We start from the raw sequence: 57,671 nt of genomic DNA, 5'->3' as shown, positions 1-57,671 counted from the left end.
TTCATACACGCGCCGCAACGGATACATTGCAGGGTGCGGCGCATTTGGTCTTCGGCATAAGCCTGGCTGCGGCCGTTGTCGAGCAGGACCAAGTGCATTTCCTGCGGACCGTCTAATTCTTCACTGCGGCGCGGGCCAGTAATCATATTGAAATAAGTGGTAATGTTTTGACCGATGGCGGAACGCGGCAGCAGGCTGTACAAGGGGGGGATGTCGGACAATTTCGCCACTACTTTTTCAATACCGGTAATGGCGATATGCACGGGCGGAACGGTGGTGCTCAAACGGCCGTTGCCTTCGTTTTCCACCAAACATAACGTACCCGTTTCAGCTACGGCGAAGTTCACGCCGCTCAAGCCGACATCGGCGGTGCTGTAAATATCGCGCAGGGCTTTGCGGGCGAAGCCGGTCAGTTGGTCCACGTCGTCCGTCAGCGGCGTGCCGAGGTTTTGGTGGAAAAGTTCGCTCACCTGTTCTTTGGTTTTGTGAATGGCGGGCATCACGATATGGGTCGGTTTCTCGCCTGCCATTTGGACGATGAACTCGCCCAAGTCGCTTTCCACCGCTTTAATGCCTTTTGCTTCAAGATAATGGTTCAGCTCGATTTCTTCGCTGACCATCGATTTGCCTTTAACCATCAGCTTGCCGTTTTTGGCGGTAATGATGCCGTGGATGATTTGGCAGGCTTCGGCCGGCGTTTCCGCCCAGTGTACTTTTACGCCCAGCCTGGTCAGGTTTTCTTCTAACTGCTCCAGCAGGGCGGGCAATTTGGACAATGAGCGTTGACGGATGTGTTCGCACAAATCGCGCAGGCTTTGCAGCTCTTCTTCGTCGGTCAAAACGGCTTTGCGTTTGGTCATCAACATATCCATCGCGGTACGCAGGCTTTTACGCAAAGGCTTGTCTTGAAGGGAAATGGCGGCGTTTTGCTTGAACGTTTCCGGCTTCATATGAAATTTGATGGTTTGCGTAGTCATACGTTTTCCTCCAAATCGGCAGGGGAAATGTGGTCGGGCAGGATGGCGAGGATGACCAAATCGCGCGGACCGTGCGCGCCGTAAGCAAGCGTCAGCTGGATGTCTGCGGTTTTGGACGGGCCGGAAATCAGGAAAACATTGGTCGGCATACCGTTTTCCACCAGTTTTTCACCTTCGACAGCGTTGTGAAATTCGTTATACATTTTCGCCGTATCAAACAGGCAGAAATGCACGGGCGGAACGAGGCTCAAAGTACGCGGTTCTTCGGGGCTGGAAAACAGCATCAGCGTACCGGTGCGGGCGATGCCGCATTGCGCGCCGCTGAAGCCTGCATCGATGTTCGTGAAAAACTCGGTTTTCCAAGTATCGATTTCGCGCTCGAAGGCAATCGGTTCGATATTGCTGCCCGCCAATGCGGCACGGGCAATTTGTCCGTGTTCGGTCGCCAAGGGCAGCAGGATGTTTTTCAAACCCTTGCCTTCTGCCGCTTCGCGGAAAACCTGCATCCAATTGCTTTTCGTCACCCAATAGATTTCGGTTTTGACGGCGCGCATTGCGGCAGCCCAATGTTTCAGACGCTCAATCTCGCTGTCCCAAGAAACACCCTTTTCGCGGTAATAATCAAAAACCGCAGGCTCTTCCATCGGCAACGCGCCGGCTTTTTTCAGTTTTGCCAAAATATTTTCGCGCGCGCTCATACTTTGCCTCCGGTGCGTTCCAACAGGAAGGATGCGATATGCTTCGGACGCGGCATATCCGGTTCGTCCTTGGCGATTTTGCCTCCGATGTTCATCATACAGCCGCAGTCCGCGCTGATGATTTCGGTCGCGCCGGTTTCTTTCAGCGCGGCGACTTTGTCGGTTACCATCGCGCCGGAAATGTCGGCCTGTTTGACGGAGAATGTGCCGCCGAAGCCGCAACACTCGCTTTCGTGGTCGTGAACGACGCGCTCGACGTTTTCCATACCGTCGATCAGCTGCCAGCCCGAGAGATGGACATTCATTTCTCGGCGGGCGGCGCAGGAGGTATGGACGGCGACTTTGACGGGTTTGCCCTTGTCTTCGGGCTTGTAGCCGATGGCAAGCAGGAAATGGGTAAACTCGATGATGCGGCCGGCGCAATCAACCGCTTTGGATTCGTATTCCGTGTTTTTAAACAGGGTGGGCCAATGGTGCTTCATCATACCGCCGCACGAACCGGACGGTACGACAATCGGCCACTCCTCGGGGAAAAGGTCGAGTTGCGCTTTGGCGACATCGAAGGCTTCAGTCGGATGGCCGGATGAATAGGCGGGCTGGCCGCAGCAGCTTTGCGCCATCGGGAAATGAACCCGTATGCCCTGTTGCTCGATTAAGGTAATGGCATCCATACCGGCTTCGGGCATAAAGAGATCGAGGACGCAAGTGCCGAAAAAATAGACATCTGTCGGTTTGCTGTCGAATGTAATGATTTTGGGTGGGGTGATTGCGCTCATTTTTTTGTGGACGGGGATGCCCGTTTTTCTGTCGGAAGTTAAGCGGGTACTTTAAGTAATTGACTGTTGCGGGTCAAGTATAATTTTAAAAAATAATCTGATTTTTCTTTCAGCTTCCCACGCCGATGCTTGCCGCACCTTGCTTTCCCTGTTTTTTGATAATAGTAATCATTATGATAAAACGGCATTTCATTTATTTGTAAACGTGTAATGATTGCGCTTTTCCGCCGTTCGGACGGCATTTGGAAGCGGTCGCGGTGTGAGAATGGGGTACAATCGCCTTATGGAAAAAAACGCCTTATCCGCCCGCGCCCCGTCTTCCGGCCTGCCGCTTCTGCTGGCGGTTGCCATTTTTATGCAGATGCTGGACGCGACTATTTTAAATACCGCCCTGCCCGAAATTGCCGCCGATTTGGACGAGCCGCCTTTAAATATGCAGTTGGCGGTTGTTTCCTATACTTTGACCGTTGCCCTGCTGATGCCTTTAAGCGGTTATTTTGCGGACAGGTTCGGAACGAAAAAAGTCTTTTTCGGTTCGATTGCCGTTTTTATGCTCGGATCGGCATTGTGCGCCGCATCCGAATCGCTGCCCGAGTTGGCAGTCTCGCGCATCGTCCAGGGCGTAGGCGGTTCGATGCTGGTTCCGATTCCGCGCCTGACCATTTTGCGCGCGTATGAAAAATCGAAGCTGCTCAATGCCATTAATTATGCGGTTATGCCTGCATTGATCGGGCCGGTTTTAGGGCCTGTGGCGGGCGGCTATCTTGCCGAATATGCTTCGTGGCACTGGATTTTCCTGCTCAACCTGCCCATCGGGCTGCTGGGCCTCGTATTGGGAAGGAATATTATGCCCGATATTAAGGGCGGCGATACTTCTTTGGATTTTAAGGGTTATCTGATTTTTTCGGCTGCCGCCTGCCTGCTGCTGTCGGCAATGGAGGGCTTGTCCCACGGGCTGCCCCTGTTTTTGACCTTGTCTGCGCTGTGTGCGGGTTTGCTGTCCGCCCGGGCTTATTTCAAACATATGAAAACGGCGGAGCGCCCGATTTATTCCGCCGATTTGTTCCTGATACGCACATTCCGTTTGGGATTGGCGGGCAACCTGTCCGGCCGTATCGGCATCAGCTCGATTCCCTTCCTGATGTCGCTGATGTTTCAAACCGCTTTCGGTTTCAGCGCAAGCCTGTCCGGCCTGCTGCTTGCCCCCGTCGCCCTGTCTTCCCTGCTGGTCAAGCCGCTGATTGCGCCGCTGATGAGGCGTTTCGGCTACCGTGCGCTGCTGCTTTGGAATACCAAACTGCTCGCCGCTTTGATTATCCTGCCGGCCCTGCCCGGAAAGGATGCTCCGTTATGGATATGGGTTTTGCTCTCGCTGGCAATCGGCGCGTGCAACTCTTTTCAGTTTTCCGCGATGAATACGCTGACGCTTGCCGATTTGCGCCCGCAGCAAACGGGCAGCGGCAACAGCCTGATGGCGGTTAACCAGCAGCTTGCCATCAGTATGGGGGTGGTTTCCGGCGCGCTGATACTGAAAAACTGGATATTCCTGATGCCTGCCGGCGGAAACCCGCACCCCGCCTTCCGGATGACCTTGCTCTGCATCGGCGGCATCACCCTTGCCTCATCGCTGGTTTTCAAGCGGCTGCACGTTTCGGACGGCGCAAACCTGATTCGGAACGCCCCCTCTTAATCTGCCCCGAAAACCATTTTTCCCTTTCCGGCGTTCGGATGGTGCCGCTCCGATACGCGCAACCCAAAAACACCGGCAATGCCGTCTGAAGCCCCGTTTTTATGAAAACACGCAGCCTCCTCCTTTTATGCCTTTTCCTCTGCTCTTGCGCCGCTTGGCTGCCGCCGCCGGAAGAACGCACGGAAAGCCGCCATTTCGACACTGCCGCGCCCGTCCTCTTGGACAAAGTTTTGCACATCCGCCATTTCCCGTCCGACAGCCGCCTGTCCGACATCTACCTGCTCGACGATCCCCACGAAGCCTTTGCCGCCCGCGCCGCCCTCATCGAATCCGCCGAACACAGCCTCGATTTGCAATACTACATTTGGCGCAACGATATTTCCGGCAGGCTGCTGTTCAACCTGATGTACCTTGCCGCAGAACGCGGCGTGCGCGTGCGCCTGCTGCTGGACGACAACAACACGCGCGGTTTGGACGACCTCCTGCTCGCCCTCGACAGCCATCCCAATATCGAAGTGCGCCTGTTCAATCCCTTCGTTTTCCGCAAGTGGCGCGCATTGGGCTATCTGACCGACTTCCCCCGCCTCAACCGCCGTATGCACAACAAATCCTTTACCGCCGACAACCGCGCCACCATACTCGGGGGGCGCAACATCGGCGACGAATATTTCAAAGCCGGAGGGGACACCGTTTTCGCCGATCTCGACATCCTCGCCACCGGCGCGGTAGTCGGCGAAGTTTCCCGGGATTTCGACCACTACTGGGCAAGCCGTTCCGCCCATAACGCCACACGCATCATCCGGCACGGCGACCCGCGCCGGGGACTCCGGACGCTCGGCTACGACGACGAAACATCCAGACAGGCGCTCCTCCGCTATCGCGAAACCGTCGAACAGTCCTCCCTCTACCGAAAAATACAGGCGGGGCGCATCGACTGGCAGAGCGTCCAAACCCGCCTCATCAGCGACGACCCCGCCAAAGGGCTGGACCGCGACCGCCGCAAACCGCCGATTGCCGACCGGCTGCAAGACGCGCTCAAACAACCCGAAAAAAGCGTTTATCTGGTTTCACCCTATTTCGTCCCCACGAAGGCCGGCACGCAGGCGTTGGCGAAGCTGGTGCAAAACGGCATAGACGTAACCGTCCTGACCAACTCGCTGCAGGCCACCGATGTTGCCGCCGTCCATTCCGGTTACGCCAAATACCGCAAACCCCTGCTTCAATCCGGCATCAAACTTTACGAACTCCGGCCCGGCCACGCCGTCCTCCCTGCCAAAGACAAAGGGCTGACCGGCAGCCCCGTGACCGGGTTGCACGCCAAAACCTTCATCGTGGACGGCAGGCGCATCTTCATCGGCTCATTCAACCTCGACCCCCGTTCCGCACGCCTCAATACTGAGATGGGCGTGGTTATCGAAAGCCCCAAAATCGCAGAACAGATGGAGCGCACCCTCGCCGATACCACGCCCGCCTATGCCTACCGCGTTACCCTCGACAAACACAAGCGCCTGCAATGGTACGACCCCGCCACCCGGAAAACCTACCCGAACGAGCCGGAAGCCAAACTCTGGAAACGCATTGCCGCAAAAATCCTATCCCTGCTGCCCATCGAAGGTTTATTATAGGAATGCCGTCTGAAACGCCTTCAGACGGCATATCCGAACCCGCAAAGGAAAAACCATGTTTCCCCTCGACAAAACCCTTTTCCTCTGTCTCAGTGCACTGCTCCTCGCCTCATGCGGTACGACCTCCGGCAAATACCGCCAACCGAAACCCAAACAGACAGTCCGGCAAATCCAACCCGTCCGCATCAGCCACATCGACCGCGCGCAAGGATCGCAGGAACTCATGCTCCACAGCCTCGGACTGATCGGCACGCCCTACAAATGGGGCGGAAGCAGCACCGCAACCGGCTTCGATTGCAGCGGGATGATTCAATTCGTTTACAAAAACGCCCTCAACGTCAATCTGCCCCGCACCGCCCGCGATATGGCGGCGGCAGGCCGCAAAATCCCCGACAGCAGCCTCAAGGCGGGCGATTTGGTGTTTTTTAATACGGGCGGCGCGCACCGCTACTCGCATGTCGGACTCTACATCGGCAACGGGCAATTCATCCACGCGCCAAGCAGCGGCAAAACCGTCCGAACCGAGAAACTCTCCACGCCGTTTTACGCCAAAAACTACCTCGGCGCATACACCTTCTTCACAGAATGAGCCGCCCGCCGTGCCGGAATCGCGGCAAAATGCCGTCTGAAGCCCTGTTTTCGGGTTTCAGACGGCATTTTTTCCGCCTTATTTACGCTGTTTCGGTCAGCGAAGAGAATATTTCAAAATAAGTCGGGAAGGTTTTATGGGTGCATTTCGGGTCGTTGATGACGACGGGTACGCCCAACAGGGAAACCAGCGAGAAACACATCGCCATACGGTGGTCGTCGTAAGTGTCGATGACGGCATCGGGTGTCAGCGTTTCAGGCGGGGTGATGCGGATTGCTTCGGCTTCTTCGACAACTTTTGCACCGAGTTTGCGCAATTCGTTTGCCATTGCGGCGATGCGGTCGGTTTCCTTGACGCGCCACGAACCGATATTGCGCAGCGTGCAGGTTTGCCCTGTGGCAAGCGCGACGATGGCGAGGGTCATGGCGGCATCGGGGATATGGTTCGCATCCAAATCAAAGGCTTGGACGGCACGTTCTTTCGGGCGCGAGACTTCGACGAAGTTTTCGCCCCACACCACGTCCGCACCGATTTTTTCCAGTTCGCGGGCAAAGGCGACATCGCCCTGTATGCTGTTTGCGCCGATGCCGGTAACACGGACGGGCGTGGCGGCAATCAAACCGGCTGCGAGGAAGTAGGACGCGCCGGAGGCATCGCCTTCGACGTGCAAGTGTTCGGGCGCGTGGTAGTGCGCATCGGCGGGAATTTTGAAGACGCGGTAGTTTTCATTGGCAACCTGTACGCCGAATTGCGCCATCAGTTTTAAAGTAATGTCGATATAGGGCTTGGAAATCAATTCGCCGACCATACGGATTTCAAACGCCTGCCCGGTCAGCGGCAACGCCATCAAAAGGGCGGTCAGAAACTGGCTGGATACATTGCCTTTAATCGGAATCAAGCGTTCGCCGTTGTCTTGGCGTTCGCTGATATGAAGCGGCGGATAGTGTTCGTTGCCGAGATACTCAACATCGGCGCCGGCAATCCGCAGCGCATCGACCAAATCGCCGATGGGACGTTCGTGCATACGAGGCACGCCGTGCAGATGATAATCGCCGCCCAAAACCGCCAGCGCGGCGGTTAACGGGCGGAACGCCGTGCCCGCGTTGCCCAAAAACAAATCGGCAGTGCGGTTGGGGAAGCGTCCGCCCGTGCCGTGTACTTTCAGACGGCCTTCGGCAAGATGTTCGATTCCAACGCCGAGTTTATCGAGTGCTTCGAGCATACGGCCGGTATCGTCGGATTTGAGCAGGGAATGGATTTCGCAAGCATTGTCGGACAGGGCGGCGAGCAGCAGGGTGCGGTTGCTGATGCTTTTGGAGCCGGGCAGGGCGACGGTGGAAGGTTTGAGACGGGCGGCGGGGAGGCGGACGGATTCGGTCATGGCAAAACGTCAATATAAAGATAAAAACAGCCTGCATTATACTGGTGCAAATGCCGTCTGAAAAATCTCAGGTTTGGCATTTTCGGTTTTAAAGTCCGTGAATGTGGTTTTTTATGTCGAAAATTGATTATTTTTAAATTTTTTGTTTCTAAAATTTTTTTGCCGGCATATTTTCGGCTTTTGTTGCGGACATAGCGCGTTTGCGGACGGCACGGCACGATTGCCAATTTCATAGAATTTGGTAGAATAGCCGCTGTTCAACGACAGACAAGCCGCCGATTTTCCGGGCGGCTTGTATTTTTATTTTAATATCCGGACGCACAAAGCAAGACGGTACGCGGTATGTTTGCTGCCGCAAACCGGTGTGCCGGAATATGGAGAAAAAAGACCGATGCAAAAAATCCCCCTGACCGTACGCGGTGCGGAATTGCTGAAACAGGAATTGCAGCAGCTCAAAAGCGTGGCGCGCCCCGAAGTGATCGAAGCGATTGCCGAAGCCAGATCGCACGGCGATTTGTCCGAAAACGCCGAATACGAAGCCGCCAAAGAACGCCAAGGCTTTATCGAGGGCCGCATTTCCGAGTTGGAACACAAACTTTCCGTTGCCCATATCATCAATCCCACCGAAATCCACGCCGAAGGAAAAATCGTGTTCGGTACGACGGTTACGTTGGAAGATTTGGAAACGGAAGAACACGTTACCTACCAAATTGTCGGCGAAGACGAAGCGGACATCAAACAGGGCAAAATCTATGTCGGCTCTCCGATTGCCCGCGCCTTAATCGGCAAGGAAGAAGGCGATACGGCGGAAGTTCAAGCCCCGGGCGGCGTACGCGAATACGACATTATCGAAGTTCAATATATTTGATCCGGCGGTAAAATGCCGTCTGAAGCCCTGATTGGGCTTCAGACGGCATTTCGCATACGGCTTTCCTTTTCAGGTCCGGATTAAACATGCTATATTCCTGAATCTTTCAAACCGTTTTCCAAATGAGGTAAGGAAATGAGCGAAACCGCTAAAATCAAAGTCAACGACCTGCCCGAAAATGCAGAAAAACCAAACGAAGAAGTCGAACTGCCCGTTGTCGATAACGACAAAAAAGGCGGACACGGCGAAGGCGGCTGCTGCGGCGCGTGCGGCGGCTGATACGTTTCTCGGCAAAGCAGGGGCATCTGAAAAGTTTTGCAAAATTTTCAGGTGTCCTTTTTTGTTTTCAAAGTAAATGAATGAAATACTGCGGTCAGAAGATTTATTTGCCCGTGCGCTTGTGATAAATTCGGCACTGTATTTGATATGATTTTAACAAATCGGGAGGGGCAATGTTTTGGTATGTAATCGGCTTTTTCGCCTTTGTCGTCGCGCTGCTGTCGCTGTGGGTTAATGCCGGCGCGTTCGGTATGCAGGAAGACGATACCCCGCAATCGGATTATGAAAGGCGTTTGGGCTTGGGTGCGAAGCTGAAAAACAAAAATCCGGATACGGACGAAAAACGGCAATAAAGACAGCAAATGCCGTCTGAAAGGTTTTCAGACGGCATTTGCTTTGAAGCGGATATAGTGGATTAACAAAAATCAGGACAAGGCGAGGCAACGCCGTACCGGTTTTTGTTAATCCACTATACATATTCAAGTATTCATTTCTCGCTCAAATGCAGCCAAGATGTTCCGAACTTCGTCCGCATCTTTGACGGTGCGGATGCGGTCGAACAGATTTTGTGCCGCTGCAAATTCTTTCTTCATCATACCCAGCCACTGTTTCAGCCGCGCCGGCGGATATTTGTTGTTTGCCTCTTTTGCCAGGCATAAATCGAAAAAGAGCCGTATCCATTTGGAAATTTCGGCAAAATCGCTATCCCTTACGCTCAAACCGCTTTCATACTGCTTGATTTGGCGCGCCAAATCCGGGCGGATGACCGCGCCGCGCCCCAGCATCACGCTGTTGCAGCCGCTGGCGGTTTTGATGCCGATATAGTCCTGCAGGCTGAAAACGTCGCCGTTGGCGGTAACGGGAATATTGACGGCATCTCGGATTTTTTTTATCCATTCCCAATGCGCCGGCGGTTCGTAACCCTCGGCTTTGGTGCGCGCGTGTACGGTCAGTCCGCACGCGCCTCCTTCGGCAATCGCACAGGCGCATTCCAAAGCCCGGCTTTTGTCCTCATAGCCGAGCCGCATTTTTGCGGTGAGCGGAATATGTGCGGGCAAACGTTCGCGCAGCGTTTTGACGATGTGGAATATCAGTTGCGGCTCTTTTAAAAGGATTGCGCCGCCTTTGTGTTTGTTGACTGTCGGAGCGGGGCAACCGAAGTTCAAATCGATTTTGTCCGCACCGAAGCGGACGGCTTCCAGCGCATTCGCCGCCATATTGTCCGCATCGCTGCCCAGAAGTTGGACGGTGCAGGGCGTGCCGACGGGCGTTTTGTTCCCGTTGGCGATTTCGGGGACGTATTTTAACCAAGTGGCGCGGGAATGCACGGTATGGGTAATGCGTACAAATTCGCTGACGCATTCGTCGTAGCCGCCTATCCGTGTCAGCAGGTCGCGCATCACATCGTCTACCAGCCCTTGCATCGGGGCAAGGATAATTCGGGTTTTTTGTTCGGGTTTGTTTGTTTGTCCGTCAATCATGATTTGGGTAGGTATAGTGGATTAACAAAAACCAGTACGGTGTTGCCTCGCCTTAGCTCAAAGAGAACGATTCTCTAAGGTGCTGAAGCACCAAGTGAATCGGTTCCGTACTATTTGTACTGTCTGCGGCTTCGTCGCCTTGTCCTGATTTTTGTTGATCCACTATATTTGGTTCAAACGATGCCGTCTGAAGGCTCTCGGCGTTCAGACGGCATTTCCGCGTCCGTTGTTACAGCAGTACTTTTTCCACGCCGCCGTTGTTGGCTTTTTTCACAAACTCGTCCAGCCAGTTTTCGCCGAGGATGTGTTTTGCCATTTCGATAACGATGTAGTCGGCAGGCATATTGTTGTCGTCGGCGTAGCGGCTCAAGCCTTGCAGGCAGGCGGGGCAGGAGGTGAGCATTTTGACAGGTTCGCCCTGCGGCAGCTCTTTGAGGTTTTTCTCGATTTCCTCTTGTTTGCGGAACTTGACCTGAGTGGCGATGTCGGGGCGTTTGACGGCGAACATACCGGACTCGCCGCAGCAGCGGTCGCTTAAAACAACTTTCTGTCCCATCAGGCTGCTTGCCATTTGGGTGGCGTTCATGGTTTTGATGGGCGTGTGGCAGGGGTCGTGGTAGAGGTATTGCTGACCTTTCACGCCGTTCAGTTTCACGCCTTTTTCGAGTAGGTATTCGTGGATGTCGATGATGCGGCAGCCGGGGAAGATTTCCTCGAAGCGGTATTTTTCGAGCTGGTCATAACAAGTGCCGCAACTGACGACGACGGTTTTGATGTCGAGGTAGTTGAGGGTGTTCGCCATGCGGTGGAAGGCGACGCGGTTGTTGGTGCTCATTTCTTCGGCTTTTGCCTTATTGCCGCCTGCGTCTTGCGGATAGCCGCAGCACATATAGCCGGGCGGCAGGACGGTTTGTACGCCGACGTGCCAGAGCATGGCTTGGACGGCAAGCCCGATTTGGCTGAACAGGCGTTCCGAACCGCAGCCCGGGAAGTAGAACACGGCCTCGGCATCTTCCGGCGCGGCGGGGTTGCGGATGATGGGGATGCTTTTGCCGTCTTCGATGCCCAATAAGGAGCGCGGTGTTTTGGCGGGTACGTTTTTGGGCAGGGGGCGGTTGATGAAATGGATAACCTGTTCTTTAATCGGGGCTTTGCCGACGGTTGCCTTGGGTTCGGCTTTTTGCTTTTTAGTGCCGATCGGAAGAAGCTTGCCGATTTTGTAGGCAAAGTTCTGAGCTGGGAAGCCGGTCTGTATCATCGCGGCGCGAAGGGCTTTGATGGTTTTCGGGCCGGTGGCGTTTAGGAATGCCATACCCATTGAAGCTGCAGGCGCAAAGCGTTTGTGGCCGGAATCGGCAAGGTAGTTGCGGACGGCTACGGTTACGTCGCCGAAGTCGATGTTGACGGGGCAGGGTTTGACGCAGCGGTGGCACACGGTGCAGTGGTCGCCGATGTCCATCAGTTCTTCAAAATGTTTGACGGAAACGCCGCGCCGGGTTTGCTCTTCATATAAGAATGCTTCGGTCAACAGCCCTACGCCGAGGATTTTGTTGCGCGGGCTGTACAGCAGGTTGGCGCGCGGAACGTGGGTGGAGCAGACGGGTTTGCATTTGCCGCAGCGCAGGCAGTCTTTGACGGAATCGGCAATCGTGCCGAGGTCTGATTTTTCCATAATCAGCGATTCCGCGCCCAAAAGCTCGAAAGACGGCGTATAGGCGTTGCGTAAGTCCGAGCCTTTCATCAGTTTGTGGCGGTTGAAGGTGTGTTTGGGATCGACTTGGTTTTTGTAGTCCCAAAACGGCTGCATTTCTTCGTCGCTTAAAAATTCGAGCTTGGTAATGCCGATGCCGTGTTCGCCCGAAATCACGCCGCCGAGCGAACGGGCGATTTTCATAATGCGTTCGACCGAACGGTAGGCCGTCTGAAGCATTTCGGCATCGTCTGAATTGACGGGGATATTGGTATGGACGTTACCGTCGCCGGCGTGCATATGCAGGGCGACGAAGACGCGGCTGCGTACGGTTTTGGCGTGGATTTTGCCCAAGCCTTCGATGATTTTGGTGTCGGTTTTGCCGCTGAAGATTTCGGCGAGCGGCTTCATTACGTCCTCTTTGACGGACACGCGCAGACGGAAGTCGCGGAATGCGGTGAAACAGCTCTCGTCGTCTTTGGCTTCGGGCGCGGCGTGGACGGCTGCGCCGTAGCGTGCTTTATAGTCGGCAAGCGGCGTGTCGAGATTGGCAAGCAACCATTCCCAACGCGCTTTGACGGCGGAAACGTGGGCCAGGGCGTGTTTGCCGCGTTCGCCCAACAGTTCGGCGGTCGGCAGGTCAGTGCCCATTTTGTCGATGGGGAGTTTGCCCGAAAGATATTGCTCCAAGGCGGCACAGAGTTTGAGCTTGTTTTGGATGGAAAGCTCGATGTTGATGCGTTCGATGCCGTCTGAATACTCACCGAGTTTTTCAAGCGGGATTACCACGTCTTCGTTAATTTTAAAGGCGTTGGTGTGCTTGGCGATGGCGGCGGTGCGGCTGCGGTCGAGCCAAAAGGTTTTGCGCGCTTCGGGAGACACGGCGATAAAGCCTTCGCCGTCGCGGGCGCGGGCAAGTTCGCAGATGTGTTCGGCGGCTGCCTGTACGGCGGCTTCGTCGTCTGAAACGACATCCGCCAGCAAGACCATTTTCGGCCGTCCTTTACCCGCCGCTTTGGTGGCGTAGCCGACGGCACGGACATAACGCCAGTCCAAATGTTCCAAACCTGCCAGCCGCACGCTGTCGTGGGCGAGCAGGAAATCGCGGATTTCGACGATAGAAGGCGTAGCGGTGGCAACCGTGCCGAAAAACTCCATACACACGGTGCGCGTGTATTTCGGCATTTTATGCAACACGAAGGCAACGCTGGTGATGATGCCGTCTGTACCTTCTTTTTGCACACCGGGCAGGCCGCTCAAGAATTTGTCGGTAACGTCTTTGCCCAAACCGACTTTGCGAAATTTGTGGCCGGGAATTTCCAAACGTTCGGTTTTAACGATATTGAGGCCGTCTGAATCCAGCGTGTGAACGTCGAACACGGCGGTTTCTTCGTCGTGGATTTTGCCGAAATTATGGCGCACGCGCTCGATGCGCAGCCATTCGCCTTGAGGGTTGACCATCTGCCAGTAGGCGAGGTTGTCCAACGCCGTCCCCCACAGCACGGCTTTTTTACCGCCCGCGTTCATCGCTACATTACCGCCCACGCAGGACGCGTCGGCAGAAGTCGGATCGACGGCGAACACCAAACCTGCCTGATGCGCGGTTTCTTCCACCCGCCGCGTAACCACGCCCGCGCCGCACCGGATAATCGGATGCTTGCCGTCCAAGCCCGCCAGCTCGACAAACTCCACGCCGCGATGTTTGTCCAGCTTTTCCGTATTGATGACCGCGCTCATTGCGTCCAAAGGAAGCGCGCCGCCGGTATAACCCGTGCCGCCGCCGCGCGGAATAATGACCAAATCCAGCTCGATTAAGGCGCGCACCAAAGGCGCGATTTCCGCCTCCGTGTCGGGATTGACGACGACAAACGGATACTCCACGCGCCAGTCGGTTGCATCGGTAACGTGCGTTACCCGCGCCAGCCCGTCGAACATAATATTGTGCGGCTTGGTGATTTTGCTCAAACGCTCCAAAATCTGCCGCCGTTTTTGGCTGGTTTCATCAAAACTGCTATCAAAACGCTCGACTGCTTTTTCTGCTGCGGCAACCAACACATCCACTTGCCGATTATCGTCGCGGCGTTTGCGGATTTCATTTAAGCGGTGGCGCATTTCACGTACCAGCGCGGCGCGGCGTTTCGGATGCTCCAGCAAATCATCAACCAGATACGGATTGCGCACGACCACCCAAATATCGCCCAATACTTCAAACAGCATTCGTGCCGAACGCCCGGTTTTACGCTGTCCGCGCAGGTCTTGCAGGATTTGCCACGCTTCGTCGCCCAATAATCGGATGACGATTTCGCGGTCGGTGTAGGAAGTATAGTTGTAGGGAATTTCCCGAATACGCTGCGGGGCGGTAGTCGTGGTCATGGTGTGTCCGTGTTTGGCAGTTTTTATTTGAATGCCGTCTGAAAAGTCGGTTTCAGGCGGGTTTGAAAAGGCGATAATGTAGTTCAATTTTTGATATTTTTCAAGGGGCTGTACTAGATTAGCAGATATGTTACCCTCAAAGTATGAAGATAACACACTGCAAATTAAAGAAAAAAGTACAGAAAGAACTGCTCCGTTTTTTTGTGCTGGAAGTTACCGCCCGTTCTGCCGCCGATATTTTGGGTATCCATCCCAATTCGGCAGCACTGTTCTACCGTAAAATCCGCACGGTTATCAATTATCATTTGGCCTTGGCTGCCGATGAGGTTTTTGAGGGCCCTGTCGAGCTGGACGAAAGCTATTTCGGCGGACGGCGTAAAGGCAGACGTGGTCGCGGTGCGGCAGGAAAAGTGGTTGTCTTCGGCATTCTGAAACGCAACGGACGGGTCTATACCGTTATCGTAGATAATGCCAAGTCTGAAACGTTACTCCCTGTCATCAAAAAGAAAATCATGCCGGACAGTATTGTTTATACCGATAGTCTGAGCAGCTACGACAAGTTGGACGTGAGCGGTTTTATCCATTACCGTATCAACCATTCCAAGGAATTTGCAGACCGTCAAAACCACATTAACGGCATTGAGAACTTTTGGAATCAGTCAAAACGCGTCTTGCGAAAATACAACGGAATCGATCGTAAATCTTTCCCGCTGTTCTTGAAAGAATGCGAATTTCGATTTAACTTCGGCACACCGTCCCGGCAGCTAAAAATTCTACGGGATTGGTGTGGAATTTAGGGCTAATCTAGTACAGCCCCTTTTTCAATGCCGAAACAGGAAATACCCTTATAGAAACAAAATAACGCTTTGAGAAATTGTTGACAATATTATCGGATGATAAGTTTCAGATGCCGTTTCCGGCGTATGACCGCATCAAAACGGTTGAGTTTTTCCCAAAAACCGCTATAATGTGCGGCTTCTTGAGGCGGGTCTCCCCGCATGGCAAATCGGAACACCGGGTCAGGGGCGGAAGCCAGCAGCCCACTCCGATGCACCAGTGCCGGGGGTTTGGCCCGCCGCCCTATTTGAAACGCCGGAGCTTCGATGTTCCGGCGTTCCCGTATTGCACCGATGCCGTCTGAAAGCCGTTCAGACGGCATTTCCTTTACTTTGCCATAACGCATCATTACAATGTATCCATACAGGCCAATGAAGAACCGGCTTCATAAAAATGAAGTATGGTTCAATTTCAAGTTTATGACGAACAGGGCAGTTTGATTAAAGACTAAAGGAGTAGGCAAATGAAAAAACTTCTAATGATAACCCTCACCGGTATGCTTGCAGCTTGCGCAACAGGTGTCAATGTCGGCCGGCTGATGGTTGAAATGCCGCAGGGAGAACGTTCTGTTGTCGTGCAGGTTCCCGCGACAAATAACCCGCTTTCCGATGCGGTGGCTGTCGGAATGATTAAAACATCCGGCTCGCCTTCGGCATCAAATATGATTGAAATGCTCGGCGCGGACAATATCAACGTCGGCGTGGCGGGAAGCAGCCAAATGCTTAATAAGGCGACCGCACTTTATTCCTTAAACCATGCAAAGAAAGTCGGAAACAATGTCAGTGTCTATATGATGGGCGACAGCGAAAGCGACAAGGCTGATTTGGAAAACGCAGCAAATGCCAAAAATATTAAATTACATTATTTCTTTAACCAAAAATAATTTGCAGCGTGCAACTTGTCGCACCAAAATATCCAAATTGAACATACGGCGGCGTACCGGGATTTGCGCCGCCGCTTATCCCGATAGGAGAGTACCGTGAACGCCTCGCAATTAATCAGCAGCCTGACCCAAACCGTAGGCGAAAAATACATCATCACCGACCCCGCGAAAACCGAACAATACCGCCAGGGCTACCGCTTCGGCGAGGGTAAGGCGTTGGCGGTAGTGCGCCCCGGAAGCATTTTGGAAATGTGGAAAATTTTGCAGGCTTGCGTCGAAGCGGACGTGATTGTGATTACGCAGGCGGCGAATACCGGTTTGACCGGCGGCTCGACCCCCGACGGCAACGATTACGACCGCGACATCGTGATTGTGAACACTATGCGGATGAACATCATCCAAACCATCAACAACAACGAACAAGTCGTCTGCCTGCCCGGCTCGACCCTGAACCAGCTTGAATTGCTGCTGAAACCTTTGGGGCGCGAACCGCATTCGGTCATCGGCTCATCCTGTATCGGCGCGTCCGTCTTGGGCGGTGTGTGCAACAACTCCGGCGGCGCATTGGTGCAGCGCGGTCCGGCCTACACCGAAATGGCGTTGTTCGCCCAAATCAACGAAGAGGGCAAACTGGAGCTGGTCAACCACTTGGGCATAGACTTGGGCGACACGCCCGAAGAAATCCTGACCAACCTGCAAGGTCATCATTATCAAAACAAAGACATCAAACAAGACGCGGGCAAAGGACACGACCACGCCTATTGCGAACACGTCCGCCAAGTGGACGAACCGACTGCCGCGCGTTTCAACGCCGACCCCGCCCGCCATTACGAAGCCTCGGGTTGCGCGGGCAAACTGATGGTTTTTGCCGTCCGTTTGGACACCTTTCCGCAAGAAAAACAAACCGCCGTGTTCTACATCGGCACGAACGACATCAATGAACTGACCGACATCCGCCGCGCCGCCTTGGGCGAATTTGAAAGCCTGCCTGTTTCCGGCGAATACATCCACCGCCACGCTTTCGATATTGCCGACGTGTACGGCAAAGATACGTTTTACGTCATCAAAAAATTCGGTACGCACCAACTGCCGAAATTATTTGACTTGAAGGCGCGCGTGGACAGGTTCGGCAAAAAAGCCAGCTTCCTGCCCAAACATTTTTCCGACAAGGCCATGCAGTTCGTCAGCAAATTCCTGCCCGACCACCTGCCCAAATCCATGCGCGATTACCGCGACAAATACGAACACCACCTGATTCTGAAAATGGGCGGGAAAGGCGTGGATGAGGCGCGCGCATTCTTAAAAGAATATTTTTCACACCACGGCGGCGCGTTTTTCGAGTGCAACGCCGAAGAAACCCAAGCCGCGATGCTGCACCGTTTCGCCGTCGCCTCCGCCGCCATCCGCTACCGCGCCGTGCATGACGACGAAGTGGAAGATTTGGTCGCGCTGGATATCGCCCTGCGCCGCGACGACCGCGACTGGTTTGAAAAACTGCCGCCGGAAATCGACAATAAAATCATCCACAAGCTCTACTACGGACATTTCATGTGCCACGTTTTCCATCAGGATTACATCATCAAAAAAGGCAACGACTGCATGGCATTGGAACACGAAATGCTGCATCTCTTGGATCAACGCGGCGCGCAATATCCCGCCGAACACAACGTCGGCCATTTGTATGAAGCCAAACCCGCGCTCAAACAGTTTTACCGCAAACTCGACCCGACCAACAGCTTCAACCCGGGTATCGGTAAAACCAGCAAAAAGAAAAACTGGGCGGAATAAGCGCATCCGCTTTGAAGGCAGGCAATGCCGTCTGAAGGCAAAACACCGTTCAGACGGCATTGTCGGGTTTGAAGTTCCCCGTCGGGTAATCGCTTTCAAGCCGTATGCCGGCACGCGGGCGCGCGTCTCACAAATAAAGTCTGATCCTACCGCCCCCAAAGGGCAGGGTTTCAACCGAAAAGGAAACACGATGAAACCATACAAAATCTACACCCATCCCGCCCTGCCGCCCCAAGCCGTCAAACAAGGCTGGTCGTGGCCGGGCCTTTTGTTCGGCACGTTGTGGGCGTGTTTCAAGAGAATGTGGGGTTTGGGGCTGGGGCTGACGGGCGCGATATTCGTGCTGGCGGTGTTTGCCCAACTGGTTTACGGCGACACGCCCGCCACAGACTCGGCGTTTAATGTATTGGGCTTGGCGGTTTCCGTCTGGTTCGGCGCAAAGGGCAACAGCCTTTATGCGCGCCACCTTTTATCGCGCGGCTATACCGAATTGCCCGAAACGGTTGAGGCAGCCAACCCCCAAGCCGCATTGGCGCAATATTTCGGGCGCGGGGGCAGGTAGGCGCGTTTCCCCGCTATGCCGTCTGAAAGGCTTCAGACGGCATTTCTTATAACTTTTCGTTTGCAGCACATAACCAATCAGTCTTTCCCATTTCATTCCGAAATGCGTACTATGCGCCCGTCCCCAATATTTGCGAACAAGGAAAGAAAATGGCACGTTTAACCGTACACACCCTCGAAACCGCCCCCGAAGCCGCCAAAGCGCGCGTAGAGACCGTACTTCAAAACAACGGCTTTATCCCCAACCTTATCGGCGTATTGGCAAACGCCCCCGAAGCTTTGGCGTTTTACCAAGAAGTCGGCAAGCTCAACGCCGCCAACAGCCTGACCGCCGGCGAAGTCGAAGTCATCCAGATCATCGCTGCCCGTACCAACCAATGCGGTTTCTGCGTGGCAGGACACACCAAGCTGGCGACTCTGAAAAAACTCCTGTCCGAACAGTCCGTCAAAGCCTCCCGCGATTTGGATGCAGGCGCGTTTGACGATGCCAAACTCGGCGCGCTCGCCGCCTTCACCCAAGCCGTAATGGCGAAAAAAGGCGCGGTATCCGATGCCGAACTCAAAGCATTTTTCGATGCGGGCTACAACCAGCAGCAGGCAGTCGAAGTCGTAATGGGCGTAGCCTTGGCAACCCTGTGCAACTACGTCAACAACCTCGCCCAAACCGAAATCAACCCCGAATTGCAGGCTTACGCCTGATACGGCAAACCGCCCGAATATCGGGCGGTTTTTCAAAAACACCCCCTCAAACAAAAACAAGCCGCCAAGCGGCAGGGAAGCAGCCGCGCATCAGGCGCGCCCCCGATTCCCCCGCAAACCTTAAGGAACAAAGATGAACGCCCAAACCCTGATTGCCAACGTTGCCGAACTCGTCAAAACCAAGCTCAAACCCATAGTGGACGACATCGACCGCAAAGGATATTACCCCGAAGCATTTATGCGCGAACTCGGCGCAATCGGCGGATTCGGCGCAGTCGGCACAGAAGCCGAAGGCGGCAACGGCTTGGGGCTTGCCGCACAAATCGCCGTCTTGCGCGAAATCGGCAAAGAATGCGGCGCAACCTCTTTCAGTGCGTGGTGTCAGGCGGCTTGCGCGTGGTATCTGCACCAAACGCCCAACCGGGCCGTCAAAGACAAATACCTCGCCGACATCCTGCAAGGCAAAGTATTGGCGGGCACCGGAATGTCCAATACCGTCAAACACCTTGCCGGCATCGAAAAACACAACCTCCAAGCCGAACGCGTGGAGGGCGGTTATACAGTCAACGGCGCGTTGCCGTGGGTGTCCAACATCGGCGAAGACCACATTTGGGCGAATACCGCCCAAATCGGCGACGGTTACGTTATGTTTATCACCGGCGGACAATGGGAAGGCGTAAGCCTGCAAAACTGCCCCGAATTTTGCGCCCTTGAAGGCACGCGCACCTTCAGCCTGAACTTCAAAGACGTATTTATCCCCGACGAAGACATCATCGCCGCGCCCGAACAGTTTGCCGACTACATCCAAAGCATCAAAGCAGGCTTTATCCTCCTGCAAATCGGCATCGGCGCGGGCGTGATAGACGGCAGCCTCGGCATCATCCGCCTCGCCAACGTCGTCAACGCCGAAGTCAACAGCTATCTCGACGACGGCTACGACAGCCTCAAAGCAAGGTTGGACGGCGCGTGGGCAGAAACCGAACGGCTCGCCGGCTTGGCTTGGAGCGGCACGCCCGACAACCTCGCCACCCTCAAGCTGCGCGAAGCCGCCGCCGTACTGGCCCTTGCCGCCGCCCAATCCGCCGCCCTGCATTCCGGCGCAAAAGGCTACCTGATGCGCAGTCCCGCCCAAAGGCGCGTCCGCGAAGCAATGTTTGTCGCCATCGTAACCCCCGCGATCAAACACCTGCGCAAAGAAATAGCGGCAATCGAAGCCGCAAAATAAACAGGCGGAAAAAACCGAAACCCTCACCGCGTCATTCCCGCGAAAGCGGGAATCCAGCCCCCAACGCAACAGGAATCCATCGGAAAAAACAGAAACCCTCAAACCGTCATTCCCGCAAAAGCGGGAATCCAGCCCCCTAACGCAACAGGAATCCATCGGAAAAACCGAAACCTCCAAACCGTCATTCCCACGGAAGTGGGAATCCAGTAATCGAAAAACCACAGGAATCTATCGAAAAAAAACAACCCCAAAAAAACCGGGCGGATACCTCACCATCCTCCCAAACCCTGATTTATAGCGGATGAACAAAAATCAGGGCAAGGCGGCGAAGCCGCAGACAGTACAAATAGTACGAAACCGATTCACTTGGTGCTTGAGCACCTTAGAGAATCGTTCTCTTTGAGCTAAGGCGAGGCAACGCCGTACCGGTTTTTGTTCATCCGCTATACAAAAAACAAGGAAACACAAATGGCGCAATATATGTGCGGCCCCTGCGGCTGGATTTACGATGAAGAACACGGCGACCCCGAACACGGCATCGCCCCCGGAACAAAGTTTGAAGACATCCCCGACGACTGGAAATGCCCCGAATGCGGTGTAGGCAAAGAAGATTTCTACCTGTTGGATTTCGTGATATAGCGGCAGCCGCACCCTTAGGGAAAACCCCGTCATCCGGCGTTCCGCCTGCGGCGGCAGGGAACGCCGTTTTATCCCTTTCAGCCCGCCAAGCCGTGTTGCACAGATGCGACACGGCTTTTTTCTTTTTATTGTCCAAATGTAAATTTTCGTCAAAAACATTCAAAAATCCCCCCCCCCCCGCATTTGAGTAAAAAAGTGTAATGCGTTCAATTATAGGGGAATATTGGCAATTAGAGAGATTCTCCTAACCGGGTTTCTACAATACAATGGGACTATCAATAATTGTGTATGGTCGTTTGCTGCCCGGCAGCTGGAAGCATCAAAAGCGCGGGCGGCGTATTGCAAACAGAGAGAATCAATGAACAAAATTTTCCGTGTCATTTACAGCAGGTAACCCAATCTTGGGTGGCAGTATCCGAATTAACCAAAGCACACAAAAAACAAAGCTCATCAAGTGCCAAAAAAAGTGCGTCCGGCTCTTCAGCGAACCTTATTAAATCTTCAGCCATCGCATTATCGCTATTAAGCGGTAGTGCGGCTTATGCGGCTGCTGAGACTGCTGCAAGTGGGTTGATTCAGATTAATTCAACAAAAGGGATGGCTACTGCAACAGGTAGCGACTCTATTGCTATTGGTAAAGATTCTAAGGCAATGGGAAATAATAATTCACTTGCTATTGGTTATCGTGCACAAGCAACAGGAAACGATGGAGCATTAGCAATAGGTGGAGACTCAAAAGCCAGTGGAAAAAGCAATATAGCCTTAGGTTATCAAGCGCAAGCAGATAAAAATTTTGCTGTAGCTATCGGTAGTGGTGCTAGTGCTCAACAATATAATAATGCTGTAGCTATTGGTGCAAACGCACAAGCAAATGGTGCTACATCGTTGGCATTGGGAATGGGATCGAAAGCTACAGGTCACGATAGTTATGCCATAGGCTATGGAAGTGATGCCATTGGAACTACATCAATAGCGTTTGGTCGACAAAGTAAAGCAAGTAAAGACTATGATATTGTTTTGGGTTCAGAAGCTAATACTCGAAATGTAGGTAAAGGTTATAGTATTGCCATTGGTGTTGGTGCTGTGTCGGGAAGTAACCAGGCTGTGAAAAATCTCAATGGTAATGATTCAGGCGGTGTAGCTATTGGTACTGGTGCTTATACTGGGGTAAATAAAAATAATATTTCTTTAAACTCTTCTGTTGCAGTAGGGGCCGGTGCCGGTGCTGGATACCGCAAGGTGGATACAGATGGATTCCCGACGGACAATAGTACTGATGCGGATACTAATGTGAAAGTATTGGCGAAAGCCTTTGGTGGCACTACCAATACACTAGATTATTTCAAAAATTCAGGAAAGGCCGATAAGGAGGGATTCTTTTCGTTTCAAGGCGTAAATATTAATGAAGCCACAGCCTTAGGTCGTAATGCCCGTGCTATTGGGGACCAATCCGTAGCCATTGGCGCGCAATCCGTAGCAGGTCAGGGCTCTATCGTGATCGGTGGTAATGATATTCAAGCCTATGACAACAAGAAATATTTTAAAGCCTTGAATCCTGATAGCGAAGATGCCAAAGGCGTGAATGATTTTGACGCTGAGACAACGCCTGGCACAGGAAAAAATGGTAACCCGATTACGATTAGGGACAAATATAAAGAACTAGTAGGCGCAACATTAGATAACAGCTATCGTTCTAGCTATGGTCAAGATGGTTCTACTGTCATCGGTATGCAGGCTCACTCTACCACCCCGTTGGGCGTGGCGATTGGTACGAACTCAATCGTTAGAAAAGGTGCTTTTGGTGCCACAGCGATCGGTTCTGGGGCGTCCGTATTCGCGAATGCGGAGGCTGCGGTAGCCATTGGTATGGGTTCGCAAGCGCAAGGTAATTATGCGGTGGCTGCAGGTACGGGGGCGAAGGCAGAAGAATCTGCCGTAGCCGCTGGTTATCAGGCAAATGCTGATAAATCTGCTGTGGCTGTTGGTGATAGTTCTAAGGCGGCAACCTCTTCTGTTGCGGTCGGTCAAGGTGCAGTATCGGAACAAGTGTCCGACATTGCCATCGGTCAAGGGGCGAAGGCTAAAGGTGAACAGGGTGCGATTGCGATGGGCTTGGGCACTATTGCACAAGGGCACTCATCTATTATGATTGGCGGGTCGGATATTAGCACGGCTGCGAATCAAGTTGTGGAATATAGCAGAGAAAAAGTAACGAAGGATGGCACACCTGAACTATACGATGGCAAAATTACGGAAGTAATCAATGGTAAGACTGTTACTCGTACCATCAAATTAGTGAAAACCGAAACGGTGGCGGGGGAAAAGCTTTCCGATGCGTACCGCGAAATCACTGGCTATCGCCTGAGTACCGACTCCTTAGATTACAGCAGCTCAGACAACAAAAATGGTCATGCCTCTATCTCGATGGGGATTCACTCTCTTTCTAAAGGAGCGATGGGCGTAGCGATTGGTACGGGTGCACGGGCAGATGCACTTGGTTCAATGGCATTGGGTACGGGTGCGCACGCCGGCATGCAAAATTCGGTGGCGATTGGTACGGGTGCCGTGGCTGATGAGGTGAGCAAAGGTACACGTCAAACGGATATTTCTTACGATGAAGATGGCAACGTGGTTGAAACCGGTTCGGCGAAGGCAAAATACACCTTCAGATGGGCGGGTGGTATTAACACGTCTGAAGGGGATGTGGTTTCCTTTGGTACACCGGGTGCGGAACGCCAGTTGAAAAACGTGGCGGCAGGTCGTGTGGCGGAAGATTCCACCGATGCGGTCAATGGTTCGCAGTTAAATGCGATCACCCGTTCACTTTCTCAAACCATTACTAACGGTTGGCAAGTGGGCGGCAATAATAAATTCCGCTTGTCTAACATTGGTAGCAATGGCCGTGTGAATTTCCTAGATGGCTTGGGCACAGCGGTTAATATTGCTGAAATTAATCAAGCAGAAGACACAAAGGGCAATAAGCTGGTCAAAATTGGGAGTGATTTCTATAAGGCAAGCGATTTTACCGATGGTAAGTTGAATGCTGGTGCACAAAAAGTGTCTGCTGCGGAGATTAAAAAACAACCGGCAGGTGCAAATGTTACATTTGATGTAAAAGAAGTGAACAGCACCTTGTCGGTTTCCCCTGTTGGTTTGAAAGTTACCACGGGGGAAGTGACGGCAAATCCTGATGGTACGATGAAGACGCCAAACAACACCACCAAAGCAAACAATGCAACGGTTACAACAGCGATGAATGCTGCTGAAACGGCATTGGTTGCCAGCCAAAAAGAATGGCGTGAGAAAAACGATGCGTATCAACAAACAGAATTAGCGTATTTGGCAGCGGATACTGCCTTAACCAAAGGAAAAGAGGCAGTTGAAGCAATACAAGCCGATATTGCAACAACACAGCAAGAGTTACAGGCAGCACAAAGCATATTAGCAACAGACAAAGCCGCACTTGCAAGAGCACAGGCGGATGTAGCTAGCAACCCAAGTGACGTTACAAAACAAAGTGTACTGCATAAAGCCAACGAGAAGGTAGAAAGCACTCAGTTTGTTGTGGATCAACGCACGCAAAAATTGGCTCACCAACAGGCAACATTGACAGAGCGTCAAACCCAAGTGTCTGTGTTAGAACAAGAAAAAAATAAAGCCGAGACAGTACGCAATACGGCAAAAGATGCTTATGATGTGGCAAATAGCGATTTAAACAAGAAAAAAGAGGAATTTGATACTGCGAAGAAAGCCTTCGTTGCCGCCGGAGCAAACCAAATTGCCACCGTACAAAACGTGGCGGATTCTATCAACGCAAGCGGTTGGACATTACAACAAGGTACAACCGACAAAGATCTCGTTCACCCGGGTGATAAAGTCGCATTTGTGGATGGGAATGGTACGACTGTAACGGTGACAACGGATGCAGGGGGAAAACGTAGCGAAATCAAGTTTGATATTGATAAAGCCGATTTGACGACAACTGCTGGCAAGGTGGTTGCACCGGATGTTAAGGCATTAAAAGAGGCAGTAACAGAAGCGGAGAGAGAGGCGACTGCTAACCCAACAGATATAGCGAAACAAAAAGCATTAACGGATGCGAAAGCGGCGTTAGCGAAGGAAGAGAACAAGGTTGTTACGGCTCAAAATGTAGCGGAAGCGATTAATGAAGTCTATTGGAAAGCGGTGGCTTCAGGCAATGGCGAAAATGGTACGGAAGACAATGTGAAAGCCGGCACCAAAGTTACTTTTGATGCAGGCAAAAACATTGAAATCGATCACAGCACAGCGAATAAATTTACCTTTAAAACAGTAGATAATCCTGTGTTTACAACCGTTCAGATCGGTAACAACGGCCCGAAAATCACCAACGATGGTGATAACTTAAAAGTTACTAACGCGGATGGCACAAGCCCGACCAAAATCACCAACGTAGCTAACGGTAGCGATGGCAACGATGCTGTAAACGTAAGCCAATTAAAAGCAAGCGGTTGGAAAGTTGCAGGAAATGCCAAAACTGAAGTTGACACCATCAATCCAAGCGAGCAAGTGAATTTCTTGGATGGTAGTGGCACAACCGTAACTATTGAAAAAGATAAAGGTGCAAACGGCAAAGAAAACGGCAACGTCAACGTGAAATACGATGTGAAGTTGGGTAACGGTCTGGATAAGGACACTGGCGGCAACATTACCGTCAAACCTGCCGACAAATCGATTACCGTGTCTTCAAACGGCATTAAGGTCAATACCGACAATAAAACAATCACTGTCGGCACAGACGGCACAGTGAAGGCTGTTACAGGAACGATAGAAACGGTTACAGATAAGAATAAAGCCACTGGTGAAAAAGTTGGTCAAGTACGTCCTGCTGAAGCTGATAAAGGCAAGCTGGCGACAGTCGATGCGGTGGCAAGTGCCGTCAACTCTGCAAAATGGATGGCTAAAGCGACCAACACAAATACAGAGATTACGGATACGGATAAAACCAATGACACAACAGGCGAAGGTATTGCCGCAGGCGATGAAGTAACCTTTACGGCAGGCAAAAACCTGCGTGTCAAACGTGATGGTAAAAACTTCACCTTTGCAACGGATAAAGACGTATCGTTTGATTCTGTGAAAGTGGGCGCAGAGGACACGGCGGCAAACGGCAAAAAACCGGTCAGCCTGACAACCGAAGCGGCAACAACTGCCGATAATAATCAGACAGCCCCGACGACGGCGTTGAATATCAGCAGCGGTACAGGCACAGATGCGAAACCGACGCAGATTACAGGCGTGGGTTCGGTGTTGAAGACAACAACGGTTACAAGCGCACCGGACGGCACCACGCCGGCAAACCAACCGAAATTAGTTAATTTAGGAACAGCTCACGGTCAAACAGAATTAGACAATAACATACTAAACTCTGCCGCCACTGTGCGCGATTTGGCAAATATGGGCTGGAAAGTTTCGTCAGATAAAGCGACTGGTGCAGAAGATAAGTCATACAACGATGTTGTGAGAAATGCGGACGAAGTGAAATTTGTCGGCACAAACGCCGCCAAAGTATCGGGTAAAACCGAGAACGGCGTGCGCACCATTACCGTTGATGTGGAAGTGCCTGATGTTAAAACTGCCAAGCTGGTTTCAAGCACCGACGGTTCTGTGATTGCGCCGTCAACTGATTCCAAACTTCAAGACGCATTAAAAACTGCGAAAGACGAGTTGGTCGCATTGCCTAAAGATGCGACAGATGAACAGAAGAAAGAGGCTGAGAAAAAAGTCAAAGATGCCGAAACGGCATTAAATAAGGCTTTGGATGATAAAGGCGTTGCCACGGCTAAAAACGTTGCGGATATGATCAACAATTCCGGCTTTACGCTGAAAACTTCCGCCGCTGCCGACGGCAAGAAAGATACCGCATCGGCAGGCAGCGAAGTCATCAAGTCGGGCAAAACCGTTGAAATGGTCGCGGGTAAAAACTTAACCGTGAAACAGGAAGCGGACGGTAAAGTAATTTACAGCCTGAATCCTGAATTAATTAACCTGACCAGTGCAGAGTTTAAAGGCACAGGCAAAAATGCGCCGACCACCAAACTTACCAATGCAGGCATAACCATTACTTCGGCAACTGCAGGCAAGCAACCCGTTTCATTGACCGAAAACGGCTTAAACAACGGCGGCAATACGATTACCAATGTAGCCGGCAACCTTGACGGCGCGAAAACCGGTACGGACGCGCCGACAACTTCAGCAACAAAACCGACCGCACTTACCGAAACCAATGCGGCAACCGTAGGCGATGTATTGAATGCAGGTTGGAACATCCAAGAAAAAGGCGCGCCAAAAGATTTTGTCAAAGCCTACGATACCGTAAACTTCGACGAAGGCAACGGCACGAGCGTATCCGTCGGCGTATCCAAAGACGGCAAAATATCGACCGTGAAATACAGCGTCAAAGCTGCCGACAAATCTTTGGAAGTCGGCGCAAACGGCGTGAATGTCAAGGTTTCAGACGGCATTGAGACCACGACGGACGGTATTGCCGTGAAAGCCGCCGATAAAACGCTTACGGTCGGCAAAGACGGCGTAAAAGTCAATACAGGCGCGATTGCCGCAGCAAATGGAGGCGAAGACCAAACCATCAATCGCGGCAAGGTAACCGTTACTCCAAAAACCAAGGCAGACGGCACGACGGAAACACAGGCGGAGGCAGAAACCCGCGCCGCTTCCGAAATTGCCACAGTGAAAAACGTTGCGGATGCAATCAACAGCGCGGCGTGGATTGCCAAAGTGGAAAATACGGACGACAGCGTGGACACGCCGACCAAAAACGATAAAGGCACGGCGGTCAAGGCGGGCGACACGTTGAACCTGAAAGCGGGCAAAAACCTGCGTGTCAAACGCGACGACGGCAACATTACCTTTGCCTTGGCGAAGGACATTACGGTTGAAACCGCCAATGTGGAAAACACGCTGAGCATCGGCAAAGATGGGGCGAAAGTCAATATCGCAAGTGGTGCGAACGGTCTGACCCTCGCCGGTACGGAAACCGCCGCCGACGGCTCGATAAACAACAAAGCACCGGTCTATCTGAACGGTATCAAGCCGACCCTGCACGACACCTTGGCGGGCAGCCCGACCACGAACATTACCGCCAACATTAATGCCGCCGATTATCACCGCGCCGCCAGCGTTCAAGATGTGTTAAATGCCGGCTGGAACATCCGGGGCGCGAAACAGGCGGGCGGCGAGGTCGAAAACGTCGATTTCGTCCGCACCTACGACACCGTGGACTTTGTCAGCGGCAATAAGGCGACGACGGATGTTACCGTTGTTGCCAAAGAAGGCGGCAAAGGCGCAGTCGTTACCATTACCGCCATAAACGAAGCCGGCAGCATCACGACGACGGACGGCAAGGTTGTCGTCGGCACAAACGGAAAGGCAAGCACCGACCCTAAAGCAGGGGACAAAGTGGCAAAAACCGGCGATGTGGCAAACGCCATCAATCAGTCGGGATGGAAAACCAATGCGACCAAAATCGACGGCAAGGCGGCAACCGACGCAAACAAAACCCAATTGATCAACCCGGGCGATGCCGTCAATTACGAAAACGGCAACGGCACGGTTGCCAATGTGGAAGTTAAGCAAGGCAAGGACGGTAACCCCGATACCGTCAGCGTGAAATACGATGTCAAAGCCGATGGCACGACCATCAAAGTGGGCGACGACGGCAAAGTTACAGCTGTAACGGGCGAAACCGAAGCCGTAACCGCCGATGCAAACGGCAAGAAAAAAGGGCAGCTTAAAGCCAAAGACGGCGACGGAAGCAAGCTCGCCACGGTGGAAAGCGTCGCCAATGCCGTCAACAGCGCGAAATGGTATGCGAAGGCGGACAACGACCAAACCGCCACTGTCAGCGATAAGGGTAAAACCACCAACGACGATGGCGCAGAGATGGGCGCGGGCGACGCGTTGACGCTGACGGCAGGCAAAAACCTGCGCGTCAAACGTGACGGTAAAAACTTCACGTTTGCCACCGTCGAAAAACCGGAATTTGAAGGCGTAACTCTGAAAAAAGGCGGCAACACCGTCAATATCGCGCCGACTGCAAACGGTTTGGACTTAAGCAAACAACCCGCTGCGGCAGGTGGTGCGGCTCAACCGGTGAGTATTACAGGCGTAACTAGCGGTTTAGCGACTTATCCTCAAGTTGGCAACAAAGATACGCCACAAACAGGCTTGGTTGATTTAAGCAAACCGGCTACAGGCACTCCGACAGTGGGCGACAATACCGCCGCCACCGTGGGCGACTTGCGCGGTATGGGCTGGGTGCTTTCTGCCGATAAGAAAACAGACAATCCCGCCGAGACTTACAACGCGCAGGTAAAAAATGCCGAAGAAGTGAAATTCGTGGGCGCGTCGGGCGTTACCGTTTCCGGTAAAACGGAGGGCAATGTCCGCACCATTACGGTGGGCGTGGATCACCAGCTTGCGACGAACAATTCGGTCAAACCCGTGGAATATACCAAGAAAGACGGAACAAAAGTCTATCCGAAAACCGTAACCAATGGCGGCAAGACGGAAACCAAGTTTTATCCGAATGCCGACGGTACGGGAGACGAAGTGCCGGCAGGCGACGTAATCGTTTCGGTCAACGGCGCGAACGGCACGACATCTCCGACCACTTTGTCGAATGTCAAATCAAACCTCCCTGAAACACGCAACACGGCGGATGCCGGCAATCCGGCAAGCAAATCGCAATCCGCCCCGACAATCGGTACGGCGGACGGCAATGTGAATGCGAACAACGCCGCCACTGTGGGCGACATCTTAAACAGCGGCTGGAACCTGAAGGGCAACGGAAACGCGGTTGATTTTGTCAGGGCGTATGACACCGTGAACTTTGTAAACGGCAAGGGAACGACGGTCAGCATCGAAACCGACGGCAAGGAAAGCCGGGTGAAGGTGGATGTGGATACGGGTGTAATCACTGCGGAAACCAAAGACGGTAAAGCTACGGGTAAAGTTGCAGGTCCGGTTGCTAATGCTGCGGATTTATCGAAAGCAATCAAAGATGCTCAAGATGAATTGGCGAAAGCAGGAGATGAACAGGCTAAGAAAGCGGCTCAAACTAAACTTGATACTGCAAATAAAGCGGCAGATGAGGCAGGTTTGAACAAAGTGGCAACTGCCCAAAATGTTGCGGATATGATTAACAATTCCGGCTTTACGCTGAAAACTTCCGCCACTGTCGCCGCCGACAATCTGACTGCCGACAATACCCTGAAGAACGACGGGGAAGTCATCAATCCGGGTAAAACCGTTGAGATGGTTGCAGGTAAAAATCTGACCGTGAAACAGGATGCGGGCGGCAAAGTCACTTATGCGACCAAAGACGATGTTGAGTTTGCAACCGTGAAAATCGGTAAAGATGAAGACGGTAAAAAACCGGTCAGCCTGACGACGGAAAAAGCCGTAAACGCAAGCAACAACGAAACAGGAAAAGAACCGGAAACGGCACTGAAAATCTCTTCAGACGGCAAACCAGCCCAACTTGTCGGCGTGGCATCGGTGTTGAATACAAGCGAAGTAAGCACCAAACCGAACGGCGATAAAAAGGCGGACGGTAAGCCGGCAGAGTCGAAAACGGAAAAACTGATTGATTTGGCAGGTACAAAAGCTGCACCGGTGAACAAGAACGCCGCCGCAACCGTAGGCGATTTGCAAAATATGGGCTGGGTGGTATCGACCAAAGACGGCAACGGCTACACCGATGTCGTGAAGAACGCCAACAAGGTCGACTTCAAAGGCGGCAACGGCATTGAGGTGCGCGGAAGCACCGCCGCCGACGGCACACGTGTGATTACCGTGTCTGCCAAAGAAGGCAAGGTTACCAACAAAGTCGAGATAACCAAAAACGACGGCTCGAAAGTTCACGCGGTCATCATTGACGGCAAATACTATGAGCGCGATGAAAACGGGAAACCGAAGACGGATACGGAAATTCCCGCTGCGGATATTAAAGCGGCAGACAATGGCGGCTCGGGTTTTGTAACCGGCAATACGGTCGCCAATGCAATCAACAAATCCGGCTGGAACGTTGGATTGGCAGAAAAAGCCAAAGCGGATGCGGCATTCGGCGACAGCAAATACGCGCTGGATGCGGGCAAGCCGGAAAAAGTGAATCCTGACGACAATGTACACTTTGCCAACGGCAACAATACCGTCGTTAAAGCGGCAACGGTTGAGGAAGTCGACAAAGACGGTAAGACTGTAACCAACACCTACATCAGAGTAGATGCCGAGTTGCCGATAAGCCAGATTTCCGCTGTCGATGAAAACGGCAATAAAGTGGTTAAAGATGCAGACGGCAACTGGTATCTCAGCAAAGCCGACGGTACTGCCGACAAGACCCAGCCTAAAGTCGATCCGGCGAAAGTCCGCCAGTCTGCCGGCATGGACCCTGAGAACAAGGGCGACCGTTATACGCCGCTTGCGAAACGTTCCGACGATACCGCGCTGACTGCCGATCAGAAAGACGCATTGTCCAAGCAGCAGGACCAATATGCCAAAGATGCTGCCGACAAGATTGCCAAAGAGCTGAAAGGTCAGCCTCAAGCCGTTATCGAAGCCGCTCAAAAAGCCGCAGCAGAAGTTGCACGGGTTGAAGCGAAAGACAAATACCTGAAAGACAACGGTTTGGACAAAGGTATCGGCGGTACGGTCATTACCAATGTTGCTTGGGGTCAGAAACCGGACGATGCCGTAAACGTCGATCAGCTGCAAAACAGCGGTTGGAATTTGGATTCCAAAGTAGTTAAAGGTTCTTCGGGCAAAGTCATCAGCGGCAATGTTTCGCCGAGCAAGGTAAAGATGGATGAAACCGTCAACATTGATGCCGGCAACAACATCGAGATTACCCGCAACGGTAAAAATATCGAGATTGCCACTTCGATGGCGCCGCAGTTTTCCAGCGTTTCGCTCGGTGTGGGGGCGGATGCGCCCACTTTGAGCGTGGATGGGGACGCATTGAATGTCGGCAGTAAGAAGGACAACAAACCCGTCCGCATTACCAATGTCGCCCCGGGCGTTAAAGAGGGGGATGTTACAAACGTTGCACAACTTAAAGGCGTGGCGCAAAACTTGAACAACCGCATCGACAATGTGGACGGCAACGCGCGTGCGGGCATCGCCCAAGCGATTGCAACCGCAGGTTTGGTTCAGGCCTATTTGCCCGGCAAGAGTATGATGGCGATCGGCGGCGGCACTTATCGCGGCGAAGCCGGTTACGCCATCGGCTACTCGAGCATTTCCGACGGCGGAAATTGGATTATCAAAGGCACGGCTTCCGGCAATTCGCGCGGCCATTTCGGTGCTTCCGCATCTGTCGGTTATCAGTGGTAAGGGCTTTTTCGCCTGTCTGCTGTTTGGGCAGGCGGAAGGGTTGAAGGGAAGGGCGGCGAGATTTGCCGCCCTTTTTATTTGGGTGTGCCGCATTTTCAACCTATGCCGTCTGAAAGGGCCTTCAGACGGTATTGCTTCAAAACAGCGGATTTTAGAAGCGGTGGTTCGGAATTCTCTGCTGCGTTCGTAGAGCGGTACGCGTGCCACACCGTCGGGGAAGTGTTGGCTGTGTGAACGGTATTTCTTGTTGCCGATGTTGTTGACGGCAAAGTTGGCGTTCATATTGCCTTTAACCAAATGCTGCCGGTTGGCGTGAGGTCGCGTACGCCGTAGCCGCTTTTAACGGATTTGACCGCTTTTTTCTGTTAACATATTGTTTTATTAATAATTATTTATATTCTTACAATGTTGTTTTTCTATAACCTTTTAAAAGAATGCAATATGTTTTGATAAGTTCAAAGCGGGAAGCTGTTTTCAAATTTGATTGCGAGAAGCGGGATGACGGATGAGGGATAAAATAAATGCCGTCTGAATCTTCAGACGGCATCGGGAGATGATTTTCAGTTCTCGGCTTCCGGTTCGGTTGCGCCGGAAATTACAGAAGCGTCGGAGAGTTCGGATTCGTCTTCGTCTTCGGCAACACGTTCCAGCGATACCAAGGTTTCGCCTTCGTCCAAATTAATCAGTTTCACGCCTGCGGCGGCGCGGCCGGTTTCGCGGATTTGTTCGACTTTGGTGCGGATGAGGACGCCGCCGCTGGTAATCAGCATCAAATCGTCGGTTTCGCCGACCAAGGTTGCGGCAACCAAATCGCCGTTGCGTTCGCCGGTATTGATGGCGATATTGCCTTGTCCGCCTTTATTTTTACGGCTGTAATCGGCAATCGGGGTGCGTTTGCCGTAGCCGTTGGCGGTGGCGGTTAATACTTGCAGACCGCTTTCTCCGGCTTCGGGGGCGAAGGTAATCAGGCTGACGATTTTGCCGTCGGCAGGCAGGCGCATACCGCGCATCCCGCCGCTGCCCCGGCCGGACGGGCGCACGCCGTATTTGCCGCCCGGCAGGGCGTTTTCGCTGTCGGCGTTTTCGTCTTCGATGCCGTCTGAAGTTTCGCTGTCGGCATCTTCCGCTTCGCCGTTGCCGGATTTTTCCCAGTATTCGTTAAAGCGGATGGCCTTGCCCAAGTTGGAGAACAGCATAATGTCGTCCGATCCGCCGGTTTGCGCGGCACCGATCAGGGAATCGCCTTCTTTGAGCGCAATAGCTTTGATGCCTTGGGCGCGGACGTTTTTAAAGGCGGAAAGCCGGACTTTTTTCACGATGCCTTGCGCGGTGGCGAAGAAGACGTATTGGTCTTCGGGGAATTCGCGCACGGCGAGGATGGCGCTGACTTTTTCGCCTTCTTCCAACTGGATGACGTTGTTTATCGGACGGCCGCGGCTGTTGCGCCCGCCTTCGGGCAGCTTGTAAACCTTAATCCAGTGGCACTTGCCGAGATTGGTGAAACACATCAGATAGTCGTGTGTGTTCGCAACGAACAGGGTTTCGATGAAGTCTTCGTCTTTGGTGGCGGCAGCCTGTTTGCCGCGTCCGCCGCGACGTTGTGCCTGATAATCGGTGGTCGGCTGGGTTTTAATGTAGCCGCCGTGGGTCAGGGTAACGACCATTTCGCGTTGCGGAATCAGGTCTTCATCGGCAATGTCGCCGCCGAACGGGTTGATTTCGCTGAGCCTTTCATCGCCATAGTTGGTTTTGATTTCTTCCAGCTCGTCGCGGATGATTCGGGTAATGCGTTCGGGTTTGGAGAGGATGTCCACAAAGTCGATGATTTTACCCATCAGGTTTTTGTAGCTTTCGACAATTTCTTCCCGATCGAGGCCGGTCAGGTTTCGCAGGCTCATGCGTAAAATAGCATCTGCCTGAATCTCGCTCAGGTAATAACCTTGCTCTTTCAAACCGATGTTTGCCGCCAATCCTTCCGGACGCATCATTTCCAAATCCAAGCCGGAACGCGTCAGCATTTCTTCAACGAGGCTGCTGCGCCAAGAGCGGGAAAGCAGTTTTTCTTTGGCCTCGGCTGCGTTGGGCGATTCTTTAATGAGCCTGATGATTTCATCGATATTGGACAATGCGACGGCTTTGCCTTCGGCAATATGCCCTTCATGGCGTGCCTTCTTCAATCGGAACAGCGTGCGCCGGGTAACGACTTCGCGGCGGTGGCGCAGGAATTCGGACAGAATCTGCTTCAGGTTCAACAGGCGCGGTTGTCCGTCGACTAAAACCACCATATTGATGCCGAAGCTGTCTTGAAGCTGGGTGAGTTTGTAGAGTTGGTTTAAAACGACTTCGGCATTTTCGTTGCGTTTCAGCTCGATAACGACGCGCATACCGGATTTGTCGGATTCATCGCGGAGCTCGGAAATGCCTTCCAGCGTTTTTTCTCGGACCAAATCGCCGATTTTTTCGACCAGCTTGGCTTTGTTGACCTGATAGGGGATTTCGTCGATAACGATGGCTTCGCGTTCGCCGTTTTTGCCGATGGGTTCGGTGTGGGTCTTGGCTCGGATGACGACGCGGCCGCGGCCGGTTTTATAGCCTTCGCGCACCCCGCTCAAGCCGTAGATGGTTGCCCCGGTCGGGAAGTCGGGGGCTTGGATGATGTCGATCAGCTCGTCGATTTCGGTGTCGGGTGCATCGAGCAGGCGCAGGCAGGCGTTGACGGTGTCGGACAGGTTGTGCGGCGGGATATTGGTCGCCATACCGACGGCGATACCGGAAGAGCCGTTGACGAGCAGGGCGGGGAAGCGGGTCGGCAGTACAAGCGGCTCGTGTTCGCTGCCGTCGTAGTTCGGACCGAAATTGACGGTTTCTTCCTCAATATCCGCCAGCATTTCGTGGGAAATTTTCGCCATACGGATTTCGGTGTAACGCATCGCGGCGGCAGCAAGCCCGTCAACCGATCCGAAGTTGCCCTGTCCGTCTATCAGCACATAGCGCATAGCGAAATTTTGCGCCATACGGACGATGGTGTCGTATACGGCGGTATCGCCGTGGGGGTGGTATTTACCGATGACGTCGCCGACAATGCGCGCCGATTTTTTGTAGGCGGCATTCCAGTTGTTTTTCAGCTCGTGCATGGCATACAGCACGCGGCGGTGTACGGGTTTGAGACCGTCGCGCACGTCCGGCAGCGCGCGCCCGACAATCACGCTCATGGCGTAATCGAGATAGCTTTTGCGCATTTCGTCTTCAAGGCTGACGGGCAGGGTTTCGAGGGCGAATTTGTGGTCGTTGCGGATGGTTGCGTCGGTCATGGTTTCAATGTTTCGTATGGCAAAAAATTGTTGCTTATTTTAGCATATTTTGACGCGGAACGGTGTTGCGGCTATGTCGCCTGAAACACGGTGCGGATTATAATGCCGAGGAAATTTCGTGGCGGAGTTTGTCGAGAAACCTGCCTTGTCGGACTTGTTGTGCGGCGGTGTCGCAATCTTGTCGGGCAAACGACTGTTTCAGACTGCAGAACAGTTTTTCTTGTTCGGCGCGGATTTCGTTATCGAGATTTTTCAAGGATTCAAGGTCGTTGCCTGCCCGTGCCTCCATCAGCGTTTCGCGCCATTCCATTTGCTGCATAAGGAATTCGGGGGCGAAAGAGGTATGCTCCGGCGCGTCGGCATCAATGCCCGATGTTTTCAGCAGGTAGGCGGCGCGGTCGATGGGGTTTTTCAAGGTGCGGTAGGCATCGTTGATGGTGGAAGACATCATTACTGCCTGCTTTTGCTCAAAGGCGGAAGCGGAAGCAAATTTGTCGGGATGGAAACGGGCGGCCAAGGCGCGGTAGGTTTGTTCCAAGTTTTCGGTGTCGATATCGAAAGCGGGTTCAATCCGGAAGAGGGTGAAATATTGGGACATAGTAGAATGATAAATGTGAGATTTTGGCAGAAAACTGTTTTTGCCTTATAATCTGCGGCTTCTTAAACAAAAGGACTGAATATGGGCGGCAAAGTGCAGCACAATAAAGGCAAAATACGCGACAATGCTTTAAAAGCCTTAGTGAAATCCGATTTGTTCCGGCACAAGGTGGAACGGAAAAGAAAAGGCAAAGGCAGCTACAACAGGCAGGAAGCGAAAAAATGGCGGGACGGTTTTGATACTGTCCCGCCGTTTTTATGCCTTAAACGTGGAAGCTCTCGCCGCAGCCGCAGGAGTCTTTGACATTGGGGTTTTCAAATTTGAAACCTTCCTGCAAACCTTCTTTGGTGTAATCGACTTGCGTACCGTCTAAATAAACCAGGCTTTTCGGGTCGATATAAATGCGTGCGCCGTGTTCTTCAAAAATCAGGTCGTCGCCGTCGGCTTCATCGACAAATTCAAGGTTGTACGCCATCCCCGAGCAGCCGCTGGTTTTCACACCCAAGCGTACGCCCAAGCCTTTGCCGCGTTTGGCGAGATAGTCATTGATGTGTTTTGCGGCATTCTCGGTAAGGGTAATCATATTTTTTCCTTGTTGTACCGCCCCGGACGAACCCGAAGCGGCGGGCGGTTCGGACGGCATTGCGGGACGATGCCGTTTGAAGGGCTTTATCTGTTTTCCTGACGTTTGCGGTAGTCGGCAACGGCCGCTTTTACCGCGTCTTCCGCCAAGATGGAGCAGTGGATTTTTACCGGCGGCAGTTCCAATTCCTCGGCGATTTCGCTGTTTTTGATTGCCAGCGCGTCATCAAGGCTTTTGCCTTTGACCCACTCGGTAATCAGGCTGGAAGAAGCGATGGCGGAGCCGCAGCCGTAAGTTTTGAATTTTGCATCTTCGATGATGCCTTCGTCGTTGACTTTGATTTGCAGGCGCATCACGTCGCCGCAGGCAGGCGCGCCGACCATGCCGGTGCCGACGGACTCGTCGTTTTTGTCGAAAGTGCCGACGTTGCGTGGGTTTTCGTAGTGGTCGATTACTTTATCACTGTATGCCATGATGTGGTTTCCTTAATGTTTTTTGATGATTTAAGTGGTTTGTTTGCCTGTTTTCAGACAACTTGACATTCAGATTTTGCACGCGCCGCCTTCGCAGCCATCGTCGTCTTCCGAATCGACACCACCCTCTACGGTAACGCCGTCAAAATCTTCGAGCAGGTTGTCGAGATTGTCCAAATCTAAATCTTGTTCGTTCATGGTTTTGTATCCTTGATTTTAATGTGGTGGCTTTTAGGTCGTCTGAAAAGGCCTTTTTGAGGTTTCAGACGACCTTTTTTGTTTTTAATGTATCAGGTGGAATGGGTTGTCAAACCCAACACTTCGAGTGGATTGATAGGTTTGTTGGGTTTTTAACCCAACCTGCGATTACTGTAATTATCCAAAAGAAACATCTCTTGCTTTCTCATCATACAAATATTTTTGGCGAAGTACCGCAACATGAATTACAGCAGGAATTGTTACACGGTAAGCAGGACCTGCTATATCAATCGCAGTCCATAATCCTGTAATAGTCCAACCAATCGGGCCAGCTAAAACAGACATTGTTCTTGTTAAAGCTGCGTTACCTGCTAAACTTAGCCCTCTTCCTAAAATAGCCTTCATAATATAATTAACAATGATTAAGGTCAGCTGGTATGATTTAAACCCACCTGCTCTAAATACTGCTTGAAATATACCCACTAGTGCTTCTGGTGTAATTCCTGAAAAGTTTTTAAGTCCTAAATTTCTTGCCAAGTCTTGCAATTCAGAATGACTTAATTTTTCTATTGAATCCTCTAGAATTTTCATTAATAGATGTGTTTCTATCTTTTCAACTGATGAGCTATTGTTATAATTAACTTTTAATTTATCACATACATCAGTTAATACTTCCTTGTAAAGTATTCCTTCTCCTCCTCTTAATAATGTAGCAAAAGTATTTGCACCAAAACATTGAATTTCTGCTGCTATCAATTTCCAATACTGATGGTGGTCCGGATAGTATTCTTTATATGCGCTACTCTCACTTAATTCTTCTGTAAATCTTTTCTCACCATCTTTATCATGAGTTAGGCAATATACAAGGTCATTTAAATCTTCTGATTTAATCTCTGCCAAAAATTCCAGATCAGTGTCACAACGATACGCCATTTTTTTTATATCCCTTTAGGAGTTAGAAATAAAATTAATAAGAATAGTTTTTTGGCTATCTGAAACAAAATCCTTCTCCTTTTTCAGATAGCCTATTTAGATTATCAATGCGCCGCCCACTCAATCGAATTCAAATCAATCCCGTCTTTAAACATTTCCCACAGCGGCGACAGTTCGCGCAGTTTGCCGATTTTGGATTTGATCAGCTCTGCTGCAAATTGTACTTCTTCTTCGGTGGTCATGCGGCCGAAGGTGATACGCAGGGACGAGTGCGCCAATTCGTCGTTGCGGCCGAGCGCGCGCAGGACGTAGCTGGGTTCGAGCGAGGCGGAGGTGCAGGCGGAGCCGCTGGATACGGCGAGTTCTTTCACCGCCATAATCAGGCTTTCACCTTCGACGAAGTTGAAGCTGACGTTCAGGTTGTTCGGAGCGCGGTGTTCGAGGTCGCCGTTGATATAGACTTCTTCGATGCCTTCGATGCCTTTGAGGAAGATGTCGCGCAGTTTGCGGTAGTGCGCCATGTCTTGCTCGAGTTCTTCTTTGGCGATGCGGAAGGCTTCGCCCATGCCAACGATTTGGTGGGTCGGCAATGTGCCGCTGCGGAAGCCGCGTTCGTGGCCGCCACCGTGCATTTGGGCTTCGAGACGGACGCGGGGTTTGCGGCGGACGTACAGCGCGCCGATGCCTTTGGGACCGTACACTTTGTGCGCGGACATCGAGAGCAGGTCGATTTTGGCAGCTTCGACATCGACAGGCACTTTGCCGCAGGCTTGGGCGGCATCGACGTGGAAGACGATTTTGCGTTCGCGGCAGATTTCGCCGATGGCGGGAATGTCTTGCACCACACCGATTTCGTTGTTCACCCACATTACGGAAATCAGGATGGTGTCGTCGCGGATGGAGGCTTTGAGTTCTTCCAAATCAATCAAACCGTTTTCCTGCACGCCGAGGTAGGTTACTTCGAAACCTTGGCGTTCGAGTTCGCGCATTGTATCTAAAACGGCTTTGTGTTCGGTTTTGACGGTGATGAGGTGTTTGCCTTTGGTTTTGTAGAAGTTTGCCGCGCCTTTGATGGCGAGGTTGTCGGACTCGGTCGCGCCGCTGGTGAAGATGATTTCTTTAGGGTCGGCATTAATCAGGGCGGCGATGTCGGCACGGGCTTTTTCGACGGCTTCTTCTGCTTCCCAGCCGAATGCGTGGCTGTTGGAGGCGGGGTTGCCGAAGGTTTCGGTCAGATAGGGAATCATTTTTTCGGCAACGCGTTTGTCAACGGGGGTGGTGGCGGCGTAGTCGAGATAAACGGGGGTTTTGACGGTCATGGTTTGCTCTTTCTTTTTCGGGTGTTATTTAATGGATGTGTGTAAATTGGACGACGCGGCTGCCGTCACCGTTGTTTTTTTGTTCGATGATGCTTTGCAGGGTAACGCTGCCGAGGTAGTCGTTGATGGTTTTGTTTAAATTCTCCCAAAGGTCGTGCGTCAGGCAGGGCGCGCCGTGGTGGCAGTTGGCTTTGCTGCCGCATTGGGTCGCGTCCAGCCGGTCTTCGGCGGCGGAAATGATTTGGGCGATGTTGATGCGTGCCGCCGGTGCGGCGAGGATGTAGCCGCCGCCGGGTCCGCGCAGGCTTTCAACCAGTCCGGCGCGACGTAGTTTGCCGAACAATTGCTCGAGATAGGAGAGGGATATGTTTTGGCGTTCGCTGATGGCACTGAGTTTGACGGCGCCGGTTTGCGCGTTCATCGCCAAATCCAGCATAGCGGTAACGGCGAAACGCCCTTTGGTGGTCAGTCTCATAGTGGTGGTTGCCCGTGTCGGCTTTTTTTATAGTGGGCGGAATTGTCCAATATCTGAGTGTTTCAGTCAAGTATGGGGGCGGATTGCGCGATTGGCTGTTTAAATCGGCAGATTGATTGATTTTTAATATTTTGATTTTAATTTGTTATTTTTGAATCCTAAACCTTATGCCGCTTGAAGTGGGAGCGGCGGCGGGTGCGGCAAATGTTGAAATGATTTGCCTTATAATCAATATTGATATACATTATCGATTTCATATAAAGTTATTCAGGTATTCAGGGGGCGACAAATGAAACGTGATTTGAGCAAAATGACCTGCATCGAAGACTTGCGCCGCGTTGCCAAGCGCAAAATGCCGCGTATGTTTTACGATTACATCGATTCGGGTTCGTGGACAGAAACGACTTATCGGGAAAATACTTCGGATTTCAAAGATATCCGCTTCCGACAAAAGGTATTGGTCAATATGGAGGGACGCAGCCTCGAAACCAAAATGATCGGGCAGGATGTGAAAATGCCGGTGGCGATTGCGCCGACGGGTTTTACCGGTATGGCACACGCCGACGGCGAAATTTTGGCGGCGCGGGCGGCGGAGAAGTTCGGCATTCCGTTTACGCTCTCGACCATGTCCATCTGCTCGATTGAAGACGTTGCCGAGAACACTAGCGCGCCGTTTTGGTTTCAGCTTTATGTGATGCGCGACCGCGAGTTTATGGAAAACCTGATTAAGCGCGCGAAGGATGCCAAATGTTCGGCATTGGTTTTGACCGCCGATTTGCAGGTTTTGGGGCAACGCCACAAAGACATCAAAAACGGTCTGTCCGCGCCGCCGAAACCGACCATCGCCAATTTGATCAATCTGGCGACCAAGCCCGAATGGTGTATGAAAATGCTGAACACACAACGCCGCACGTTCCGCAATATCGTCGGACACGCAAAAGATGTGGGCGATTTGTCTTCACTTTCTTCGTGGACGGCGGAACAGTTCGACCCGCGCTTAAGCTGGGACGACGTGGCGCGGATTAAAGATTTGTGGGGTGGCAAGCTGATTATCAAAGGCATTATGGAACCTGAAGACGCGGAAAAAGCAGCGAAAAGCGGTGCGGACGCATTGGTCGTTTCCAACCACGGCGGCCGCCAGCTCGACGATACCGTGTCCGCCATCAAGGCATTGCCCGATATTGTTTCCGCAGTCGGCAGCGACATCGAGGTTTGGATGGACAGCGGTATCCGCAGCGGTCAGGATATTTTGAAGGCGTGGGCTTTGGGTGCGAAAGGTACGATGATCGGCCGCGCGTTCCTCTACGGCTTGGGCGCATACGGTGAAGAAGGCGTTACCCGTGCGCTGGAGATTTTGTACAAGGAAATGGATGTGTCGATGGCGTTTACGGGACACCGCGATATTCAAGATGTCGATGCCTCGATTTTGAGGGGTAAAGATTGGGGTAGGGAAACGGTTTAGATACTGAAAAATATGATGCCGTCTGAACACAGGGTTCGGACGGCATTAAAATTTGGCTGTATTTTAATAATGTGTTGATTAAATATCTGACAAAACGCCCTTTTGTAAAGGAAGTTTTGTCAAACGGGGTTGCCTGCAATGCGCTACTCTATTTTTCAAGCGAAACCGCCCCTAAAGGGAATGACTCCGTAAATTGTCCATTTTCCTGATTGTCAGTAAAAAACGGCAAACCGATCAAACGATAATGCGGTGTATCTTTTTGCAGGATTTTATCCTTGCCATATTCTGCTGTGATTGCTTCTAAAAATTCTTCTTTCCACCTATCAGTTTCCGCTAAATGCTCACCTTTGGGCTCAATGAAAATTTGGTAATACAAAAAGTCGTTCACACCATTGGAAGAAGATTTTTGTTTATCTTTCAGTAATAAAATAAAGTCGGGCATAAATCCTTCACCATCGGCAAAGTTATTTAATTTAAACACTTCTTCATTACGGATTAAATGAACGTCATATTGAGATTTCAAATCGCCCAAACGCGCTGAAATAAATTGAATTAACGCTTCTTCCAAACTCGTTCCGGCAAAATTATCCATCGCATACCAATCATTTTGCGTGGCAATAGTCGTTTTTACATCATCTTTTTTGACCCATTTTTGTTTTGGTGTGCCGAAAATTTCCCATAATTTTTTAGGCGTAAATTCTTTTATACCGATAAATGGCTTATCACTTTCATTCAAATGCTTTTCAACCATTTCCAAGATTTTCAGGCAGCCTGCAAGTTTATCGTCCGGGCAAACCTGTTTGTCTTGCCCTAATCCTAAAAATTCAATTTGCCAGTCTTTCAACAATTTATTTTGCAATTCATTGCGATTTTGAATATTGAGCTTGCTTTGCAAACGGTTGAAATGGAATAAAGATTGACTATTTTTCCCTTTGATATGTAATGCTTTATTGGAAATATGCCGCTCCATTTCACTCATTTTTATGGTTTGAGTAAAATTATTTTGTGTGCCGATTTGTCGGGCGGTTTCATCATTTTCATCGGCTGTAAATTGCGTTTCCTGCAACAGTTGATTACCGTGAACTTGGAATGAAAGCGTTTGCGGATTGGCTTGCAGGCTGTCTGCATTATTATTTTTGGCGTTTGGGTTGGGGATTTTTTTATTCGCCCAAATTAACAACTCTCTAAAATCCTTATTATCGGCAAATTCAGATTTGAGTTTAAATGTTGCCAACACCTTATCATCGTCTTTTTCAGGCAAATAACCGTCTTTTCGCAACTCGTTTTTCAGTTCTGAAATATAGCGGGATTGCTCATCATGCGTGTAATAAAACAATTCTTCCAAAATACGCAATTCGTGTTGCATATCGTTGTCAAATTTGCGTTTATTCGGCTGTTTACCTTCAAACGCAAATGGAAAATAACGCACACCACGACCAATCAACTGCTTTTCCGATACGGTGGCGGCAGCCGTTTTGCCTGATTTTTTATTTGAACCACCGCCATTTTGCCCTTCGTACAAACGCACAATATCAAACAAATTTAAAACGTCCCAACCTTCGGTTAATCTATCCACCGTAAAAATGGCACGGATCGGATTATCAGCCGCTTCCAAATTATTCAGCAATTTTTCCGTTTCGCCGTCGGTTTTTTCAGTTTTGTTTTTGTTGGTTTCGGAGTTGGTAATAATGACATTGTGTTTTTGATAATTTTGTTTCACCCAATTTGCCAAATGTGCAAACTCAAAGCCATTTTCCCGCATAAATTTTAGGGCTTGTTCGGTGCGGGTTTTGCCTTGTTCGTTGGCGTTGTCGCTATTATTCAGGCTGCCTGAAAACGTATCTAAAAACTCAAAATCATCTGCTTGTACATTTTCTGCCCAATTTAAAAACGCCGAATAATCCGCTTTTGATTCATCAATCGTCTTACTTCTAAACAACATCACAGGCTTGAAATTGGCAATGCCATATTTCAACGCAATTTGATGGCGATACCAAGCAAACAATAAAGCGTGCAACACCCGCTCTTTCTTATTCAGCGTACTGGATACCAAATTGATTTCTTTGGTATAACCCTTTTGCAAAAACTCTTTTAACCCAAATTTTGTGATGATTTTATCCGCGTATTTTTGTTGCACGTCAGCATTTTCAGGCAGCGTGGCGGTAAATTCCAACAGCACATTTTGGCTGGGATTGCCATTTTTATTGAGTAACAATTCCAAAACCATATGCTCCCAGCCTTTGCGTTCAATTTCGGCATTGCCTGCATTGGCTTTTAATTCCACTTCCAAATCCAACTCGCCTTGTTTTTTGCTTTTAGTTTGTGCGTTTAAATGGTGTGCTTCATCGCCCAGCATCACAAGGTTCAATTTGTGCAAATCCGCCAATGTGGTTTGGTTTTCTCGCTCGGTGTGAATATCGTTATACAGTTTTTGAATGCTGGTAAATTTAATTTCAATGCCGTCTGAATGTGGGCTAAACGTTTCTACTTTGCGAATGGGAATTACCGTATCGCCCTGCAAAATCTTCTCGGTAAATAAAAATTTTGAGTGCGCCGGGTCAATAAAATTATTTTCCGTTTTATCCACGATGTTATTTTGATTAACGAAAAACAAAAAATGCCGATAACCTTTTTCAAAATAATACAAAATCAAGGCTGCCATCATCATCGTTTTGCCCGCGCCCGTTGCCATATTGAACAGCAAATGGGTAGGGCGGTTTTTGATGTCAGGGAAATCCTTTAATTTTGAAGTGCGGTCAAAAATCACAAAATTTTCTAAAGCCGATTTTTGCCATTCAAAAAACGGATATTTTAAATTATTGGAAACAAATTCAGGCAGCGCGAAAAAATCCGTCTGTTCCATTTCTTCCATCGTTGATTTGCGGTCTTCCGCCCAATCAAACAACGTTTTATTATTCGCCATCTTTTTTCTCCGCTTGATTTTTTACTGATTGATAGAATGCACGGCTTAAGGCTTTATCATCATCGTTCAGGCAATCTGCAAATTGCTCGTCGTCCATTTCGGATAATGAAACATACATTTGATTTAAATCCAACATTTCAAGCACCATTTGTTTTTGTTCGTCTAATGCCAAGGATTGAAATTCAGGCTCTTGAATGATTTGACTAAATTCATTTATGCTGACGTTGTATTTCAAGAAATAGCGTTCGCATAAATCTTCAAACAGTGTTTTGATGTCGTTTGAATTTTCGCACGCTAAAATTTGTTGTTTTGCGGTTTCGTTAAATGGAGCAAGCTCGGCATAAACAAACTCGCCACCACCTTGCCAATTTACGGCTTTGGAAATACCGCCTTGCTCGCCTTCAATCACTTTTTTCAAGCGTTCAACGGCAAGCGTTTCAATATAATCCATTTGTTCAATACCAATATATTGGCGGTTCATTTTGTGAGCGACGGCGGCGGTTGTGCCACTACCCAAGTGGTAGTCTAAGACGATGTCGGATTCGGATGTGGCAATTTGAATAAGATACTGCAATAAGCTCTCAGGTTTTGGAGTAGTAAAAACTTTGCTGCCGAACAGTTTTTTCAATTCATCTGTCGCATGTGTATTTAAGATATCCTGTATTAAGTTCTTATAGGGAGCAGAACGTTCTATCGGCTTGTTTTCGTTATCAACCAACATATAGTTTTTATAACATACACTCCATCCAGATTTTTTAGACTTTGATTTTCTAAACTCCAAAAAACCGTTTGTTATTGCCCAATCAATTTTATTTTTACTCCATTTCCATATCCAGCCATCATTGACAAATTCAGTCCTGCCATTCGGATACGTAAAAGTGCCATCTGGACATTGGATTGCAAAATTCAAACTGTCACTATACTGCAATCCCCCTCTATCTAAATTGTCGATATAATATTTGCCTCTTTCCTGTTCAAACTTATCACTTAATTTGTATCTCTCTGTATCATAAGAAGACGTGTTTTTATTTAATTTAACTGTTTTAAAGTTCTTTGAGTAACATAAGACAAACTCTGTAATAGTCGCTATCTGTTTGGCATCGGACGCACCTGTCTTTTTTTCCCAAATAAAATTGCAGATGAAATTTTCATTTCCGAAAACTTCATCCATTAAAATTTTCAAATATGCCTGTTCGTTGTCGTCAATCGACACAAAAATTGAACCGTCTTCCATAAGCAGCTCTTTGGCGATTTCCAGACGGTTTTTCATAAAAGTCAGCCAAGTGGAACGATTAAATTTGTCGTTGTATTTGAAACCGTCATTGCCCGTGTTATATGGCGGATCAATATAAATTAGCTTCACTTTGCCTTTAAACTGTTTGGCAAGCGAATGTAGGGCTATCAGATTATTGCCTTTGATAATAAGATTTTCGGCTGGTGTGCCGTCTGAATGACGTTTGATTTCGCCAACCGCTTGTTTGCCGTCTGCGGTGTAGCGGGAGAATTTTGAGAATGCTTTTGCGTCAAAAAGTCGGTCAATTTCATCAAAAGCAAGCGTTTGATTAAAAAAGATTTCTTGTCTTTTTCGGATTAATTTGGTGTATAATTGGCTGGCTGGCTGGCTGGCTGGCTGGCTGGCTGGCTGGCTGGCTGGCTGGCTGGCTGGCTGGCTGGCTGGCTGGCTATTATTGCGTTTAAAATAAATTTCTTCGCCTTCTTCGGTGCTTTGTCCGCCATTCAATACGCAATCTTTAAACGGAAAATCCAACACAATATCCGAATTGTCTTTCAAAAAGCGGTTGCCGTCCGTCAAGCCAATGCGGTTGGCGTATTTTGTGTAGGAATTATTGACGCTGTGTTTGTCCAAGAAAAAACGAAAATTCTGCAATTTAAACACCAAAACACCATTCACTTCCACAAAAAAATGGCGTTTTAACTCATCATTTCCCAATAACAACCCGATAATGGTCGGGTCGGTTTTTTCCACCAAATCCAACAGAATGTTTTTGGCTAAAATGGTTTTTTCTTCGTTCGCCCATACTTTTTCGTGTGATAGCAGGGCTTGGGTTAATTCGGCTTGAATGTCTGTCTTCATCGTTATAAATCCTCATCAGTCATTTTAATGTGCCATTCTTGTGTAACGGCAAATGGCTTTGCAAATAAATTCTAATAAAATCAATTCTTTGATGTCTTTGCTGTTTCCGGGGCGTTCGCAAAGTTGCGATAAGCGGGGCGGGTGTCCGAGTGTGTCGTGATTTTACGGAAATATAGTGGATTAAATTTAAATCAGGACAAGGCGACGAAGCCGCAGACAGTACAAATAGTACGGCAAGGCGAGGCAACGCTGTACTGGTCTAAATTTAATCCACTATATCAACACATTATTCAAACACAGCCCGTATTTTTAACCGCTGTTCAGACGACGGATGCCGCCGTGTTCATCAGGCGCAAGGCTTTCAGACGGCATATTTCCTTTTGATATTCCGCCAGTCCGACAAAGCGGCCGTTTTCCGTGTAAACGCGTACCGGCGTATCGGAAGGCAGGTCTTCCTCGAAACGCGGCCGCTGCCCGCAGCGGAGCATATGGACGGCATAATCGTTTAAAACGGTTTGGGGAAAATGGGCAACCAATACGTCGCAGGGCAGCAGCAAGCTGTCGCGTTCTGTTTCGTTCAAATTTGCCAAGGCCTCAAGCGTGTGGCTTTGGGCGATGGTAAAACCGGCGGTTTCGGTGCGGCGCAGGGCGGTCAGGTGGGCGAACGTGCCGATGTGTTTGGCGATGTCTTCGCTGAGGGTGCGGATGTAGGTGCCTTTGCTGCAACGTACGTCGATGACGGCTTTGGGCGCGTCAAACTCGGTAATATCAATGGCGTAAACGGTAATGTCGCGCGGCTTGCGTTCGATGACGATGCCTTTGCGCGCGTATTCGTACAGTGGTTTGCCTTCGTGTTTGAGGGCGGAAAACATTGGCGGCACTTGGCGGATGTTGCCTGTCAGGGCTTGGCATGCCGTCTGAAATTCAGCTAAGGAAATATCGGCGCGTGCGGCGGCGATGATTTCGCCTTCGGCATCGCCCGTGCTGCTGGCTTCGCCGAGTTTCAGCGTGGCGGTGTAGGCTTTATCGGCATCAATCAGATATTGGGCGAACTTGGTCGCTTCGCCGAAGCAGACGGGCAAAAGTCCGGTTGCCAAAGGATCGAGCACGCCGGTATGTCCGGCTTTTTCGGCATGAAACAAACGCCGCGCTTTTTGTAGGGCGGTGTTGCTGGAAAGGCCTTCGGATTTGTCGAGAAGAAGAACGCCGTTGACCGGGCGTTTGGCGGGTTTATTGGTCATATTAATTAGGGAATATTAATGTTCAGACCGTCTGAAAGGGTTCGGACGGCCTGCGTGTCAGCTTAATTCTTCATTCAATAATTCACGAACAGAGTGTTTTTCATCAATTAGATCAACGCTGATTGCATCAAAGCCATTTCGTTTTAATGAGTCAAAACTAATGATTCGGCCATCAATTAAGGGGACTTGTCCTTCAGAATTGACGAAATCTTCATATTCATCTTCATAGTCTATATTGTAATAAAGATGGATCAGAACCCGGTAAGTATACTCATCCAAATCAGTTAACGTTCTGTTTTGCTTTTGATTTGGACTATATTTGTCGCAAAACATAGCGTTATAGCCATGTTCCGCGCCATCAAACAATACGATTTCATTGCCGCTTACAGCTTCTACCGCCACAATTTTTACCGGAGCCTTATCAGTATCGGTAATCAATCCGTCAAAAGGCTCTCCATAGTAACGGATGTGGAAAGTATCTCTACCTTGGCAGGATAATGAAAAGCATCGATGCCCGCCTTCAATTTGCAGGCTGTCACTATGTGCATAGGCGGCTAAATATTCGGGAATCAGATTGTTCATTCTAGCAGTATCAGTCTTCAACCGGTTTTTCCGCCGCCACTTGGTCGATAAGGGCGGACAGGCTCATACCGCGTTCCAAGGATTCGTCGTATTTGAAATGCAGTTCGGGGATTTTGAACAGCTTGATGCGTTTGGCCAATTCGCTGCGGAGGTGTCCGCGTGCGTGTTCCAGCACTTCTTCCGTAATTTCGCGCGCGTCTTGGTTTAAAACGGTGTAGAACACGGTGGCGTGGCTGTAATCGCGGGTAACTTCGACTTCGTTGACGGTAATGAAGCCGGCGCGCGGGTCTTTCAGTCCGGTACGGACGAGTTCGGCAAGCTCGCGCATAATTTGTTCTTTGACACGGTCTTGGCGGGCGTAGCCGCGTTGGGGTTTTCTCATAAATATCCTCAGATTTGGTTTCAGACGGCATTTCTGCCGCCGGGGCGGTTGCGAAGGGGCGTATTATAGCCGAATCGGCGGGATTTTAAGGTAATACATTGATAAGCACGGATATAGTTATTATACTTGGCAACCCGAACGGCGCGTGCCGTTTCTGCAACGCATACATTGTAAAGAAAGCCATGTCCAACGAAAACCGTACCTGTTCCTTTTGCGGAAAATCCAAATCATACGTCAAACATTTGATTGAGGGCGAAAATGCCTTTATCTGCGACGAATGCGTCTCAAACTGTATTGAAATATTGCATGAAGACGGAAATGACGGCACGCTTCCGGAAAGTGCCGGACAGACATCGGAAGAGTCCGGCAAGCTGCCCACACCCGCCGAAATCGTCGCCAACCTCAACGACCACGTTATCGGTCAGGAACAAGCCAAGAAAGCCTTGGCGGTGTCGGTGTACAACCATTACAAACGCCTGCGCCATCCTAAAGTCGGCGGTAATGTCGAATTGTCGAAATCCAACATCCTGCTTATCGGCCCGACCGGATCGGGTAAAACCCTGCTGGCGCAATCTTTGGCGCGCAAACTGGATGTACCGTTCGTGATGGCGGATGCCACAACTTTGACTGAAGCAGGTTATGTCGGCGAAGACGTCGAGCAAATCATTACCAAGCTTTTGGGCAAATGTGATTTCGATGTCGAAAAAGCACAACGCGGCATTGTCTATATCGACGAAATCGATAAAATTTCACGCAAAAGCGACAACCCGTCGATTACCCGCGACGTATCCGGCGAAGGTGTGCAACAAGCCTTGCTGAAACTGATTGAAGGCACGGTGGCCAGTGTTCCGCCACAAGGCGGCCGCAAGCATCCGAATCAGGAATTCATCAACGTCGATACCACCAACATCCTGTTTATCTGCGGCGGCGCGTTTGCAGGCTTGGAAAAAGTCATCCGCCAGCGTACTGAAAAAGGCGGTATCGGTTTCGGTGCGTCCGTTCACAGCAAGGACGAAAATGCCGACATTACCAAGCTGTTCGGCATCGTCGAACCGGAAGATTTAATCAAATTCGGCCTGATTCCGGAATTAATCGGACGTTTGCCTGTGATTGCAACGTTAGAAGAACTGGATGAGGACGCGCTGATTAATATTTTGACCGAGCCGAAAAACGCTTTGGTCAAGCAGTATCAAGCCTTGTTCGGTATGGAAAATGTCGAGTTGGAATTTGAAGAAGGCGCATTGCGTTCCATCGCGCGGCAGGCAATGGAGCGCAAAACCGGCGCGCGCGGCCTGCGTTCTATCGTCGAACGCTGCCTGCTCGATACGATGTACCGCCTGCCTGATTTGAAAGGCTTGAAAAAAGTGGTTGTCGGTAAGGCAGTTATCGAAGAGGGCAGGGAACCGGAATTGGTGTTCGAGTCCTGATGGCAAACAAAACCGCTTCGGAACGTTGAACCACGTTTCCGAAGCGGTTTTTTGTTTCTGATGCCGTCTGAAGCCTTCCCACCTTCAGACGGCATTTGAGTTTTACGGATTGTCTGATGTCGCGGCAAATTCTACCAGCGCGTTTTCCAGACGCGCCAAACCTTCCGCCATATCCTCATCGTTCAACAGCAGCGAAGGCGCGAAACGCAATACGTCCGCACCCGCAACCAAAATCATCACGCCGTGTTTCAAGGCGGCGGCGGTGATTTCGGATGCGCGTCCGCGATAGGCTTCGTCCAACGCGCAGCCGAGCAGCAGCCCCATCCCGCGAACTTGTGAGAACAAGCCCGTTTGTTCTCCCAAAGACCGCAATGCCGTCTGAAGTTTCTGCCCCTGACTGCGGACGTTGTGCAAGGTTTCCGGCGCGTTGATGATGTCGAAGGCGCGGCTGCCGACCGCACACGCCATCGGGTTGCCGCCGAAAGTCGAGCCGTGCGTGCCCGGTTGGAAGGCGGCGGCAATCTTTTCTGTCGCCAGCATCGCGCCGATCGGAAAGCCGCAGCCCAAGGCTTTTGCCGAACTTAAAATATCGGGAACAACGCCGTAATGTTCATAGGCAAACAGCCTGCCCGTATGCCCCATCCCGGTTTGAACTTCGTCCAAAATCAACAACGCATTGTGCCGGTCGCACAGACGGCGCGCCGCCTGCAAATATTCCGCAGTGGCGGGCAGGATGCCGCTTTCGCCCTGTATCGGCTCGATGATGACCGCACAGGTCTGTTCTCCGACGGCAGCTTCCAGCGCGGCAACGTCATTAAACTGAACGTGCGTAATGCCTTGCGGCAGCGGTGCATAATCCTTGCTGTATTTCGGCTGCCCGCCGACGGACACGGTAAACAGCGTGCGTCCGTGGAAACTGTTGATACAGGCGACGATTTCGCTTTTGCCTTCGCCGAAACGGTCGCGCGCATATTTCCTTGCCAGCTTCAACGCCGCCTCATTCGCTTCCGCGCCCGAGTTGCAGAAAAAAACCTTGTCGGCAAAACTGTTTGCAACCAATTTTTGCGCCAATTCCTGTGCCGGCCGCGTCGTATAGATATTGGAAATGTGCCACAGCTTGTGCATCTGCGCGTTTAAAGCATCGACAAGGGCAGGGTGGCAGTGTCCCAGCGCGTTAACGGCGATACCGCCTGAAAAATCAATATATTCACGCCCTTCCGTATCCCAAACGCGGCTGCCTGAAGCGCGTTCGGGAACCATCGGTGCAAAGGCGAAATTGGGGGTCAGATAGTTTTGCATGATTGTTCCTGATTATGGTTTTGCTCGGGATTATGCACCGTTTTTCAGGGCGGATAAAGGGAAATTGCCGACAATATCGGGCATCGGTAAAAATAAACTGAAACATTTTCAACCGGATAGATAAAAAATCAAAAAAATTTCGATAAAATGCTTGAGGCGCGGCAGCGTTTTGATTTAGACTCTCGTCCATATTTTTATCTTCAGACGGCATTTCATTATGCAAGGCAAAACGTTTACAACCGCTTACTGCTATTGGTACCACACAGACGTGCGGTACTTTTTTGCGCTTGCTTGAAATCCATCCCATACGCAAAACAGGCCGCTCGGAACAGGGCGGCTTTTTTGTCGGCTTCAATGAGTCCGCCCGATTCTGACAACAGACACAATCATCAGAAATCAGGAATACGATTATGAATGCCCTCCCCAAAACCGCCCGGCGAAGTGAAACACGGCACACTTGCACCATTTTGACCGATGCCGCCGCAACTTCCCCCGATCTGCCTCAAGATGCAATCGGCAACACTTTAATCAGCGAGGCGATGATTCCGCAAATCCGCACCGTTGCCGCCCTGATTGCCGCCGAACGGCACGATTTCAGCCGCAGCAGCCCCGCCGAATTTACCGATGCCGCCGATTTTTTTGCCGCACGGATTTTGGTCTTGGGCGTGCGCCGCTTCCATTTGGACGTATCGCTGCTGCAAATTTTGAAAACGGCAAACAAGCGCGCCTGCCGCTTTGCCGAAAAACACTGCCTGTTTTTTGTTCCCGCCGAAGCCGAATTGAGTTTGAACAAATGCAAAAACCGCCGCCTGCTGACGGTCGAAACCGAAATTGAGGCGGAAAACAAGGGCGGCCTTGTCGCAAACAGCATCGAGTTTGCCCGCAGGCTGGATGTTTTGCCTTTGTGAATATGGCTTGGCGGAGGGGTTTTTCCGCGAGGGTGCTTGCCAAAATTCCCGACGGCGATACAATAAAACCGATTTTCCACCCAAACAGGACACACATGAAAAAAATCACCGCCTCCGCGCTTATCGCAACATTCGCACTGACCGCCTGCCAAGACGACACGCAGGCGCGGCTCGAACAGCAGCAGAAACAGATTGAAGCCCTGCAACAGCAGCTCGCACAGCAGGCAGACGATACGGTTTACCAACTGACTCCCGAAGCAGTCAAAGACACCATTCCTGCCGAAGCACAGGCAAACGGCAATAACGGTCAGCCCGTTACCGGCAAAGACGGGCAGCAGTATATTTACGATCAATCCACCGGAAGCTGGCTGCTGCAAAGCCTGGTCGGCGCGGCGGCAGGCGCGTTTATCGGCAACGCGCTGGCAAACAAATTCACACGGGCGGGCAACCAAGACAGCCCCGTCGCCCGGCGCGCGCGTGCCGCCTACCATCAGTCCGCGCGCCCCAATGCGCGCACCAGCAGGGATTTGAACACGCGCAGCCTCCGGGCAAAACAACAGGCGGCGCAGGCGCAGCGTTACCGCCCGACAACGCGCCCGCCCGCCAATTACCGCCGCCCCGCTATGCGCGGTTTCGGCAGGAGGCGGTAAACCCGGCGCACCAATGCCGTCTGAAGGGCTTTCAGACGGCATTTTTGCATTTGTTAGGGGGCATTGTTATGTTGCCGTTTGATTTTCAGACGGCATTTCGTTTCCAAGCGTTTGATGTCGGGATGGCAATTCTGATCTACGTGTGTTGGCAGGGCGGCATTGTCATGCCGCCGTTGGGTTTTCAAACGGCATCATATCGAACAGTCAAGCCGTAGGGCGGGATTTGGTGGGCAGGAATGCCCACCCTGCATCTGAACCCCTTCTGCGTCATTCCCACGCAGGAAGGAATCTAGATATTTGAATTTACAGAAAATTTCAATCGTTGCCAAAGCGGAAAAGGGTTTTTATAGTGGATTAACAAAAATCAGGACAAGGCGACGAAGCCGCAGACAGTACAGATAGTACGGCAAGGCGAGGCAACGCCGTACTGGTTTAAATTTAATCCACTATATTGCAGGTTAATCCTTTGGGTATCAAAGCCGGGCGGTGCTGAAACATTGCAAAAATGCCGTCTGAAACTCAAAATCGGTTTCAGACGGCATTGGTTTATGCGGCAGATTGGGGCTTAGCGGTCTTTGTAACGGCGTTCGCTTTTGCCTGCAAAAGAATCGCCGGCTTTGCGTTTGCCTTTGAAGCCTTCGCCGGTTTTTTTGAAACCGTCTTTTTTAAAGCCTTCTTTCTTGAAACCTTCGCCGCGCGTTTTGCCGCCGAAGCCTTCTTTGCCCGGTTTATGATCGCCGCGCCAACCGCCGGATTTGCGTTCGCTCCAGCCGCCTTTGCCTTTCGGTTTGCCGCCGGCCGGTTTGCGTTTGCGTGTCGGTTCCATGCCTTCGATGGTCAGTTCGGGCAGTTTGCGGCCGATGTATTTTTCGATTTTGTGGACTTTGACGTATTCGTTCACTTCGGCAAAAGTAATCGCAATACCGGTACGGCCTGCGCGGCCGGTGCGTCCGATGCGGTGGACGTAGTCTTCCGCCTGTTTCGGCAGGTCGTAGTTGATAACGTGGGTAATGGTCGGTACGTCGATACCGCGTGCGGCAACGTCGGTGGCAACCAAAATTTTGCAGCGGCCTTTGCGCAAATCCATCAGCGTGCGGTTGCGCCAGCCTTGCGGCATATCGCCGTGCAGGCAGTTGGCGGCGAAACCTTTTTCGTACAATTCATCCGCGATGACTTCGGTCATGGCTTTGGTGGACGTGAAAATCACGCATTGGTCGATGTCGGCATCACGCAGGATGTGGTCGAGCAGGCGGTTTTTGTGGCGCATATCGTCGCAATAAAGCAACTGTTCTTCGATTTTGCCCTGGTCGTCCACGCGTTCGACTTCGATGACTTCAGGGTCTTTGGTCAGTTTGCGCGCCAGTTTGCCGACTGCGCCGTCCCAAGTGGCTGAGAATAATAAAGTCTGACGGTCGCTCGGTGTCGCTTCCACGATGGTTTCGATGTCGTCGATAAAGCCCATGTCCAGCATACGGTCGGCCTCGTCCAAAATCAGCACTTCCAAGCGGGCGAAATCGACTTTGCCGCTCTGCATCAAGTCCATCAGACGGCCCGGCGTGGCGACAATCAGATCGACCGGTTTGCTCAGGGCGCGGGTTTGATAGCCGAAAGATGCGCCGCCGACGATGCTGACGGTACGGAACCAACGCATATTTTTGGCATACGCCAGCGCGTTTTTCTCGACTTGAGCCGCCAGTTCGCGGGTCGGGGTCAACACCAACGCGCGCGGGCCTTTGCCCGGTTTTTCGCTGCGTTTGGTCAGTCGCTGCAAAGTCGGTAACAGAAAGGCGGCGGTTTTACCGGAGCCGGTTTGCGCCGAAGCCATAATGTCGCGTCCGTCCAAAGCAGACGGAATCGCCTGCGCCTGAATCGGGGTCGGGCTTTCGTAACCCTCGCTGCTGACGGCGGACAAGATGTTTTTATCGAGGTTCAAATCGGCAAATTTAATAGACATAGCTATCCTTGGAAGACAACAACGCCCGCGTCCGAAAGGTTCAGACGGCCTGAAGCAGGGAAGGGTAACGATACGGGGAATGTGAAGTTACAGGGTTGTCGCAAGCGGCTTGCTTGTGGTTTACATCGACGGCAACCTGCACAGATACGCTTTGCAAAATCAAAGCAACAAAAGAAACGCGCCCGTAAGGGCGGTTTAGGTTGGAAGGCGATGGCTTCGTATAACAAGATAAGCGGCGGATGGTATAGGGTTTGTCCGAAACGGTCAAGCAATCGGGCGTTAATTACAGTAAAATTGCCGTTTTCCACTTTATTCCGCCTGAAACCAATGACCGACATCACACCGTTTGCCAACCGCTTGGGCAAAAACATCAAACACCTTATGAAATGGGCGAAACGCAACGGCATCGAAGCCTGGCGCATTTACGACCGAGACATCCCACAATTCCCCTTCGCCGTCGATGTTTACGGCGATCGAATCCACCTTCAGGAATACGATACCGGCTGGCTGATGCGGCCCGGAGAATACGAAGCGTGGCTTGCCGGAGTATTGGAAGCCGTCGCCTTCGTTACCGGTTTTGCGCCCGAACAAATCCATCTCAAACGCCGCGAACGCCAAAAAGGTTTGCAGCAATACGAAAAAACCGGCAAGGCGGGCGAAGATTTCGTCATTGCCGAAAACGGCCGCAAGTTTTGGGTCAACCTTGATAAGTATTTGGATACGGGGCTTTTTTTGGATCATCGAAACACGCGCAAAAAAGTCGGCGAAACGGCGGCGGGCAAACGTTTTCTCAACCTGTTTTCCTACACCGGCAGCTTCACCGTCTATGCCGCCACCGGCGGCGCGGTATCCAGCGAAACCGTCGATTTGTCCAACACTTATCTCGATTGGGCGAAACGCAATTTTGAATTGAACGGCATCAGCCCCGAACAACACCAAATCGTCCGCGCCGACGTGTTCCAATATCTTCAGACGGCATATGGGGAAGGCAGGCGGTTCGACCTCATTGTGATGGACCCGCCCAGCTTCTCCAACAGCAAAAAGATGCCCGGCATCCTCGACATCCAGCGCGACCACAAAAAACTGATTGACGGCGCGATGAAACTGCTCGCTTCAGACGGCATTTTGTACTTTTCCAACAACCTGCGCAGCTTCGTTTTGGACGATTCGGTATCGGAACAATACGCCGTGAAAGATATTTCCAAACAATCCGTTCCCGAAGATTTCCGCAACAAAAAAATCCATCGGTGCTGGGAAATCCGTAAAAAGGCTTAAAATAAAGGCTGTGTTTTAGTAATCTGTTGATTTCAATTATTTGTAAGGGAAAAGACAATTATTTTCCGGTTAGGAATAAACCTATCCTGTTGAATATATTGAAGCCAAGTACGCTTATCAACACTATATTACAACACAGCCTAATGCAGTTAGACATACTGGTCAAAATGCATTAAAAAAAGGACGTTAATCAAGGAAATGAATAATGAAAAAATTAAATATCTGGAGAGATGAAGGAAAAGTTTCTGCTTCAATCATTGAAAAATTTGCAGAAAATTTAGGTGTAACATTCCCTAGATCGTATATATATTTGATAAGTGAACATGATTATTTATATCCCGAAGAAGATTGTTTTATTTTTATTGATAATAATAAGAATACAGATGACAGAAATATTTTATTTTTAGGATATAAAAAAGATGCCTCCTGTCATGAAAATATCTATACCTATTCATGCATTGATGATGAATATGGCTATGGAAACCAAGTTGTGGCATTTGGAATAAGTGCAAATGGCGATTATATTTGTTTTGATTACCGTAAAAATTCAAGTAATCCATCCATCGTACTTATGTATCATGATGAATTTTACGAAGATGAACTAGGTAATACCAAGATGATTACAGTTCCCATCGCACCTGATTTTGATAGTTTTATAGATAAACTTTATCAAGATGTAGATTAACTGGCACTACTAACCAGCATAGCCTGTGTAACCAACCAAAAAAGTGAAATGGTAGGATGTGCATTCATGCACACGCGGTTTTGGTTTCGCTGAACTCAGTTTCATGCTGCCTTAAAACCACTTACCTTTCCTTTTTACTTTAACTAATCGTAACTCTAAACTATGCCCACTCCCCCCTAAACATCCTCTCACCCAAGCTCTCTCCCAGTGAGCCATATAACGAAAGCGAAGCACCCGGTGCTATCACTTGGTTGTGGTATCAATCCCATGCGCCACCAAGTGCCTATTGCCTGTGTAAAAAAAGAAAATCAACTCACCGAAAAAACCAAGCAAAAGGAAATAAGCAATGGATACGAATAACTATGACAAAATTATGCCATTTAAGCCTGAAAACAAAGAGAGTGAGCTAAAAATCGCCGTAAGATTCCAACGAAGATTGATACCATCAAAA

Annotated in this window: 45 protein-coding genes, 1 other RNA gene and 2 pseudogenes (2 of these 48 cut by a window edge); 26 read left to right on the top strand and 22 right to left on the bottom strand. The window is 50.9% G+C overall.

The annotated features are described in order from the left end of the window. The 3 genes in view from FGL10_RS04255 to FGL10_RS04245 are tightly spaced (each overlapping or abutting the next) and all read right to left on the bottom strand, a layout consistent with a single transcriptional unit that may run on beyond the window. Positions 1-977, bottom strand: the 5' portion of a protein-coding gene (locus tag FGL10_RS04255) for a LutB/LldF family L-lactate oxidation iron-sulfur protein (protein WP_003709031.1). 478 nt of this gene lie to the left of the window's left edge; the window shows 977 of its 1,455 coding nt (coding positions 1-977); the start codon lies at positions 975-977; its stop codon lies off the left edge, out of view. Continuing rightward, positions 974-1,675, bottom strand: a complete 702-nt coding sequence (locus tag FGL10_RS04250) for a LutC/YkgG family protein (RefSeq protein WP_003709033.1) — start codon at positions 1,673-1,675, stop codon at positions 974-976. The genes FGL10_RS04255 and FGL10_RS04250 overlap by 4 nt, the downstream gene beginning before the upstream one ends. Continuing rightward, a complete protein-coding gene (locus FGL10_RS04245; RefSeq protein ID WP_003709035.1) occupies positions 1,672-2,451 on the bottom strand; it encodes a (Fe-S)-binding protein in 780 nt (259 codons plus the stop codon). Before FGL10_RS04245 ends, FGL10_RS04250 begins: the two co-directional genes overlap by 4 nt. A gap of 214 nt (positions 2,452-2,665) precedes the next feature. On the opposite strand from FGL10_RS04245, the gene FGL10_RS04240 reads away from it, so the two are divergent. The 3 genes from FGL10_RS04240 to FGL10_RS04230 all read left to right on the top strand — a co-directional run bounded on the left by FGL10_RS04240 (position 2,666) and on the right by FGL10_RS04230 (position 6,355). Beyond that, complete coding sequence (locus FGL10_RS04240) at positions 2,666-4,141, top strand: MFS transporter (protein WP_232043721.1); 1,476 nt, start codon at positions 2,666-2,668, stop codon at positions 4,139-4,141. 101 nt (positions 4,142-4,242) lie between these two features. Continuing rightward, a complete protein-coding gene (locus tag FGL10_RS04235; RefSeq protein ID WP_036469704.1) occupies positions 4,243-5,766 on the top strand; it encodes a phospholipase D family protein in 1,524 nt (507 codons plus the stop codon). 55 nt (positions 5,767-5,821) lie between these two features. After that, entirely contained in the window at positions 5,822-6,355 is a 534-nt protein-coding gene (locus tag FGL10_RS04230) for a C40 family peptidase (protein WP_003709046.1), read from the top strand. A gap of 82 nt (positions 6,356-6,437) precedes the next feature. Here FGL10_RS04230 and aroA read toward each other — a convergent pair whose 3' ends face one another. After that, the gene (gene aroA / locus FGL10_RS04225; protein ID WP_036469707.1) at positions 6,438-7,736 is read right to left on the bottom strand and encodes a 3-phosphoshikimate 1-carboxyvinyltransferase; all 1,299 of its coding nucleotides are present in this window, start codon (positions 7,734-7,736) and stop codon (positions 6,438-6,440) included. Positions 7,737-8,127: 391 nt separating this feature from the next. On the opposite strand from aroA, the gene greA reads away from it, so the two are divergent. The 3 genes from greA (at position 8,128) to FGL10_RS04205 (ending at position 9,236) form a co-directional block, all read left to right on the top strand. After that, positions 8,128-8,604: a transcription elongation factor GreA gene (gene greA, locus FGL10_RS04215; protein ID WP_003709053.1), complete on the top strand. Its 477-nt coding sequence runs from the start codon at positions 8,128-8,130 to the stop codon at positions 8,602-8,604. A gap of 135 nt (positions 8,605-8,739) precedes the next feature. Then, positions 8,740-8,883, top strand: a complete 144-nt coding sequence (locus FGL10_RS04210; RefSeq protein ID WP_003712341.1) for a hypothetical protein — start codon at positions 8,740-8,742, stop codon at positions 8,881-8,883. 173 nt (positions 8,884-9,056) lie between these two features. Further along, on the top strand, positions 9,057-9,236 hold the full coding sequence (locus FGL10_RS04205; protein WP_003712339.1) for a hypothetical protein: 180 nt from the start codon (positions 9,057-9,059) through the stop codon (positions 9,234-9,236). Positions 9,237-9,362: 126 nt separating this feature from the next. Here the strand turns inward: FGL10_RS04205 and FGL10_RS04200 are convergent, their stop codons facing one another. Continuing rightward, positions 9,363-10,364: a tRNA dihydrouridine synthase gene (locus FGL10_RS04200; RefSeq protein ID WP_003709060.1), complete on the bottom strand. Its 1,002-nt coding sequence runs from the start codon at positions 10,362-10,364 to the stop codon at positions 9,363-9,365. A gap of 229 nt (positions 10,365-10,593) precedes the next feature. After that, positions 10,594-14,427 (bottom strand): DUF3683 domain-containing protein, encoded by a 3,834-nt coding sequence (locus FGL10_RS04190; RefSeq protein WP_036470691.1) that lies wholly within the window; start codon positions 14,425-14,427, stop codon positions 10,594-10,596. A 143-nt stretch (positions 14,428-14,570) separates the two neighbouring features. Here FGL10_RS04190 and FGL10_RS04185 point away from each other — a divergent pair, with 143 nt between their 5' ends. The 11 genes and pseudogenes from FGL10_RS04185 to FGL10_RS12770 all read left to right on the top strand — a co-directional run bounded on the left by FGL10_RS04185 (position 14,571) and on the right by FGL10_RS12770 (position 32,681). Then, on the top strand, positions 14,571-15,224 hold the full coding sequence (locus tag FGL10_RS04185) for an IS1595 family transposase (protein WP_003710196.1): 654 nt from the start codon (positions 14,571-14,573) through the stop codon (positions 15,222-15,224). A gap of 186 nt (positions 15,225-15,410) precedes the next feature. After that, positions 15,411-15,507: signal recognition particle sRNA small type (ffs, locus tag FGL10_RS04180), an RNA gene on the top strand. Positions 15,508-15,727: 220 nt separating this feature from the next. Further along, on the top strand, positions 15,728-16,147 hold the full coding sequence (locus FGL10_RS04175) for a hypothetical protein (RefSeq protein WP_003707690.1): 420 nt from the start codon (positions 15,728-15,730) through the stop codon (positions 16,145-16,147). Between the two features lie 96 nt (positions 16,148-16,243). Next, the gene (gene dld, locus FGL10_RS04170; RefSeq protein ID WP_003707692.1) at positions 16,244-17,935 is read left to right on the top strand and encodes a D-lactate dehydrogenase; all 1,692 of its coding nucleotides are present in this window, start codon (positions 16,244-16,246) and stop codon (positions 17,933-17,935) included. Between the two features lie 190 nt (positions 17,936-18,125). Continuing rightward, complete coding sequence (locus FGL10_RS04165; RefSeq protein ID WP_002213703.1) at positions 18,126-18,497, top strand: DUF2628 domain-containing protein; 372 nt, start codon at positions 18,126-18,128, stop codon at positions 18,495-18,497. Positions 18,498-18,646: 149 nt separating this feature from the next. Next, complete coding sequence (locus FGL10_RS04160; protein WP_003707696.1) at positions 18,647-19,195, top strand: carboxymuconolactone decarboxylase family protein; 549 nt, start codon at positions 18,647-18,649, stop codon at positions 19,193-19,195. Between the two features lie 133 nt (positions 19,196-19,328). After that, a complete protein-coding gene (locus FGL10_RS04155; protein ID WP_003707698.1) occupies positions 19,329-20,420 on the top strand; it encodes an acyl-CoA dehydrogenase family protein in 1,092 nt (363 codons plus the stop codon). A 468-nt stretch (positions 20,421-20,888) separates the two neighbouring features. Then, on the top strand, positions 20,889-21,059 hold the full coding sequence (locus tag FGL10_RS04145; protein ID WP_002217326.1) for a rubredoxin: 171 nt from the start codon (positions 20,889-20,891) through the stop codon (positions 21,057-21,059). Positions 21,060-21,347: 288 nt separating this feature from the next. Continuing rightward, positions 21,348-31,112: pseudogene (locus FGL10_RS04140) on the top strand (YadA-like family protein); the annotation flags it as partial. Between the two features lie 387 nt (positions 31,113-31,499). Next, on the top strand, positions 31,500-32,447 hold the full coding sequence (locus FGL10_RS12480) for a YadA family autotransporter adhesin (RefSeq protein WP_415087389.1): 948 nt from the start codon (positions 31,500-31,502) through the stop codon (positions 32,445-32,447). A gap of 102 nt (positions 32,448-32,549) precedes the next feature. Continuing rightward, complete coding sequence (locus tag FGL10_RS12770) at positions 32,550-32,681, top strand: hypothetical protein (protein ID WP_269472461.1); 132 nt, start codon at positions 32,550-32,552, stop codon at positions 32,679-32,681. 166 nt (positions 32,682-32,847) lie between these two features. Here the strand turns inward: FGL10_RS12770 and FGL10_RS12020 are convergent, their stop codons facing one another. The 3 genes from FGL10_RS12020 to hscB all read right to left on the bottom strand — a co-directional run bounded on the left by FGL10_RS12020 (position 32,848) and on the right by hscB (position 36,356). Beyond that, the gene (locus FGL10_RS12020) at positions 32,848-32,994 is read right to left on the bottom strand and encodes a hypothetical protein (protein WP_003707709.1); all 147 of its coding nucleotides are present in this window, start codon (positions 32,992-32,994) and stop codon (positions 32,848-32,850) included. A gap of 13 nt (positions 32,995-33,007) precedes the next feature. Further along, positions 33,008-35,758, bottom strand: coding sequence for a DNA gyrase subunit A (gene gyrA / locus FGL10_RS04135; protein WP_003707710.1), 2,751 nt, complete (start codon positions 35,756-35,758; stop codon positions 33,008-33,010). A 97-nt stretch (positions 35,759-35,855) separates the two neighbouring features. Beyond that, entirely contained in the window at positions 35,856-36,356 is a 501-nt protein-coding gene (gene hscB / locus FGL10_RS04130; RefSeq protein WP_003707711.1) for a Fe-S protein assembly co-chaperone HscB, read from the bottom strand. A gap of 81 nt (positions 36,357-36,437) precedes the next feature. Between hscB and FGL10_RS04125 the strand changes: the two genes are divergently transcribed. Next, a complete protein-coding gene (locus FGL10_RS04125) occupies positions 36,438-36,659 on the top strand; it encodes an alternative ribosome-rescue factor A (RefSeq protein ID WP_003751095.1) in 222 nt (73 codons plus the stop codon). Here the strand turns inward: FGL10_RS04125 and iscA are convergent. The 6 genes from iscA to iscR form a co-directional block, all read right to left on the bottom strand. Next, positions 36,619-36,939 (bottom strand): iron-sulfur cluster assembly protein IscA, encoded by a 321-nt coding sequence (gene iscA, locus FGL10_RS04120; RefSeq protein ID WP_003712320.1) that lies wholly within the window; start codon positions 36,937-36,939, stop codon positions 36,619-36,621. The genes FGL10_RS04125 and iscA overlap by 41 nt on opposite strands. An 86-nt stretch (positions 36,940-37,025) precedes the next feature. Continuing rightward, on the bottom strand, positions 37,026-37,412 hold the full coding sequence (gene iscU / locus FGL10_RS04115; RefSeq protein WP_002213175.1) for a Fe-S cluster assembly scaffold IscU: 387 nt from the start codon (positions 37,410-37,412) through the stop codon (positions 37,026-37,028). Positions 37,413-37,481: 69 nt separating this feature from the next. Further along, a complete protein-coding gene (locus FGL10_RS12765) occupies positions 37,482-37,610 on the bottom strand; it encodes a hypothetical protein (RefSeq protein WP_003707716.1) in 129 nt (42 codons plus the stop codon). 177 nt (positions 37,611-37,787) lie between these two features. Beyond that, positions 37,788-38,543, bottom strand: coding sequence for a YaaW family protein (locus FGL10_RS04110; protein ID WP_003707718.1), 756 nt, complete (start codon positions 38,541-38,543; stop codon positions 37,788-37,790). 104 nt (positions 38,544-38,647) lie between these two features. Then, positions 38,648-39,862, bottom strand: coding sequence for an IscS subfamily cysteine desulfurase (locus FGL10_RS04105; RefSeq protein WP_003707720.1), 1,215 nt, complete (start codon positions 39,860-39,862; stop codon positions 38,648-38,650). Between the two features lie 28 nt (positions 39,863-39,890). Further along, positions 39,891-40,337 carry a Fe-S cluster assembly transcriptional regulator IscR gene (gene iscR, locus FGL10_RS04100; RefSeq protein ID WP_003707722.1) on the bottom strand — a complete coding sequence of 149 codons (447 nt, stop codon included), beginning with the start codon at positions 40,335-40,337 and terminating at the stop codon, positions 39,891-39,893. A 289-nt stretch (positions 40,338-40,626) separates the two neighbouring features. Here iscR and FGL10_RS04095 point away from each other — a divergent pair, with 289 nt between their 5' ends. After that, entirely contained in the window at positions 40,627-41,799 is a 1,173-nt protein-coding gene (locus FGL10_RS04095) for an alpha-hydroxy acid oxidase (RefSeq protein ID WP_003707725.1), read from the top strand. A gap of 148 nt (positions 41,800-41,947) precedes the next feature. Here FGL10_RS04095 and FGL10_RS04090 read toward each other — a convergent pair whose 3' ends face one another. Together FGL10_RS04090 and FGL10_RS04085 are read right to left on the bottom strand one after the other, a co-directional pair. Further along, positions 41,948-44,722, bottom strand: coding sequence for a DEAD/DEAH box helicase family protein (locus FGL10_RS04090; RefSeq protein ID WP_003707727.1), 2,775 nt, complete (start codon positions 44,720-44,722; stop codon positions 41,948-41,950). Continuing rightward, the gene (locus tag FGL10_RS04085) at positions 44,712-46,817 is read right to left on the bottom strand and encodes a DNA methyltransferase (protein WP_003707729.1); all 2,106 of its coding nucleotides are present in this window, start codon (positions 46,815-46,817) and stop codon (positions 44,712-44,714) included. The genes FGL10_RS04090 and FGL10_RS04085 overlap by 11 nt, the downstream gene beginning before the upstream one ends. A 168-nt stretch (positions 46,818-46,985) precedes the next feature. On the opposite strand from FGL10_RS04085, the pseudogene FGL10_RS12910 reads away from it, so the two are divergent. Further along, positions 46,986-47,096: pseudogene (locus tag FGL10_RS12910) on the top strand (IS5/IS1182 family transposase); the annotation flags it as partial. Positions 47,097-47,137: 41 nt separating this feature from the next. Here FGL10_RS12910 and truB read toward each other — a convergent pair. The 3 genes from truB to rbfA are packed head-to-tail and all read right to left on the bottom strand — an operon-like array spanning position 47,138 to position 49,022. Continuing rightward, positions 47,138-48,058 (bottom strand): tRNA pseudouridine(55) synthase TruB, encoded by a 921-nt coding sequence (gene truB / locus FGL10_RS04070; RefSeq protein ID WP_003707733.1) that lies wholly within the window; start codon positions 48,056-48,058, stop codon positions 47,138-47,140. 57 nt (positions 48,059-48,115) lie between these two features. Beyond that, positions 48,116-48,640: a hypothetical protein gene (locus FGL10_RS04065; RefSeq protein WP_003707736.1), complete on the bottom strand. Its 525-nt coding sequence runs from the start codon at positions 48,638-48,640 to the stop codon at positions 48,116-48,118. A 10-nt stretch (positions 48,641-48,650) separates the two neighbouring features. After that, entirely contained in the window at positions 48,651-49,022 is a 372-nt protein-coding gene (gene rbfA, locus FGL10_RS04060; protein WP_003707738.1) for a 30S ribosome-binding factor RbfA, read from the bottom strand. A 182-nt stretch (positions 49,023-49,204) separates the two neighbouring features. On the opposite strand from rbfA, the gene clpX reads away from it, so the two are divergent. Beyond that, a complete protein-coding gene (gene clpX, locus FGL10_RS04055; protein ID WP_036469293.1) occupies positions 49,205-50,449 on the top strand; it encodes an ATP-dependent Clp protease ATP-binding subunit ClpX in 1,245 nt (414 codons plus the stop codon). A gap of 102 nt (positions 50,450-50,551) precedes the next feature. Here clpX and FGL10_RS04050 read toward each other — a convergent pair whose 3' ends face one another. Next, a complete protein-coding gene (locus FGL10_RS04050) occupies positions 50,552-51,748 on the bottom strand; it encodes an aspartate aminotransferase family protein (protein WP_003707743.1) in 1,197 nt (398 codons plus the stop codon). Positions 51,749-52,158: 410 nt separating this feature from the next. Here FGL10_RS04050 and FGL10_RS04040 point away from each other — a divergent pair, with 410 nt between their 5' ends. Together FGL10_RS04040 and FGL10_RS04035 are read left to right on the top strand one after the other, a co-directional pair. Continuing rightward, a complete protein-coding gene (locus FGL10_RS04040) occupies positions 52,159-52,656 on the top strand; it encodes a hypothetical protein (protein ID WP_003707746.1) in 498 nt (165 codons plus the stop codon). A 95-nt stretch (positions 52,657-52,751) separates the two neighbouring features. Next, complete coding sequence (locus FGL10_RS04035; RefSeq protein WP_036469337.1) at positions 52,752-53,306, top strand: hypothetical protein; 555 nt, start codon at positions 52,752-52,754, stop codon at positions 53,304-53,306. Positions 53,307-53,871: 565 nt separating this feature from the next. Here FGL10_RS04035 and FGL10_RS04025 read toward each other — a convergent pair. Beyond that, positions 53,872-55,260 (bottom strand): DEAD/DEAH box helicase, encoded by a 1,389-nt coding sequence (locus FGL10_RS04025; RefSeq protein ID WP_003707755.1) that lies wholly within the window; start codon positions 55,258-55,260, stop codon positions 53,872-53,874. A 327-nt stretch (positions 55,261-55,587) separates the two neighbouring features. Here FGL10_RS04025 and FGL10_RS04015 point away from each other — a divergent pair, with 327 nt between their 5' ends. The 3 genes from FGL10_RS04015 to FGL10_RS04005 form a co-directional block, all read left to right on the top strand. Next, positions 55,588-56,535: a class I SAM-dependent methyltransferase gene (locus FGL10_RS04015; RefSeq protein ID WP_003707759.1), complete on the top strand. Its 948-nt coding sequence runs from the start codon at positions 55,588-55,590 to the stop codon at positions 56,533-56,535. Between the two features lie 205 nt (positions 56,536-56,740). Then, complete coding sequence (locus tag FGL10_RS04010) at positions 56,741-57,220, top strand: SMI1/KNR4 family protein (protein ID WP_003707760.1); 480 nt, start codon at positions 56,741-56,743, stop codon at positions 57,218-57,220. A 346-nt stretch (positions 57,221-57,566) separates the two neighbouring features. Further along, positions 57,567-57,671 carry the 5' portion of a hypothetical protein gene (locus FGL10_RS04005; protein ID WP_003707763.1) on the top strand. Its footprint extends 330 nt past the window's final position, so the window shows 105 of its 435 coding nt (coding positions 1-105); it begins with the start codon at positions 57,567-57,569; its stop codon lies beyond the right edge, outside the window.

The sequence above is a fragment of the Neisseria lactamica genome, assembly GCF_901482445.1.
Taxonomy (GTDB): domain Bacteria; phylum Pseudomonadota; class Gammaproteobacteria; order Burkholderiales; family Neisseriaceae; genus Neisseria; species Neisseria lactamica.
This window is presented reverse-complemented; position numbering and strand designations above follow the sequence as displayed.

Excerpts from the sequence above, each read along its gene's own strand:
- FGL10_RS04250 (WP_003709033.1), bottom strand. The coding sequence starts at position 1,675 with ATGAGCGCGCGCGAAAATATTTTGGCAAAACTGAAAAAAGCCGGCGCG.
- FGL10_RS04245 (WP_003709035.1), bottom strand. The coding sequence starts at position 2,451 with ATGAGCGCAATCACCCCACCCAAAATCATTACATTCGACAGCAAACCG.
- FGL10_RS04235 (WP_036469704.1), top strand. The coding sequence starts at position 4,243 with ATGAAAACACGCAGCCTCCTCCTTTTATGCCTTTTCCTCTGCTCTTGC.
- FGL10_RS04230 (WP_003709046.1), top strand. The coding sequence starts at position 5,822 with ATGTTTCCCCTCGACAAAACCCTTTTCCTCTGTCTCAGTGCACTGCTC.
- aroA (WP_036469707.1), bottom strand. The coding sequence starts at position 7,736 with ATGACCGAATCCGTCCGCCTCCCCGCCGCCCGTCTCAAACCTTCCACC.
- greA (WP_003709053.1), top strand. The coding sequence starts at position 8,128 with ATGCAAAAAATCCCCCTGACCGTACGCGGTGCGGAATTGCTGAAACAG.
- FGL10_RS04210 (WP_003712341.1), top strand. The coding sequence starts at position 8,740 with ATGAGCGAAACCGCTAAAATCAAAGTCAACGACCTGCCCGAAAATGCA.
- FGL10_RS04205 (WP_003712339.1), top strand. The coding sequence starts at position 9,057 with ATGTTTTGGTATGTAATCGGCTTTTTCGCCTTTGTCGTCGCGCTGCTG.
- FGL10_RS04200 (WP_003709060.1), bottom strand. The coding sequence starts at position 10,364 with ATGATTGACGGACAAACAAACAAACCCGAACAAAAAACCCGAATTATC.
- FGL10_RS04190 (WP_036470691.1), bottom strand. The coding sequence starts at position 14,427 with ATGACCACGACTACCGCCCCGCAGCGTATTCGGGAAATTCCCTACAAC.
- FGL10_RS04185 (WP_003710196.1), top strand. The coding sequence starts at position 14,571 with ATGAAGATAACACACTGCAAATTAAAGAAAAAAGTACAGAAAGAACTG.
- FGL10_RS04175 (WP_003707690.1), top strand. The coding sequence starts at position 15,728 with ATGAAAAAACTTCTAATGATAACCCTCACCGGTATGCTTGCAGCTTGC.
- FGL10_RS04165 (WP_002213703.1), top strand. The coding sequence starts at position 18,126 with ATGAAACCATACAAAATCTACACCCATCCCGCCCTGCCGCCCCAAGCC.
- FGL10_RS04160 (WP_003707696.1), top strand. The coding sequence starts at position 18,647 with ATGGCACGTTTAACCGTACACACCCTCGAAACCGCCCCCGAAGCCGCC.
- FGL10_RS04155 (WP_003707698.1), top strand. The coding sequence starts at position 19,329 with ATGAACGCCCAAACCCTGATTGCCAACGTTGCCGAACTCGTCAAAACC.
- FGL10_RS04145 (WP_002217326.1), top strand. The coding sequence starts at position 20,889 with ATGGCGCAATATATGTGCGGCCCCTGCGGCTGGATTTACGATGAAGAA.
- FGL10_RS12480 (WP_415087389.1), top strand. The coding sequence starts at position 31,500 with ATGGACCCTGAGAACAAGGGCGACCGTTATACGCCGCTTGCGAAACGT.
- FGL10_RS12770 (WP_269472461.1), top strand. The coding sequence starts at position 32,550 with ATGCCGTCTGAAAGGGCCTTCAGACGGTATTGCTTCAAAACAGCGGAT.
- FGL10_RS12020 (WP_003707709.1), bottom strand. The coding sequence starts at position 32,994 with ATGCCGTCTGAAGATTCAGACGGCATTTATTTTATCCCTCATCCGTCA.
- gyrA (WP_003707710.1), bottom strand. The coding sequence starts at position 35,758 with ATGACCGACGCAACCATCCGCAACGACCACAAATTCGCCCTCGAAACC.
- hscB (WP_003707711.1), bottom strand. The coding sequence starts at position 36,356 with ATGTCCCAATATTTCACCCTCTTCCGGATTGAACCCGCTTTCGATATC.
- FGL10_RS04125 (WP_003751095.1), top strand. The coding sequence starts at position 36,438 with ATGGGCGGCAAAGTGCAGCACAATAAAGGCAAAATACGCGACAATGCT.
- iscA (WP_003712320.1), bottom strand. The coding sequence starts at position 36,939 with ATGATTACCCTTACCGAGAATGCCGCAAAACACATCAATGACTATCTC.
- iscU (WP_002213175.1), bottom strand. The coding sequence starts at position 37,412 with ATGGCATACAGTGATAAAGTAATCGACCACTACGAAAACCCACGCAAC.
- FGL10_RS12765 (WP_003707716.1), bottom strand. The coding sequence starts at position 37,610 with ATGAACGAACAAGATTTAGATTTGGACAATCTCGACAACCTGCTCGAA.
- FGL10_RS04110 (WP_003707718.1), bottom strand. The coding sequence starts at position 38,543 with ATGGCGTATCGTTGTGACACTGATCTGGAATTTTTGGCAGAGATTAAA.
- FGL10_RS04105 (WP_003707720.1), bottom strand. The coding sequence starts at position 39,862 with ATGACCGTCAAAACCCCCGTTTATCTCGACTACGCCGCCACCACCCCC.
- iscR (WP_003707722.1), bottom strand. The coding sequence starts at position 40,337 with ATGAGACTGACCACCAAAGGGCGTTTCGCCGTTACCGCTATGCTGGAT.
- FGL10_RS04095 (WP_003707725.1), top strand. The coding sequence starts at position 40,627 with ATGAAACGTGATTTGAGCAAAATGACCTGCATCGAAGACTTGCGCCGC.
- FGL10_RS04090 (WP_003707727.1), bottom strand. The coding sequence starts at position 44,722 with ATGGCGAATAATAAAACGTTGTTTGATTGGGCGGAAGACCGCAAATCA.
- FGL10_RS04085 (WP_003707729.1), bottom strand. The coding sequence starts at position 46,817 with ATGAAGACAGACATTCAAGCCGAATTAACCCAAGCCCTGCTATCACAC.
- truB (WP_003707733.1), bottom strand. The coding sequence starts at position 48,058 with ATGACCAATAAACCCGCCAAACGCCCGGTCAACGGCGTTCTTCTTCTC.
- FGL10_RS04065 (WP_003707736.1), bottom strand. The coding sequence starts at position 48,640 with ATGAACAATCTGATTCCCGAATATTTAGCCGCCTATGCACATAGTGAC.
- rbfA (WP_003707738.1), bottom strand. The coding sequence starts at position 49,022 with ATGAGAAAACCCCAACGCGGCTACGCCCGCCAAGACCGTGTCAAAGAA.
- clpX (WP_036469293.1), top strand. The coding sequence starts at position 49,205 with ATGTCCAACGAAAACCGTACCTGTTCCTTTTGCGGAAAATCCAAATCA.
- FGL10_RS04050 (WP_003707743.1), bottom strand. The coding sequence starts at position 51,748 with ATGCAAAACTATCTGACCCCCAATTTCGCCTTTGCACCGATGGTTCCC.
- FGL10_RS04040 (WP_003707746.1), top strand. The coding sequence starts at position 52,159 with ATGAATGCCCTCCCCAAAACCGCCCGGCGAAGTGAAACACGGCACACT.
- FGL10_RS04035 (WP_036469337.1), top strand. The coding sequence starts at position 52,752 with ATGAAAAAAATCACCGCCTCCGCGCTTATCGCAACATTCGCACTGACC.
- FGL10_RS04025 (WP_003707755.1), bottom strand. The coding sequence starts at position 55,260 with ATGTCTATTAAATTTGCCGATTTGAACCTCGATAAAAACATCTTGTCC.
- FGL10_RS04015 (WP_003707759.1), top strand. The coding sequence starts at position 55,588 with ATGACCGACATCACACCGTTTGCCAACCGCTTGGGCAAAAACATCAAA.
- FGL10_RS04010 (WP_003707760.1), top strand. The coding sequence starts at position 56,741 with ATGAAAAAATTAAATATCTGGAGAGATGAAGGAAAAGTTTCTGCTTCA.